At 61.0% G+C, this 55,641-nt stretch carries 54 protein-coding genes (1 of these 54 only partly in view); 31 read left to right on the top strand and 23 right to left on the bottom strand.

The features are described 5' to 3' along the window. Positions 1-196, bottom strand: partial view of an SDR family oxidoreductase gene (locus ODQ19_RS14270; RefSeq protein ID WP_032902433.1) — the 5' end (the start) only. It extends 578 nt beyond the left edge of the window; only the first 196 of its 774 coding nucleotides appear in the window; its start codon is at positions 194-196; the stop codon falls past the left edge of the window. A 184-nt stretch (positions 197-380) separates the two neighbouring features. Here ODQ19_RS14270 and ODQ19_RS14265 point away from each other — a divergent pair, with 184 nt between their 5' ends. Beyond that, complete coding sequence (locus ODQ19_RS14265; protein WP_330210391.1) at positions 381-743, top strand: VOC family protein; 363 nt, start codon at positions 381-383, stop codon at positions 741-743. Between the two features lie 4 nt (positions 744-747). Here the strand turns inward: ODQ19_RS14265 and ODQ19_RS14260 are convergent, their stop codons facing one another. Continuing rightward, on the bottom strand, positions 748-1,413 hold the full coding sequence (locus ODQ19_RS14260; RefSeq protein ID WP_330210390.1) for a TIGR02466 family protein: 666 nt from the start codon (positions 1,411-1,413) through the stop codon (positions 748-750). A 217-nt stretch (positions 1,414-1,630) separates the two neighbouring features. On the opposite strand from ODQ19_RS14260, the gene ODQ19_RS14255 reads away from it, so the two are divergent. Both ODQ19_RS14255 and ODQ19_RS14250 read left to right on the top strand, forming a co-directional pair. Next, the gene (locus ODQ19_RS14255; protein WP_003191615.1) at positions 1,631-1,879 is read left to right on the top strand and encodes a DUF6429 family protein; all 249 of its coding nucleotides are present in this window, start codon (positions 1,631-1,633) and stop codon (positions 1,877-1,879) included. A 61-nt stretch (positions 1,880-1,940) separates the two neighbouring features. Next, positions 1,941-2,561, top strand: coding sequence for a LysE family translocator (locus tag ODQ19_RS14250; protein ID WP_330210389.1), 621 nt, complete (start codon positions 1,941-1,943; stop codon positions 2,559-2,561). Positions 2,562-2,790: 229 nt separating this feature from the next. Here the strand turns inward: ODQ19_RS14250 and ODQ19_RS14245 are convergent, their stop codons facing one another. The 4 genes from ODQ19_RS14245 to ODQ19_RS14230 all read right to left on the bottom strand — a co-directional run bounded on the left by ODQ19_RS14245 (position 2,791) and on the right by ODQ19_RS14230 (position 6,452). Next, positions 2,791-3,306 carry a GNAT family N-acetyltransferase gene (locus ODQ19_RS14245; protein ID WP_330210388.1) on the bottom strand — a complete coding sequence of 172 codons (516 nt, stop codon included), beginning with the start codon at positions 3,304-3,306 and terminating at the stop codon, positions 2,791-2,793. A 116-nt stretch (positions 3,307-3,422) separates the two neighbouring features. Next, positions 3,423-4,637 carry an aldose 1-epimerase family protein gene (locus ODQ19_RS14240; RefSeq protein ID WP_330210387.1) on the bottom strand — a complete coding sequence of 405 codons (1,215 nt, stop codon included), beginning with the start codon at positions 4,635-4,637 and terminating at the stop codon, positions 3,423-3,425. A gap of 269 nt (positions 4,638-4,906) precedes the next feature. Next, on the bottom strand, positions 4,907-5,473 hold the full coding sequence (locus ODQ19_RS14235) for a hypothetical protein (RefSeq protein ID WP_330210386.1): 567 nt from the start codon (positions 5,471-5,473) through the stop codon (positions 4,907-4,909). Between the two features lie 85 nt (positions 5,474-5,558). Next, complete coding sequence (locus ODQ19_RS14230) at positions 5,559-6,452, bottom strand: LysR family transcriptional regulator (RefSeq protein WP_330210516.1); 894 nt, start codon at positions 6,450-6,452, stop codon at positions 5,559-5,561. A gap of 94 nt (positions 6,453-6,546) precedes the next feature. Between ODQ19_RS14230 and ODQ19_RS14225 the strand changes: the two genes are divergently transcribed. The 5 genes from ODQ19_RS14225 to ODQ19_RS14205 all read left to right on the top strand — a co-directional run bounded on the left by ODQ19_RS14225 (position 6,547) and on the right by ODQ19_RS14205 (position 11,851). Beyond that, on the top strand, positions 6,547-7,731 hold the full coding sequence (locus ODQ19_RS14225) for an MFS transporter (RefSeq protein WP_330210385.1): 1,185 nt from the start codon (positions 6,547-6,549) through the stop codon (positions 7,729-7,731). A 64-nt stretch (positions 7,732-7,795) separates the two neighbouring features. Continuing rightward, the gene (locus ODQ19_RS14220) at positions 7,796-8,515 is read left to right on the top strand and encodes an SDR family oxidoreductase (protein ID WP_330210384.1); all 720 of its coding nucleotides are present in this window, start codon (positions 7,796-7,798) and stop codon (positions 8,513-8,515) included. A gap of 65 nt (positions 8,516-8,580) precedes the next feature. Next, entirely contained in the window at positions 8,581-9,063 is a 483-nt protein-coding gene (locus ODQ19_RS14215; RefSeq protein WP_330210383.1) for a VOC family protein, read from the top strand. 248 nt (positions 9,064-9,311) lie between these two features. Then, positions 9,312-10,688, top strand: a complete 1,377-nt coding sequence (locus tag ODQ19_RS14210; RefSeq protein ID WP_116668657.1) for a pyridoxal-phosphate dependent enzyme — start codon at positions 9,312-9,314, stop codon at positions 10,686-10,688. Continuing rightward, positions 10,685-11,851, top strand: coding sequence for a cystathionine gamma-synthase (locus tag ODQ19_RS14205; RefSeq protein ID WP_330210382.1), 1,167 nt, complete (start codon positions 10,685-10,687; stop codon positions 11,849-11,851). The genes ODQ19_RS14210 and ODQ19_RS14205 overlap by 4 nt, the downstream gene beginning before the upstream one ends. Before the next feature lie 174 nt (positions 11,852-12,025). Here ODQ19_RS14205 and ODQ19_RS14200 read toward each other — a convergent pair whose 3' ends face one another. Further along, on the bottom strand, positions 12,026-14,224 hold the full coding sequence (locus ODQ19_RS14200; RefSeq protein ID WP_330210381.1) for an OsmC domain/YcaO domain-containing protein: 2,199 nt from the start codon (positions 14,222-14,224) through the stop codon (positions 12,026-12,028). Between the two features lie 252 nt (positions 14,225-14,476). Between ODQ19_RS14200 and ODQ19_RS14195 the strand changes: the two genes are divergently transcribed. Both ODQ19_RS14195 and ODQ19_RS14190 read left to right on the top strand, forming a co-directional pair. Then, complete coding sequence (locus tag ODQ19_RS14195) at positions 14,477-15,037, top strand: cysteine hydrolase family protein (protein WP_330210380.1); 561 nt, start codon at positions 14,477-14,479, stop codon at positions 15,035-15,037. 14 nt (positions 15,038-15,051) lie between these two features. Continuing rightward, positions 15,052-16,095, top strand: a complete 1,044-nt coding sequence (locus ODQ19_RS14190) for an NAD(P)/FAD-dependent oxidoreductase (RefSeq protein ID WP_330210379.1) — start codon at positions 15,052-15,054, stop codon at positions 16,093-16,095. Between the two features lie 6 nt (positions 16,096-16,101). On the opposite strand, the gene ODQ19_RS14185 is transcribed toward ODQ19_RS14190, so the two are convergent. Genes ODQ19_RS14185 through ODQ19_RS14175 form a run of 3 tightly spaced genes read right to left on the bottom strand, consistent with a single transcriptional unit; the run spans position 16,102 to position 17,817 of the window. After that, complete coding sequence (locus ODQ19_RS14185; RefSeq protein ID WP_330210378.1) at positions 16,102-16,551, bottom strand: NUDIX hydrolase; 450 nt, start codon at positions 16,549-16,551, stop codon at positions 16,102-16,104. Next, complete coding sequence (locus ODQ19_RS14180; RefSeq protein WP_330210377.1) at positions 16,544-17,341, bottom strand: nucleotidyltransferase domain-containing protein; 798 nt, start codon at positions 17,339-17,341, stop codon at positions 16,544-16,546. Before ODQ19_RS14180 ends, ODQ19_RS14185 begins: the two co-directional genes overlap by 8 nt. Beyond that, positions 17,338-17,817 (bottom strand): AAA family ATPase, encoded by a 480-nt coding sequence (locus tag ODQ19_RS14175; protein ID WP_330210376.1) that lies wholly within the window; start codon positions 17,815-17,817, stop codon positions 17,338-17,340. The genes ODQ19_RS14180 and ODQ19_RS14175 overlap by 4 nt, the downstream gene beginning before the upstream one ends. 730 nt (positions 17,818-18,547) lie before the next feature. Here ODQ19_RS14175 and ODQ19_RS14170 point away from each other — a divergent pair. Then, positions 18,548-18,973 carry a DUF2231 domain-containing protein gene (locus tag ODQ19_RS14170; RefSeq protein WP_057711788.1) on the top strand — a complete coding sequence of 142 codons (426 nt, stop codon included), beginning with the start codon at positions 18,548-18,550 and terminating at the stop codon, positions 18,971-18,973. After that, entirely contained in the window at positions 18,970-20,262 is a 1,293-nt protein-coding gene (locus ODQ19_RS14165) for a PQQ-dependent sugar dehydrogenase (RefSeq protein WP_330210375.1), read from the top strand. Before ODQ19_RS14170 ends, ODQ19_RS14165 begins: the two co-directional genes overlap by 4 nt. Before the next feature lie 30 nt (positions 20,263-20,292). Here ODQ19_RS14165 and ODQ19_RS14160 read toward each other — a convergent pair whose 3' ends face one another. Then, the gene (locus tag ODQ19_RS14160) at positions 20,293-21,201 is read right to left on the bottom strand and encodes a LysR substrate-binding domain-containing protein (protein ID WP_330210374.1); all 909 of its coding nucleotides are present in this window, start codon (positions 21,199-21,201) and stop codon (positions 20,293-20,295) included. A 92-nt stretch (positions 21,202-21,293) separates the two neighbouring features. On the opposite strand from ODQ19_RS14160, the gene ODQ19_RS14155 reads away from it, so the two are divergent. Further along, positions 21,294-22,271, top strand: coding sequence for a DMT family transporter (locus ODQ19_RS14155; RefSeq protein ID WP_330210373.1), 978 nt, complete (start codon positions 21,294-21,296; stop codon positions 22,269-22,271). Further along, a complete protein-coding gene (locus tag ODQ19_RS14150; RefSeq protein ID WP_330210372.1) occupies positions 22,268-23,113 on the top strand; it encodes an alpha/beta fold hydrolase in 846 nt (281 codons plus the stop codon). The genes ODQ19_RS14155 and ODQ19_RS14150 overlap by 4 nt, the downstream gene beginning before the upstream one ends. On the opposite strand, the gene ODQ19_RS14145 is transcribed toward ODQ19_RS14150, so the two are convergent. Both ODQ19_RS14145 and ODQ19_RS14140 read right to left on the bottom strand, forming a co-directional pair. Then, positions 23,100-24,503, bottom strand: coding sequence for an MFS transporter (locus ODQ19_RS14145; RefSeq protein WP_330210371.1), 1,404 nt, complete (start codon positions 24,501-24,503; stop codon positions 23,100-23,102). The two genes, ODQ19_RS14150 and ODQ19_RS14145, sit on opposite strands and share 14 nt — an antisense overlap. Positions 24,504-24,646: 143 nt before the next feature. After that, a complete protein-coding gene (locus tag ODQ19_RS14140; RefSeq protein WP_116668643.1) occupies positions 24,647-25,177 on the bottom strand; it encodes a GNAT family N-acetyltransferase in 531 nt (176 codons plus the stop codon). 306 nt (positions 25,178-25,483) lie between these two features. Here ODQ19_RS14140 and proP point away from each other — a divergent pair, with 306 nt between their 5' ends. Both proP and ODQ19_RS14130 read left to right on the top strand, forming a co-directional pair. Further along, on the top strand, positions 25,484-26,986 hold the full coding sequence (gene proP / locus ODQ19_RS14135; RefSeq protein WP_003190871.1) for a glycine betaine/L-proline transporter ProP: 1,503 nt from the start codon (positions 25,484-25,486) through the stop codon (positions 26,984-26,986). Positions 26,987-27,039: 53 nt separating this feature from the next. Then, on the top strand, positions 27,040-27,546 hold the full coding sequence (locus ODQ19_RS14130) for a GAF domain-containing protein (protein ID WP_330210370.1): 507 nt from the start codon (positions 27,040-27,042) through the stop codon (positions 27,544-27,546). Here ODQ19_RS14130 and ODQ19_RS14125 read toward each other — a convergent pair. Then, the gene (locus ODQ19_RS14125; RefSeq protein WP_116668641.1) at positions 27,521-28,444 is read right to left on the bottom strand and encodes an AraC family transcriptional regulator; all 924 of its coding nucleotides are present in this window, start codon (positions 28,442-28,444) and stop codon (positions 27,521-27,523) included. The genes ODQ19_RS14130 and ODQ19_RS14125 overlap by 26 nt on opposite strands. A gap of 163 nt (positions 28,445-28,607) precedes the next feature. Between ODQ19_RS14125 and ODQ19_RS14120 the strand changes: the two genes are divergently transcribed. Both ODQ19_RS14120 and ODQ19_RS14115 read left to right on the top strand, forming a co-directional pair. Further along, positions 28,608-29,630, top strand: a complete 1,023-nt coding sequence (locus ODQ19_RS14120) for an alpha/beta hydrolase (protein WP_330210369.1) — start codon at positions 28,608-28,610, stop codon at positions 29,628-29,630. Further along, positions 29,627-30,817, top strand: coding sequence for an MFS transporter (locus tag ODQ19_RS14115; protein ID WP_330210368.1), 1,191 nt, complete (start codon positions 29,627-29,629; stop codon positions 30,815-30,817). The genes ODQ19_RS14120 and ODQ19_RS14115 overlap by 4 nt, the downstream gene beginning before the upstream one ends. Here ODQ19_RS14115 and ODQ19_RS14110 read toward each other — a convergent pair. Beyond that, positions 30,810-31,631: an AraC family transcriptional regulator gene (locus ODQ19_RS14110; RefSeq protein ID WP_014718649.1), complete on the bottom strand. Its 822-nt coding sequence runs from the start codon at positions 31,629-31,631 to the stop codon at positions 30,810-30,812. The two genes, ODQ19_RS14115 and ODQ19_RS14110, sit on opposite strands and share 8 nt — an antisense overlap. Positions 31,632-31,733: 102 nt before the next feature. On the opposite strand from ODQ19_RS14110, the gene ODQ19_RS14105 reads away from it, so the two are divergent. After that, positions 31,734-32,945, top strand: coding sequence for an MFS transporter (locus tag ODQ19_RS14105; RefSeq protein WP_003190861.1), 1,212 nt, complete (start codon positions 31,734-31,736; stop codon positions 32,943-32,945). Positions 32,946-33,075: 130 nt separating this feature from the next. On the opposite strand, the gene iolG is transcribed toward ODQ19_RS14105, so the two are convergent. After that, positions 33,076-34,080, bottom strand: coding sequence for an inositol 2-dehydrogenase (gene iolG, locus ODQ19_RS14100; RefSeq protein ID WP_330210367.1), 1,005 nt, complete (start codon positions 34,078-34,080; stop codon positions 33,076-33,078). 43 nt (positions 34,081-34,123) lie between these two features. After that, positions 34,124-35,149, bottom strand: a complete 1,026-nt coding sequence (locus ODQ19_RS14095; RefSeq protein WP_330210366.1) for a LacI family DNA-binding transcriptional regulator — start codon at positions 35,147-35,149, stop codon at positions 34,124-34,126. 124 nt (positions 35,150-35,273) lie between these two features. Here ODQ19_RS14095 and ODQ19_RS14090 point away from each other — a divergent pair, with 124 nt between their 5' ends. Genes ODQ19_RS14090 through ODQ19_RS14080 form a run of 3 tightly spaced genes read left to right on the top strand, consistent with a single transcriptional unit; the run spans position 35,274 to position 38,209 of the window. After that, on the top strand, positions 35,274-36,119 hold the full coding sequence (locus tag ODQ19_RS14090) for an SDR family oxidoreductase (RefSeq protein ID WP_330210365.1): 846 nt from the start codon (positions 35,274-35,276) through the stop codon (positions 36,117-36,119). Further along, positions 36,119-37,243, top strand: coding sequence for a phytanoyl-CoA dioxygenase family protein (locus tag ODQ19_RS14085; RefSeq protein ID WP_330210364.1), 1,125 nt, complete (start codon positions 36,119-36,121; stop codon positions 37,241-37,243). The genes ODQ19_RS14090 and ODQ19_RS14085 overlap by 1 nt, the downstream gene beginning before the upstream one ends. A 42-nt stretch (positions 37,244-37,285) precedes the next feature. Beyond that, on the top strand, positions 37,286-38,209 hold the full coding sequence (locus tag ODQ19_RS14080; RefSeq protein WP_330210363.1) for a sugar ABC transporter substrate-binding protein: 924 nt from the start codon (positions 37,286-37,288) through the stop codon (positions 38,207-38,209). A 50-nt stretch (positions 38,210-38,259) separates the two neighbouring features. Here the strand turns inward: ODQ19_RS14080 and ODQ19_RS14075 are convergent, their stop codons facing one another. Further along, the gene (locus ODQ19_RS14075; protein WP_330210362.1) at positions 38,260-38,574 is read right to left on the bottom strand and encodes a DUF2834 domain-containing protein; all 315 of its coding nucleotides are present in this window, start codon (positions 38,572-38,574) and stop codon (positions 38,260-38,262) included. A 191-nt stretch (positions 38,575-38,765) separates the two neighbouring features. On the opposite strand from ODQ19_RS14075, the gene ODQ19_RS14070 reads away from it, so the two are divergent. Further along, the gene (locus ODQ19_RS14070; protein WP_330210361.1) at positions 38,766-40,475 is read left to right on the top strand and encodes an amidase; all 1,710 of its coding nucleotides are present in this window, start codon (positions 38,766-38,768) and stop codon (positions 40,473-40,475) included. A gap of 639 nt (positions 40,476-41,114) precedes the next feature. Here the strand turns inward: ODQ19_RS14070 and ODQ19_RS14065 are convergent. After that, the gene (locus tag ODQ19_RS14065) at positions 41,115-42,440 is read right to left on the bottom strand and encodes an aminotransferase-like domain-containing protein (protein WP_330210360.1); all 1,326 of its coding nucleotides are present in this window, start codon (positions 42,438-42,440) and stop codon (positions 41,115-41,117) included. 89 nt (positions 42,441-42,529) lie between these two features. On the opposite strand from ODQ19_RS14065, the gene ODQ19_RS14060 reads away from it, so the two are divergent. Genes ODQ19_RS14060 through yghX form a run of 3 tightly spaced genes read left to right on the top strand, consistent with a single transcriptional unit; the run spans position 42,530 to position 44,898 of the window. After that, positions 42,530-43,420: a DMT family transporter gene (locus ODQ19_RS14060; protein WP_330210359.1), complete on the top strand. Its 891-nt coding sequence runs from the start codon at positions 42,530-42,532 to the stop codon at positions 43,418-43,420. A 51-nt stretch (positions 43,421-43,471) separates the two neighbouring features. Continuing rightward, complete coding sequence (locus ODQ19_RS14055) at positions 43,472-43,966, top strand: PaaI family thioesterase (protein WP_032892109.1); 495 nt, start codon at positions 43,472-43,474, stop codon at positions 43,964-43,966. A gap of 44 nt (positions 43,967-44,010) precedes the next feature. After that, positions 44,011-44,898, top strand: a complete 888-nt coding sequence (yghX, locus tag ODQ19_RS14050) for a YghX family hydrolase (protein ID WP_330210358.1) — start codon at positions 44,011-44,013, stop codon at positions 44,896-44,898. A 153-nt stretch (positions 44,899-45,051) separates the two neighbouring features. Here yghX and ODQ19_RS14045 read toward each other — a convergent pair whose 3' ends face one another. Next, on the bottom strand, positions 45,052-45,924 hold the full coding sequence (locus tag ODQ19_RS14045) for a LysR family transcriptional regulator (RefSeq protein ID WP_330210357.1): 873 nt from the start codon (positions 45,922-45,924) through the stop codon (positions 45,052-45,054). A gap of 129 nt (positions 45,925-46,053) precedes the next feature. Between ODQ19_RS14045 and ampC the strand changes: the two genes are divergently transcribed. The 3 genes from ampC to ODQ19_RS14030 all read left to right on the top strand — a co-directional run bounded on the left by ampC (position 46,054) and on the right by ODQ19_RS14030 (position 48,400). Continuing rightward, entirely contained in the window at positions 46,054-47,196 is a 1,143-nt protein-coding gene (gene ampC / locus ODQ19_RS14040; protein WP_330210356.1) for a class C beta-lactamase, read from the top strand. A 113-nt stretch (positions 47,197-47,309) separates the two neighbouring features. Then, positions 47,310-47,873: a nicotinamide riboside transporter PnuC gene (gene pnuC / locus ODQ19_RS14035; RefSeq protein ID WP_330210355.1), complete on the top strand. Its 564-nt coding sequence runs from the start codon at positions 47,310-47,312 to the stop codon at positions 47,871-47,873. Beyond that, positions 47,870-48,400: an AAA family ATPase gene (locus ODQ19_RS14030; RefSeq protein ID WP_330210354.1), complete on the top strand. Its 531-nt coding sequence runs from the start codon at positions 47,870-47,872 to the stop codon at positions 48,398-48,400. The genes pnuC and ODQ19_RS14030 overlap by 4 nt, the downstream gene beginning before the upstream one ends. Positions 48,401-48,511: 111 nt before the next feature. Here the strand turns inward: ODQ19_RS14030 and ggt are convergent, their stop codons facing one another. Then, positions 48,512-50,236, bottom strand: coding sequence for a gamma-glutamyltransferase (gene ggt, locus ODQ19_RS14025; protein WP_116668623.1), 1,725 nt, complete (start codon positions 50,234-50,236; stop codon positions 48,512-48,514). Between the two features lie 201 nt (positions 50,237-50,437). Here ggt and ODQ19_RS14020 point away from each other — a divergent pair, with 201 nt between their 5' ends. Further along, on the top strand, positions 50,438-51,583 hold the full coding sequence (locus ODQ19_RS14020) for a MalY/PatB family protein (RefSeq protein WP_330210353.1): 1,146 nt from the start codon (positions 50,438-50,440) through the stop codon (positions 51,581-51,583). An 89-nt stretch (positions 51,584-51,672) separates the two neighbouring features. Then, positions 51,673-54,954, top strand: a complete 3,282-nt coding sequence (locus ODQ19_RS14015) for a dermonecrotic toxin domain-containing protein (RefSeq protein ID WP_330210352.1) — start codon at positions 51,673-51,675, stop codon at positions 54,952-54,954. Positions 54,955-54,993: 39 nt separating this feature from the next. On the opposite strand, the gene ODQ19_RS14010 is transcribed toward ODQ19_RS14015, so the two are convergent. Both ODQ19_RS14010 and ODQ19_RS14005 read right to left on the bottom strand, forming a co-directional pair. Further along, complete coding sequence (locus tag ODQ19_RS14010) at positions 54,994-55,209, bottom strand: TOBE domain-containing protein (protein WP_003173733.1); 216 nt, start codon at positions 55,207-55,209, stop codon at positions 54,994-54,996. Between the two features lie 238 nt (positions 55,210-55,447). Continuing rightward, a partial coding sequence (locus tag ODQ19_RS14005; RefSeq protein ID WP_330210351.1) for a hypothetical protein occupies positions 55,448-55,641 on the bottom strand: 194 nt, incomplete at its 5' end.

Genomic DNA, 55,641 nt, shown 5'->3' with positions numbered 1-55,641 from the left:
AGGCGACAGCCTTCGCGCCTAGCGCCTCGATAGCGGCGACGGTTGCGTTCGCGTCAGCTTGGCTGGAAGCGCTGTTGTAATGCACCACGACAGCCTTGGCGCCATGCTTGGCCAGATCGCGGGCGATCAACCCGCCAAGGTTCTTCGCACCACCCGCGATCAGTGCAACCTTGCCGTTGATTGAATGATTAGGCATGACAACATTCCTTTAGTTGGGAGAAGTACGCCGCCATTCTAGAGTGGCCCTCGACAAAGATAAGCACACCTTGGCTGGATGCACTGTTCAGAGATACTGCCTAATCACAAAGGCCCTATCGGTGAATGAAAAGGATGTGAGGTACGCTACACTCCGGCCTTGCACACCGGCCAAGGAAGCCCCCATGAGTACTCGTGGCAGAGACCGACAGATCGACAATATCGAATTCAACGTAAGCGACATTGCCCGCAGCAAAGCCTTCTACGGCGCTGCATTCGGCTGGACATTCGTCGACTACGGCCCCACCTACAGCGAGTTCAGCGATGGCCGGCTCACGGGTGGTTTCACCACCGGCGAGCCTGTGCGGCCGGGCGGCCCCTTGGTTATCGTGTACGCAGATGACTTGGACAGTGTGCAGCAGCGGCTTCAACAGCTGGGCGCGGTGATTACACGCCAGACGTTTTCGTTTCCCGGTGGCAGCCGGTTCCACTTCACCGATCCGGATGGGTATGAGTTAGCGGTGTGGAGTGTTGCATCGCTGACTTGAGCGTTCAGGCACCAAAATTGAAGGCAATGGAGATTCGCGGTCGCGTGCCTTCAAAGCGGCGTACCGAATGCATCAACCACGACGGAAACATCACGAATGTGCCCGTGGCGGCGGCGCAGGTGCTGCTGAACCCAGCAGTCAGGCAGTCTTCTACTCGCATGCGCAGGGCCGGGTTATAGGTCGAAGCCACCATGCCGCGCGGGTCCAGGAATTCCAGGTCGCCGCCCACCGCAGGGTCATCCTCGCGGCCACCGGCATCGACCCAATAAACACCGGACCAGAATGCCCCAGGGTGGCCGTGAAGTGCATTGCTGTGGCCCGCCTCATTCACGTTGACCCAGGCGTTGACCTTCCACTCGACACCGGGCTCGATGAACCCATACTGCTCGCTGTGCACGGCGGTCATTTGGGTGGCGAACTGCGTGGCAAACCTTACCAAGGCTTTACAGGCTTCCCCGCCCCACTGCGCAAAGTCATCGGCCGACTGCCAACCCCCGGCATTGCTGCGACGCGTGCCGTGAACGTCGGCTGCCATGCGCTGGACAATCTGGGCCTTGAGCTCAGCATTCAGCCTTTTCGCGTCGGGAAACTGAATGCTGGCCAATGGGCTTGGAAACAACCGCCGGATGTTGATGAGCTGCGGGTCCAGTGGGTGATCAAGGAACTGCATCGATGTTCTACCAAGTTGTGCAAGTCACTGAAAAACATACCGAATAGACGCAGTAAACTGTGTAAACCTTTGTTAAAAACTTGAGGGTTATTGATAGGTGTCGACAAGTCGGCTAAAAAAGCTTTTGCAATCGCTCAAGCACGTGACTGCATGCATTCTTGACCCGCAAATCCCAGAGGCTCGACAGGGTCTGTGTAATCCAAACGGAGTACCCATTATGGAATACGACGAAAAACTGATTGAGGAAGCCGTACTTGCCCTGCTGACCACCTTCAGCTTTGATAACGGCAACTCATGGAAAGGCCACGACTTTCAAATAATGAACCGACTCCACGAGCAAGGTTTTATCAGTAATCCGGTGAACAAAAACAAATCCATTTGGTTGACGCAGGAAGGCTTGGAACGGGGCAGGCAGATCGCCGATCGGTTGTTTGGCGCGGCACCTGAAGCGCTCGCGGGGCCATAAGCCCAGCCACGGATTGTTAACCCACGTTTAATGCCTTACGACCCGCCAACCCGGAGCCGCCATGGACCTCGCCACCCTCGCCCTCTTCCTCCCCGCCTGCTTCGCCCTGAACATGGCCCCCGGCCCCAATAACCTGCTATCCGTGAGCAACGCTACCCGCTATGGCTACCGCACCTCCTGCCTCGCCGGTCTCGGCCGTCTGCTGGCCTTCGCCGGCATGATCGCCCTCGCGTCCGCTGGCTTGGCGGTGGTACTGCAAACCTCGGAGTTGTTGTTCTACGGGATCAAGATTCTCGGCGCGGCGTATCTGTTTTACTTGGCATATCAGCTATGGCGCTCAGACCCGCAGCAGCAGGTAGAAACCGCGACGAGCAAGGTAGGCCTGTGGGCCTTGGCGCGGCAGGAATTTCTGGTGGCCGCGGGCAACCCCAAAGCGATCCTGATCTTCACCGCCTTCCTCCCGCAATTCGTGGTGCCCGGCCAACCCATCACCGCGCAGTTTGCCCTGCTGGGTGTGATGTTCCTGGCCTTGGAATGGGTGGCTATCAGCGCCTACGCCTATATGGGCCTGCATATGCGCCGCTGGTTTGCCGAGCCGAAGGGCAAGCGCCTGTTCAATCGCTGCTGCGCGGGTTTGTTGTCAGCGGCCGCGGCGGTGTTGTTGACTGCGCGTAAGGCATGAGTGAGGCGTGAATGCGCCTGTGAAGATGACCGTCATCGGCATAGGTATCCACCTAACTTCAGTACGACGCTGCACCTGTGGCGAGGTAGCTTGCTCCCGTGACGACCTGGCAGCCGACGCCAATATAATTGATGCCCCGTGATCCAAATGTGGGAGCTGGCTTGCCTGCGATGACGGCCTGGCAGCCGACAACGATCCAACTGATGCCCAAGCTGCGTAAATACCTAGGCTATCTCAACGGCAAACCATACCTCACCTCCACCAACGCCACACCGCCCCTCTCAAGATGGCGCTGTGTCCCGGCCTCCTCGACGCACCCCGCCCGGCGATAAAATCGAATCGCCCGTACATTACCGGCCAAGACCCACAGCGTTAAACGCTCATAGCCTTGCGCCAACAGGTCCTGCAAGCCGGCATTCCACAAGGCCCGCCCGACGCCGGTGTGCCAATGTTCGGCGAGTACGTAGATGGCCATGACCTCACCTGCAGTGGCCTGCACGGCGTCTTCGTCACGGCTGGCGCCTACGGCTATCCAGCCAACCACCTGCTGGCCCACCTCGGCAACCCATACCGTTGACTCACCCGAGGCAATCGAGCGAACCCAATGGGCTTCGCGCCGAGCCAGCGTTGCTTGCAATCCGCTCAAGAACTGGGCGGGCATCAGGTCACGGTAGGCGTCTTGCCAACTGCTGATATGCACTTGGGCAATGGCCTTTGCGTCGGCGGGTAATGCTCTGCGAATCACGGATAGGCTCCTGAAATACGGTTATTTCAGTATGCATGCCCATCGATGACACTTGCAGGGCGCGGGTTCCGGCGTCGATGAAGAACGCCGGGCCCGCGTGGAGGTTCCAGCCAACATCACCCCTTGGTCAAATCCACCAAAGGCGTCTGCCGCACCTCAGTCTGCCGCCCACCCTGAATCTCGCTGACCTGCTTCAAGGACCTTTCCACAGCCGCCTTATCCGTCAACAAGCTGTAGCTGATACGGAACTGCTTATGTTCCTTCGCCCCGATCGTAGGCACCAGGTTCAGTGGCCGTTGATAACGACGGTTGTACGAAAAACTCGTCCCCGGCTCCAACCCAGTGACATAGCCCTGCCCTTGGGTATCTGTGTTCTTCCACAGGGAAAACACCGGCAGTGTCTGCGTATTGAAACCAACCGAAACCCCCAGGCTACCGGCCTTGTTATGCAGCACGGTCAAGGTATCGCCCTTGGCATCGGCATACGGCACCACGTTGTAAACCGCTTCGTCATAGTCCTTGGTCGGCGCACGGTAGGTTTGCCAGTCGGCCAGTTCGCCCTTGGCTTTGTCGTTGAACGGCGACACTTGCTTCACCGGCGCAACGAAACGAGCGCCTTGCTCCAGGAACGGGGTGCTGAAGTTACTGTGATACAGCGCCTGATATTCCTTCGGATAATCGCCATTGTTAGTCAGCGTGTCGTTGAGAGCGAACACCACACTGCCAGGCTCGGTGACCAGTTCGGTCGCAACGGAGAAATCGACCTTCTTGAACGCCTGCTCTTTCAGCTCGCCGCGCAGGGTGATGGCGTACGGCGGTTTTTCATCGATATGCAGGGTGACCTTATTCGCAGGAATATTAGCGGCCCGCCCGTGCAGGGTCAGCAGCTCGCCGTTGTCGATCCCAGGGTGCCCGACCCACTCGTAGCCGCAGCGGGTGACCAGCTCATTGAAACCTTCCAGCCAACCCAGACCACCACGGCCATTGAGCTCGATGAAGGACGGATTCACCACTTCCTTGACCGGCGAATCCCAACCCATGCGCACATCGCCGACCGACGCCTGCAACACGTTCATGCCGCGAGTAGGCACTACCGAGAGCTTCATCGTGCCGTTATCGATATCGACGATGCTCACGCCCTCCTGCCGACCACCGTGCAGAGTGCGCAGAGTGACGCTGAAGGGTTTGTCGGTTTGGATGCCGAGCTGCTGGCTGGTGACCTGCCAGTTCTGGGCGGCTTTGTCGGTGTCGAGGAGCACGTAGTCCCAGGCCATGGCGTGGGAGGCGGCAGAGAGTGCGCTGAGGGCAACGAGGAGTTTTAGCGGGGTCATGGCGGTGGCCTTTATTGGAGTTGTTTGCGCTTTATAAACTCGATGAAACGTTTCAGCAAGCTTAAAAAGCGACACCACCGAGACACCCGAAGATAGCAAAGGGAAGCATTGAATCAGACAGAACGGAATTCAACCGTCAGATGGCTGACCTTATGAGCGGGGTTGAGACGCTCATGAACACTGTTTACATTCTCACTGGTCTTACCTGGGGCGCCGATGAAGACGGCATGGGCTTGCGGGCCAATTTCCAGACATTTAGGAGCATTTAGTTAGACAAAAAAATTGTCATCCTCATCAAAAATCTCAAAAAGATCCCAAGCAATCAATTTATCAAACATAAACCGCCCAGCCTGCTTAAACACATCAACAGCCAAATGTTCCACCCCGCCAACTTGAATAATCAAGTTAAACTTCATCAAATTTGAAACAGGGTCAATTAATGTAAATCGTCCTATACATCGCAGGTGCAAGTCCCGCCCTGGAGATGCGTGCTTAGAAGAATTGCATAAGGTTTGACATATCAACAAACTTTGACACTCAGCAGCCATCGCGGCTTTGAAATCTTTAAATGTCCCCGTTGGGCTGACTTGCTTTTTTTGCTCTTGGCTGCACGTCTTCCAAACCCAATCCAAAATATGCCATGCCGAAATTGCGCAGTTAAAAGCAGCGAACTCAGCTTCTTTTTCTTGTTTGAAAGGCCCTGTAGTGGAGCGTTCCTCTCGTTCGAGGTTTTGTATTTCCCATACTAGCTTCCAGACCATATCATCCAGACACCTTGCTCCAAATGCCCCCCAACCCACATCCTGCTCACTCTCTTTTGATCTGCGCTTAGACAAAGCAAACTCCAAAAAAACGGACCCATACAGTCCTAATCAAATAAATTCATCAATTGTTCAAGTCTCTTTCTTTGATTATCCTCCATTACACCCCATGCCGCTCCACCAAAAAATCCACAAACGCCCTAACCCTTGCCGGCATCGCCCCTCCCCCCACAAACACCGCATGAATCGGCTCCACATCCCCCGGATTAAATTCCTCCAGCAACACCACCAACTCCCCCCGCCTCACCTCCTCCACCACACTAAACGCCCCAATTCTCGCCACCCCCGCCCCCAGCTTCGCCAACTGCGCCAATGCTTCCCCACTATTCCCCTCAATCGTCCCCGCCACCTTCAGCGAAAACTCCCGCCCCTCCACCCGAAACGGCCAATCCGGCGCCGCCCTGCGGAAGTTGAAGCGCAGGCAGTTGTGCTGCAGTAAATCCTGCGGCGTCACGGGAGTGCCATGCCGTGCCAGGTATTCCGGTGAGGCGACGATAACCTGCCCGGTAGAGCCGATAAGGCGAGCAGTCAGGGGGCTGTCAGCGAGGGGGCCGAAGCGGATGGCGACGTCGGCCTGGCCGCCGAGAATATCCACCACTTCATCGCCGAGCATCAGGTCGACGACGATGGCGGGATAGCGAGCGCTGAAGGCGGCGATCAGGGGGACTATGGTCATGCGGCCGTGGGCCAGTGCGGCGCTGACGCGCAGGCGTCCGCGTGGGGCGCCCTGGTCGGTGATGGCGTCTTCGACTTCGGCCATGTCGGCGAGGATGCGCCGGGCGCCGCGCAGGTAGGCTTCGCCTTCGACGGTGAAGGTGATGGCGCGGGTGGTGCGCAGCAGCAGGCGAGTGCCTATGCGTTGTTCGGTGCGGGTGATGATGCGGCTGATGGCCGATGGGGTCAGCCCCAACGCCCTGGCCGCACCCGACAGACTGCCGTGCTCGGCGACCATAGTGAAGACTTCCATCTCTCCCGAGCGCCCGCCGATGTCCATTTGTGCCTCCCGCGCAAAGCTGTAGTTCCCAACCAAGGGCTACTGCTGCAAAAGGCAGGATTGTAGCATTTGGCTCACAGATGAGGAGTCACCCATGCGTATCAATCCCCCCCTTGTAGCATTGTCCGTCGGTGCCTTTGGCATCGGAGTCACAGAGTTTGCCCCTATGGGCATGTTGCCCGGTATCGCCGCTGATCTTGGCGTTTCCATCCCCGCTGCGGGGCTGTTGGTAAGCGCCTACGCCATGGGCGTGTTGATTGGCGCGCCGATCATGACCCTGGCGACGGCCAGGGTGCCCCGCCGTTATCTGCTGATCGGGCTGATGGCGATTTTTACCCTGGGTAATTTGCTGTCGGCATTGGCCAGCAACTACCAGACGCTGATGATCGCCAGGCTGGTGACGTCGCTCAATCACGGAGCGTTCTTTGGGATTGGCTCGATCGTGGCCGCAAGCCTGGTGGCGCCCGAGAAGCGCGCGGGCGCTGTGGCGGCGATGTTCATGGGGCTGACCCTCGCAACCATTGGCGGCGTGCCCCTGGCGACCTGGTTTGGCGAGAACTTCGGTTGGCGTACCGCGTTCTGGGGCATCAGTGGGCTTGGCGCGGTGGTCATGGCCGCGCTGTGGTGGGCCTTGCCCAATACTCCCGCGCCCAAGGGTGGCGGGCTGATGGCGGAAATCCGTGTGCTGGGTCGCGGGCCGGTGCTGGCCGCGTTGGCGCTGACCGTGGTGGGCTCGAGTGCGATGTTTACGGTATTCACCTACATCGCGCCGATTCTGCGCGACGTCACCCACGCTTCGACCAACTTCGTCACCGGGATGCTGGTGCTGTTCGGAGTCGGGCTCACCCTGGGCAATGTGTGGGGTGGCAAGTCAGCGGACCGCTCGGTGGACCGCACCTTGATCATCTCTCTGGTGGTGTTGATTGCCGTGCTGTTGGCCTTTTCGGTGCTGATGCAATGGCCGCTGCCCGCCGCGTTGTCGATCCTGCTGTGGGGTGCTGCCAGCTTTGCCCTGGTGCCGCCGCTGCAGATGCGGGTGATGGAGGCTGCCAAAGACGCGCCTAACCTGGCTTCGGCGATGAACATCGGTGCGTTCAATTTTGGTAATGCGATTGGTGCGGCGTTGGGGGGTGCAGTGCTCAACGCTGGGCTGGGCTACCCGGCTATTTCTCTGGCAGGCGCAATCATGGCTGGGCTGGGTTTGTTGATGGTGCTGGGTTTGGGCTGGCGTGCGCGGCGTGCAGGTTTGCAGACTTGCCCGGAAGCGGTGCAAGCCTGAGCACACGCTGGAAAGCCCTACCCAACTGGCTTATAACTACGCCCTTCAGTCAAGGAGACGCGTAATGAAAACCATGGTAGTTGGTGCCAGCAAGGGCCTGGGCAAAGCCCTGATCGAGGGGTTGGGCGAAGCCGGGGATACGCTGATCGGTGTATCCCGCAGCCGTCCTGACCAGCTCAACCACAAGGCTGATGTGCAGGTGCACTGGATCGAAGCCAACCTGGCCGAACCCGCCAAAGCTGCTCAGACCATTGAAGCTTCGGTAGCCGAGAGCGGGCTGGATACTCTGATTTACAACCTGGGTATCTGGGAAGAATTTGCCTTCGATCCGGCGTACAACTTTTTGGCCGACAGTGATGAGCAGCTCGAAGCCATTGTCACGTGCAACATCACCTCTACCTTGTTGCTGATCAAACGCCTGCTGCCGGTGCTGCTCAACAGCGCCAACCCACGGATCATCCTGACCGGCTCCACCTCCGGCCTGCCGCAAAGTGGCCGCCCTGAGGTGGCCTTTGGTGCCTCCAAGTTTGCGCTGCGCGGGATTGCCGATGCCTTGCGTGAAGGTTATCGGCATCGTCGCCTGGGCGTGACCTGCCTGAACCTCGGTTACCTGAACACCGAAGACCCGTTGAGCGCCCCCCTCGCAGTGGCGGCGCAGCGCGGCGAAGGTCAGTTGATCCCCGTACATGACGTGGTGCAGGTGGTGCGCATGACGCTGAGCTTGTCGCCGGCCAGTTTCGTCAAGGACATCACCTTGCCGGCGATTCTGGATGAGCGGTTTTAGACGGAGAAGAACGCCTGCGGCTATCGTCTAGACTTCATACACCTTTCAACCCGAGGAGCCTTGCGATGAACAACAAGAATACGATCTGCCTCTGGTACAACGGCGATGCCCTGGAGGCAGCGACCTTCTACGCGCAGACCTTCCCCAACAGCGAAGTGAAGGCCGTGCACCGTGCACCTGGCGACTTCCCATCTGGCAAGCAGGGCGATGAGTTGACCGTGGAATTCACCGTACTCGGTATCCCATGCGTGGGCCTCAATGGCGGCCCCCTGTTCAAGCACAGTGAGGCGTTTTCCTTTCAGGTGTCTACCGAGGATCAGGAGGAAACTGACCGTTTGTGGCATGCCATCATCGACAACGGTGGGCAGGCGAGTGCTTGCGGTTGGTGCAAGGACAAGTGGGGGCTGTCGTGGCAGATCTCGCCGAAGGTGTTAGTCGATGCAGTTACCAGCAAAGATCCTGCCGTCGCCAAGCGTGCGTTTGAGGCGATGATGACCATGACCAAGATCGACATTGCTACCATCGAAGCCGCCATTGCCGGGAACTGAACTGTGGGAGCGCTCGAGCCTTGGCGAGACCGCGATGGCGGTGGGTCAGGCAACATAGATGCCGACAGTACCGCCGCCATCGCAGGCAAGCCAGCTCCCACATTTGGATTGCGCGCCTCCCCCATGCGGCAAAAAAAGTCATACAACGGACGCCCGGTTGCGACACGGGCGATACCGGCCTATGTTCCAAGCCATGCTGTTTTTTTGCTGTCCCTCGCCCTACGCCCATCCCGTAACCAGGAGACGACATGCCCACGCCTTCACGTCCTGCCGTACTCGAACTGATCGGCAACACCCCGCTGGTCAAGGTCAGCCGCTTCGATACCGGCCCCTGCACGCTGTTTCTCAAGCTTGAATCGCAAAACCCCGGCGGTTCCATCAAGGACCGCATCGGCCTGGCGATGATCGACGCCGCTGAACGCGACGGTCGTTTGCGCCCTGGCGGTACCATCATTGAAGCCACCGCCGGCAATACCGGCCTGGGCCTGGCACTGGTGGGCCGGGCCAAGGGTTACCGGGTGGTGTTGGTGGTGCCCGACAAGATGTCCACGGAAAAGGTGCTGCACCTCAAGGCCATGGGCGCCGAGGTGCATATCACCCGCTCCGATGTGGGCAAGGGCCATCCCGAGTATTACCAGGATGTGGCGGCACGTTTGGCCAAAGATATTCCAGGCTCGTTCTTCGCCGACCAGTTCAATAACCCGGCCAACCCCTTGGCCCACGAGACCAGCACCGCGCCGGAGATCTGGGCGCAGACCCAGCACGACGTGGACGCCATCGTGGTGGGCGTCGGCTCGGCCGGCACCCTCACCGGTTTGACGCGTTTCTTCAAGCGCGTGCAACCCGAGCTGGCCATGGTGCTGGCCGACCCGGTCGGTTCGGTGATGGCCGAATACAGCCGCAGCGGCAAGTTGGAAACCCCTGGTTCCTGGGCCGTTGAAGGAATAGGCGAGGACTTCATCCCCTCGATCGCCGACCTGTCCAGCGTGCGTCACGCCTACTCCATCAGCGATGCCGACAGCTTCGACCACGCCCGCCAATTGCTCAAGGCCGAAGGTATCCTCGGCGGCTCATCCACCGGCACCCTGCTCGCGGCTGCCTTGCGCTACTGCCGCGAGCAAACCGAACCCAAGCGCGTGGTGACCTTTGTCTGCGACACCGGCACGCGCTACCTGTCGAAGGTTTACAACGACCAGTGGATGAACGACGCCGGCCTGCTGCAGTACAAACACTACGGCGACCTGCGCGACCTGATCGCGCGCCGCTTCGAAGACGGCCGCGTGATCAGCGTGAGCCCAGGCGACACCCTGCTCACCGCCTTCCAGCGCATGCGCCTGGCGGACGTGTCGCAACTGCCGGTGCTGGTCGATGGCCAGACCCTGGTGGGCGTCATCGACGAGTCCGACATCCTGCTGGGCCTGCACCACGACGCCGCAGACTTTTCCATGACCGTCGCCAGCGCCATGACCAACACCCTGCATACCCTGGCCCCCAGCGCCAGCCTGGCCGAACTGCAGGCCGAGCTGGATCGCGGCCTGGTCGCCATCATTGCCGATGCCTCAGGCTTTTATGGCCTGATCACCCGCGTCGACCTGCTTAACCACCTACGGAGATCCCTTGCATGAGCCAGCCCGATAAAAGCGCGTTTGCCACCCGCGTGATCCACGCCGGGCAGTCACCCGACCCGACCACGGGCGCGCTGATGCCACCGATCTACGCCAACTCCACCTACCTGCAGGACAGCCCCGGCGTGCACAAGGGCTTTGACTATGGCCGCTCCCATAACCCCACGCGCTTTGCCCTGGAACGCTGCGTGGCCGACCTTGAAGGCGGCAGCCAGGCATTTGCGTTTGCCTCGGGGCTGGCGGCGATCTCCACCGTGCTGGAACTGCTGGATGCCGGTGCGCACATCGTCTCGGGCAACGACCTGTATGGCGGCACCTTCCGTCTGTTCGACAAAGTGCGCCAGCGCAGTGCCGGGCACCGCTTCAGCTATGTCGACCTGAGCGACTTGTCGGCGTTTGAAGCGTCATTGCAGGACGACACGCGCATGGTCTGGGTCGAAACCCCAAGCAACCCGCTGCTGAGCCTGACCGACCTGCGCGCCGTCGCCCGCATCTGCCGTGCCCGCGGGATTATCTGCGTGGCCGACAACACCTTTGCCAGCCCCTGGATCCAGCGCCCGCTGGAGTTGGGCTTCGATATCGTGGTGCACTCCACCACCAAATACCTCAATGGGCATTCTGATGTGATCGGTGGTATCGCTGTTGTCGGTGACAACCCGGATTTGGCCGAGCGCCTGGGCTTCCTGCAAAACTCCATCGGCGCCATCGCCGGGCCGTTCGATGCCTTCCTGACCCTGCGCGGGGTAAAAACCCTGGCGCTGCGCATGGAGCGCCATTGCAGCAATGCCCTGGACCTGGCCACCTGGCTGGAGCAACAGCCACAAGTGTCACGGGTTCACTACCCGGGCTTGGAATCCCACCCACAGCACGACCTGGCGAAACAGCAGATGCGCGGGTTTGGCGGGATGATTTCAGTGGACTTGAACAGCGACCTGGCCGGCGCGACGCGCTTTCTGGAAAACGTGAAGATCTTCGCCCTGGCCGAGAGCCTGGGGGGCGTGGAAAGCCTGATCGAGCACCCGGCGATCATGACCCATGCCAGCATCCCGGCGGCGACGCGGGCGCAATTGGGGATTGGCGATGGGCTGGTGCGCTTGTCGGTAGGCGTTGAGGATGTGGAGGATTTGCGCGCCGATCTGGCGCAAGCCTTGGCCCACATCTAACTCAATTTCCAGGGTGGCTGTATGTGGGAGCTGGCTTGCCCACTGTAGGAGCGAGCTTGCTCGCGAAAAATCAATAGGCGCCGCGTTTATTCAGGAAACACGCGTTATCGTTGACGTTTTTCGCGAGCAAGCTCGCTCCTACAGGGGGGCTCCAGGGCAGCCCCCGCCCACATTTCAGCGCGCGGTGATATTGGCCCGCGCCGCATGCAGCTTCTTGTAGCTGTCAATCAGGCGCAAATGCCGGTCCAGGCCTTCCAGCTTCATGCTGGTCGGCGTCAGCCCATAAAAGCGCACACTGCCGTCGACCGAGCCGATCACCGCGTCCATGCGCTCATTACCGAACATGCGCCGGAAGTTGGCCTCGTAGTCAGCCAGTTCCAAGTCATCATCCAGTTCCATCTCCAGCACCGCGTTCATCGCCTGGTAAAACAGGCCGCGCTCAACGGTGTTGTCGTTGTACTGCAGGAACATCTCTACGCATTCCTTGGCCTCTTCATACTGCTTCAGCGCCAGGAATATCAGCAGTTTCAGCTCCAGGATGGTCAACTGGCCCCACGCGGTGTTGTCATCGAACTCGATGCCAATCAGCGTAGTGATGTCGGTATAGTCGTCCAGCTCGCTTTCTATCAAGCGCTCGACCAACGCCTGCAACTCCTCCTCGTTGAGGCGGTGCAGGTTGAGGATGTCTTCGCGGAAAAACAGCGCCTTGTTGGTGTTGTCCCAGATCAGGTCGTCCACCGGGTAGATTTCCGAGTAGTCCGGCACCAGGATGCGGCAGGCGGTAGCGCCCAGGTGCTCATACACCGCCATGTAGGACTCTTTGCCCATGCCTTCGAGGATGCCGAACAGCGTAGCGGCTTCCTGGGCGTTGGAGTCTTCGCCCTGGCCGGAGAAGTCCCACTCGACGAATTCATAATCGGACTGGGCACTGAAGAAGCGCCACGACACCACGCCGCTGGAGTCAATAAAGTGCTCCACGAAGTTGTTCGGCTCGGTGACCGCCTGGCCTTCGAAGGTCGGCTGCGGCAGGTCGTTCAAGCCTTCGAAACTGCGGCCTTGCAACAGCTCGGTGAGGCTGCGTTCCAGCGCCACTTCCAGGCTCGGGTGCGCGCCGAACGAAGCGAAAACGCCGCCGGTGCGCGGGTTCATCAAGGTCACGCACATTACCGGGAACTCACCGCCCAGGGACGCGTCCTTGACCAGCACCGGAAAGCCCTGGGCTTCCAGGCCTGCGATGCCCGCCAGGATCCCGGGGTACTTGGCCAGCACTTCGGCGGGGACGTCCGGCAGCGCAAATTCGCCTTCGATGATTTCGCGCTTCACCGCCCGTTCGAAAATCTCCGACAGACACTGCACCTGGGCTTCGGCCAAGGTGTTGCCTGCGCTCATGCCGTTGCTTAGGTAGAGGTTTTCGATCAGGTTGGACGGAAAATACACTACCTCGCCATCGGACTGACGCACGAACGGCAGCGAGACAATGCCACGGGCTTCGTTGCCGGAGTTGGTGTCGAACAGATGCGAACCGCGCAGCTCGCCCTCTCGGTTGTAGACTTTCAGGCAGTAAGCATCGAGGATTTCACTCGGCAGCTCATCGTTGGGGCCCGGCTGGAACCAACGCTCGTCCGGGTAATGCACGAACGGCGCGTTGGCCAGGTCCTCGCCCCAGAACTGGTCGTTGTAGAAGAAGTTGCAGTTCAGGCGCTCGATGAACTCACCCAGCGCCGACGCCAACGCGCCCTCTTTTGTCGCGCCTTTGCCGTTGGTAAAGCACATCGGCGAATGGGCGTCGCGGATATGCAGCGACCACACGTTGGGCACGATATTGCGCCACGAGGCGATCTCGATCTTCATGCCCAGGCCCGCGAGAATCGCCGACATGTTGGCGATGGTCTGCTCCAGCGGCAGGTCCTTGCCGGCAATGTAGGTGCCCGCTGCGGACGTGGAGTTGGGCATCAACAACGCCTGGGCATCGGCGTCGAGGTTCTCGACTTCCTCAATCACGAATTGCGGCCCGGCCTGCACCACTTTTTTCACGGTGCAACGGTCGATGGAACGCAGGATGCCCTGGCGGTCCTTGTCGGAGATGTCTGCGGGCAATTCGACCTGGATCTTGAAAATCTGGTTGTAGCGGTTTTCCGGGTCGACGATGTTGTTCTGCGACAAGCGAATATTCTCGGTGGGAATATTGCGCGTCTGGCAGTACAACTTCACAAAGTACGCCGCACACAACGCCGACGAAGCCAGGAAGTAGTCGAATGGCCCCGGTGCCGACCCATCGCCCTTGTAGCGGATGGGCTGGTCGGCAATGACCGTGAAGTCATCGAACTTGGCTTCAAGCCGAAGGTTGTCGAGAAAGTTGACCTTAATTTCCATGCGGGCACACCAGAATAACGAGCTAAACAAATTGGCCGCCATTATGAAGCGTTTCGCCGGGAAGTCTCAGGGTTTTGCGTATGGGCTGCTGATCGGTGCTAATGTCCAACCTGTGGGAGCGGGCTTGCTCGCGAATGCATGCTGTCAGTTGTTAAACACGTCACTGATAGACCGCATTCGCGAGCAAGCCCGCTCCCACATTTGGACTGCGTTATACCCGTTAGATAATGTTCACCACTGCCAGGACAGGCCATGGAACCGATAGCGCCGAACGCCGCACTGTTGATCATCGATATGCAAAAAGGCATGGCCGATCCCACCCTTGGCCGCCGCAACAACCCAGACGCTGAGCTGCACATACAGCAATTGCTCAATGCCTGGCGCCAGGCGCAACGCCCGATCATTCATGTGCGGCATATCTCCCGCTCTGCCGCTTCGGTGTTCCGGCCAGGCCAACCTGGCTGTGAGTTCCAGGATGCGCTGCACCCCCTGGCCCACGAGCATGTGGTGGAAAAAAACGTACCGGATGCATTCAGCGCCACGGGCCTGGAGCGCTGGCTGCGCCTGCGCTCGATCCAGCAGTTGGTGATCGTCGGGGTCATCACCAACAATTCAGTGGAATCCACCGCACGCTCGGGCGGCAACCTGGGGTTCGACGTGATCGTGGCGGCGGATGCGTGTTTTACCTTCGATCAAACCGACTTGTCGGGGCGGCTGTGGGCCGCAGAAGATGTGCATGCGATGTCGCTGAGTAACTTGGCGATGGACTATGCAAGGGTGTTCAATACCGGGGAAATCCTGGCACGCCAATAACAAGGACGGCAGATATGGTTCAAGGCAAACGTATTGTGGTCATTGGCGCCGGTATCGTGGGGGCTTCACTGGCCTACCACCTGGCCGGCAAGGGCGCGAACGTGACGGTGGTCGATGCCGGCGATGTTGCGTCCGGGGTCACGGCTACTTCATTCGCCTGGATCAACACCACCCACAACGCGCCTGACCCCATTGCCTCTTTGCGCAGTGTAGCTATCCGCGAGTATCACCGCTTGGAACAGGAGCTGCCCAGCGTAAAAATTCGTTGGACGGGCGCCCTGTGTTATGGCACGAACACCCAACCGGCGATGGCTTTACGGGTCACCCGCGAGCGTATTCGCGAGCTTGAACCGCAGTTGAAAAAACCGCCCGAGCACGCGCAGTTCAAAGCCGAAGAAGGCGCGTTGGACGCGGTACACACCACCCAGGCGTTAATAACGGGGGCCCAGGCCCACGGCGCCAAGCTGCTGACGCATACGCGGGTGTTGGGCTTCAAGACTCAGGGCTTACAGGTCACCGGCGTTGAAACCCGCCTAGGCGTCATCAATGCTGACGTAGTGGCGCTCGCCGCCGGAACGGGCACCCCAGCGCTAACGAAGCTGCTGGGTTTTCCCTTGCCGATTGACGCCTCCCCCGCGATCTTTATCCGCTACAGCGCCCCGTCCGGCATCGTGCGCACGCTTATTTCCAATGCGGCAATGGAGGTGCGCGAAAGTGCCGAAGGTATCTGGCTGGCAGCGGAAGACTTCCTGGGCGATGCCGCGCACAACCAACCGGCCGCCATTGCCCTGCGCACCGCCCGCGCCATTGCGGATGAGCTCGAAGGCATCACGTCTATCGAGCCACAATTGGCCTGCGTCGGGCTCAGGCCCATACCGGAAGATGGCATTCCCATCATTGGCGAGTTGCCAGGCCTCAGCGGTACGTATGTCTGCGCGATGCATCCCGGGGTAACGTTAGCGGCCATCGTCGGGCGGCTGGCCAGTGAAGAGATCATGGATGACAGGGCCTGCCCCGCCCTGGCCGCTTGCAGGCCGCACCGATTCTTTCCCCGCTAGAAACGGCTAAAACACCCCGGCATCTTTCAGCATTTGCGGCAACGCCTGCGGCCATACCGTATCGCTCGTCGCGCGTAGGGCCTCTGCCGACCACCAGCGATGATCCGCCATCACTTGGGCCTCCTGTACCGTCCACTCGGCCCTGGATAACGCCTCGCTGGGCGCATGCACAACGAAGTACCGCTCAACCGCCAGCACCGTTTCGCCGCAGGGTAGCATCAAGGTCACGTTGCGCTCTGCTACACATTCCCCGACGCTGCTGACGGTGATCCCGGTCTCTTCGCGCAACTCACGAATCGCGGCGCAGTGAAAGCTCTCCCCCGCCTCCACGCCACCGCCCGGCGTGGCCCAGTAATCCTGGCCGGCCAGGGCGCCGTCTTTATGCACGAAGCGAAACAGCAACACTTGCTGTGCAGGGTTTATGACCAGTAATCGTGCTGCTTTGCGTTCACGCATCTGATTGATTCCTTTCTATAAGAGCCGAAACCATCCAACTCAAAAATGCCCGTAGGCGTGTCGTAAATGCCTCGCCCTCGGCGCTCGGGTTGCGTGCCTCAAACAGGAAGTAGGCGATTTGCACGCGCATGTTCGGGTAATGCTGAACGAACAGCCCGACGTAGTCTTCCAGGGTTTGCGGCCAGGTTTGCGCATCCTCGGCTCGCAGGGTGTGGGTAGCGCGGATCAAGGCCCGCGATGCTTCCCGCTGCAGGTCAAGCCGTGTGCGTTCAGTGCTGGCCTGTTCGATGCGCAACAGGTACGCCGTAAGCGCCTGTTCAAAATCGCCGTTGACCGCCAGGGCGATGGCGCGGGACGGGCGAAACGGTTCGACGTGCAGTGACAGGTCTTCGCCCCAGAGACAGCGGCAATGATGTTTGAGCCAGAAGCCCCAACTGTTTAGGTTTTCAGGCGCCAACACTTGGGCGCGGTGGCCGATGTCAAAGTCGATCTTGGTGACGCTCGGCTGCCGTTGCTCCAGGGCGAGTCGGGCCGACTCCAATTGTTCAAGCACAGGCGCATCCGGTGGCTCGACCAGTATCAGGGAAAGGTCAAGATCAGAAATGCCGATCTCACCTTCGCCCCGTGCGATGCTGCCATACAGGTAGATCCCGTGCAGCCCCAGCTCAGGCCGGGACAAGGTAGCGCAGATATCCGTCAGCAGGGGCTGGAACTCGAGTTGTATAGGCCCATCAGCGACGTTGAGGATATAGCCGTCGGCATCGATGCCTGCAGGTTTTTGGATGTTCACGGGCGGTGCACCTCAATCACCAGACCTTCCTCTTCCCTCGGCACACTGAAATGGCGAGTGATCAGGTCGAACTCGGCATCAGTGGCGGCAAAATCGTGCTCCCCCTGGGCGTTGCGCGCATGCAGGCGCGCACGACAGGTGGCATCGTCCAGCTCCAGGTAATGCAGGCAGTGCGGCACCTTGGCTGCATGGGCCAGGCCGAGTAACCATTGACGATTGGCGACGGTATTGGCCGGAAAATCCAGCACCACATTGACGCCGTACGCCAGCAGATCGATCACCAGCGGCTCAAGTACTCCACGAACCTGCTGGGCACCGCGAAGATAGTCGGCAATGCTCTGGATCTCACCAGGGTAGAGACTGGCCAGCCACTGGTCTTCGCTGAGCACAATGGCTGCGTGCTCGGTGGCAAGGGTCTTGGCGAGTGTGGACTTGCCGGAGGCGATCTTGCCGCAGAGCAGATGCAGGGTGGGCATAACGCGATTCCTCATGTCGGGCTAGGAAGGATGAGTCATATAGCCGCTGTGGTAAACATAAGCAGGCATAGGTATCTACGTAACTTTGTGGGCTGTAGCAGCAGACGGTAACCACGATGCGAAGCGAGCCGCTCTTGATCTTGATCTGCTTTTGATCTTGATCTTAGGCGCCCCGTCAAACCACGCTGGCCGGAATTCGACAGGGATTTGGGGGGTAAACCGGCAGGGATGCCGGTTTAGCCGCCCCGCGCCATGGATGGCGCGTGGCGGCGGCCCCCCAAATCACTGGCGGATTACGGGCACACCGAGCCTGAGCGAGGTGCCGAGTGGTGGGGCAAGAGCGTTTTGCTTACTTTGCCGCTCTTGCAAAGTGAGCCGCCGTCAGGGCGGAACCCTAAGTGGCCGTTACCGAAGGAATGGATATGTACCCAATCCAACTGTGTTGACTGTCAGGCCGCATTCGCGAGCAAGCCCCCCACAGTTTGATCGCGGAGGGTTAGGTAGATAAGCGCTGGCTGTCAGGCCGTCACGGGAGCAAGCTCCCTCGCCACAGGTTCAGCGTCGCACCAAAATTGTGTAGATACCTATGCATATGCAGGGGAACGCCGGATCGAAACACATCTCGACACGCCCTCTCAGTGAACTTTCTTACAAATGCCATGCTCCTTTCCTATGCGAAGTCAGCGCGCCCTGAGTCCAGGGTGCAGAACGATAAGGAGCCGCCACCGACATGACTACCCTCCCCACTTACCCCGTCGTCAGGCCTGGGCCGTTGCATGGCACTTTGCTTGCCGGCACCGTGCCGTTGTTTCTCGGGGCCTTGCTCAGTGATATCGCCTACGGCCAGACCTACCAGATTCAATGGGCCAATTTTGCCTCCTGGCTGATCGCCGGAGCGCTGGTGTTCTGTGGTTTTGCCCTGCTGTTTGCGTTGGTCAACCTAGTGCGTGCCGAACACAAGGGCGGGCGCCCGGTGGCGTACTTCCTGTTGTTGCTGGGCACTTGGGTGCTTGGGCTGGTGAACGCCTTTCAGCATGCCAAGGATGCCTACGCCATGATGCCTGCTGGCTTGGTGCTGTCGGCGATTGTCACCGTGCTGGCGATTGTCGCCACCTGGATCGGCTTGACCAACCTGCGCTCAGGAGCTGCCCGATGAAACCACTCAACACACTGACCCTGCTCAGCGCCGCCCTGTTGCTGAGTGCCTGTGGCGGCGAAGGTGACAAGACCCAGGCGCGCGGCCCTGACCCCAAACTGCCCGAGCAACAAAGCAGCCTGTTGCCGAGCATGAAGATTGCCGAGCCCACCCCGTGGGGCGATCAAAAACCCAAGGTGCCCGAAGGCTACAGCGTCACCGCCATCGCCACCGACCTTGCGATCCCGCGCCAGACCCTGGTGTTGCCCAACGGCGATATCCTGGTGGCCGAAGGCCGAGGCGGCAGTGCGGCCAAGCTCAAGCCCAAGGACGTGATCGCCAGTGTGATCAAGGCCCAGGGCAACACCAAGGTCAAGGGCGGCAACCGCATTACGCTGCTGCGTGACGCCGACGGTGACGGCACCTATGAACTCAAGACGGTATTCGCCGACAACCTCAACGCCCCCTACGGCCTGGCATTCGCCGACGGCAAACTGTATGTGGCCAACCAGGACGCACTATTGCGTTTTGACTACGCCGACGGCCAGACCAAGGCCAGCGCCCCGCCTGTCAAAGTTACCGACCTGCCGGCGCAGATCAACCATCACTGGACCAAGTCATTGGCCGTGAGTGACGACGGGCGTCAGCTGTATGTGGGCATCGGCTCCAACAGCAACATCACCGAACGCGGCATGGAAGTGGAGATCGACCGCGCAATGGTCTGGCAGATCGATGCCGCCACCGGTGCGCATAAGCCCTACGCTACGGGCCTGCGCAATCCGACGGCGCTGACCATCCAACCGGGCTCCGGGCAACTGTGGACGGTGGTCAACGAGCGCGATGAACTCGGCCCCGACCTCGTTCCGGACTACCTGACGTCGGTGCGTGAAGGTGCCTTCTACGGCTGGCCGTACAGCTACTGGGGCCAGAACGTCGACCCTCGCGCACAACCGCAGAACCCGGCCAAGGTGGCTGCGGCGATCAAGCCCGATTACAGCCTGGGCTCCCATGTGGCCGCGTTGGGCGTGGATTTTTCCATCCCTGCCATGGGTGAAAAATTCGCTGACGGCGCGTTTGTCGGCGAGCACGGCAGTTGGAACCGTGACAACCCAGTGGGCTACAAGGTGATCTTCGTACCGTTCAGCAACGGCAAGCCGGCGGGCGAGCCCATCGACTTTGCCACCGGCTTTCGCGGCGACGATGGCAAGACCCGTGGGCGTCCAGTGGGGGTGACGGTAGACCCCAAAGGCGCGCTGATCATTGCCGACGACTTGGCCAATACGATTTGGCGCGTCACGCGTAACCAATAACCGCAGATGACAGGGGCTGCGACGCCCCTGTCAGCCGTCACTCTGCAATTGTGCGTCAAGCCAGGCCAACAACGCCGTAACCTCCTCCCGACTGCCCGCCCCTTGCTGCCTGTAGACCGAAATAGCCTCGGGCAAAAACACGCTTTCAGCACAAGGCCGCACCAGCGCCCCACTCTCTATCAGCCTGCTTGCGGTACGACGCCAACCCATGGCGATACCGTGCCCTTCCACGGCGGCTTGCAACATCAGCGGGTAGCTGTCGAAGGTGGCACTGCGCACATCCCTGGCCAACGTGTGGCCGAACATCTGCAGCCACTCATCCCATTCCATCAAGTGCGGAGGCTCGGAGCTGTGGTGCAGAAATGTGCAGGGCTGTAATTCAGTCAGCGGTAACGGTTGTTCCGGGCAGAGGTAGCCGGGGCTGCACACCGGGAACACCTCGTCGGAGGCGGTGAACATCAGCGTATGGCTGCCACTGGCGCGCCGGGTACTTTGCAGGGCCACATCGAAATGCCCGTCGAACTGGGTGATCGGCCGCGTACAGGTCACCACCTGGATCTCGATCTGCGGGTATTGCTGGTGGAAGGTCGCCAGACGCGGCATCAACCAATAGAACGCCTCGCATAGCTGGCATAGCAGTACCACGCGATTGCGCTGCGGTGATGTTCTCAGGCTGACCGCGCCCTCACTGATGCTCTGCAAGGCCTGGCTGACCACCCGCCCCAGCTCACGCCCTTCTTGCGTCAGGAACACCCCACGGTTGCGCCGAGAAAACAGCTTGACCCCCAGGTTGTCTTCCAACCCGCGGATCTGCCGACTGACAGCCGCCTGGGTGATGTGCAACTCATCGGCCGCCTTGGAGAAACTCTCCAGGCGCGCCGCCGCTTCAAACGGCAACAAGCTGGCCAGAGGCGGTAAGGTTTTGCCAAGTGCATTCATAATCTGTGGTTATGCATCCAAGGCTGAAAACTCGTTTGTAGCACAGCCGCAGCGCTGGGCACCATGAATCTCTCACTTCATGGATCAGCCTGATGACCACCGCCCGCGCCTCACTCTTTACCGGTGTGACATTTGCCGTTGTCGCCACCCTGGGGTGGGCGCTGAACTTCATTGCGCCCTACGTCACGGGCGTCTACAGCCTCTACGACCTGATGGCCGTACGGTTCCTGATGGCCGGTGGGCTGGGCATCGTCTGGATGATGGTGTGCAGGGCGCAATTGAGTGCACTCAGCACCAGCCAGTGCCTGCTAGCCGCAGCACTGGGCGCGCTGGGTTGCCTCGGTTATGGCGTGTGCATTGCTGGCGGTGTGATGTTCGGCGGCCCGGTGCTGACGCCAGCGTTTGTCGGCATGGTCCCGGTGCTACTGGCGTTGATAGGCAACGCCAGTCACAAGACCCTGCACTGGCGCCAGTTGGTGATGCCATTGTCCTGCCTCACAGTGGGGCTGTTGCTGGCCACAGTCAGCAGCCTCCACCTGCCCGGCACCGGTTCCTGGCTGGCGGGGTTGTGTTTCTCTCTGGGCGCAGTGGCCTTGTGGCTGGGGTTCAGCGTCATCAATCAACAGCAACTGGCACGCCTGCCAGCCAGCGCAACTGGCCTGTGGACCGCCTTGATGCTAGTAGGCGCAGGAGGCGCGGCGCTGTGCCTGCTGCCGTGGATATACGCGCTGGGCTTGTTCCGGTTGCCGACCCTTGGTGCGGCGTGGAACCAGGCATGGCCGCTGTATGCCTGGAGCCTGGGCATCGCGGTGATGTCAACGGTGGTCGGCGCCTGGGCCTGGAACGCGGCAACGCAGCGCCTGCCCATGGTACTGAGTGGCCAATTGATTGCCCTGGAATCACTCTTCGCCAGCCTGCTCGGTCTAGGCTTTCACCGGCGCTGGCCGACGCCAATGGAAGCCGTGGGCCTGGCTGCCGTGCTCGTCGGCGTGGTCATGGCGGTTCGTATCCTCCTGGCGCAGGCAACACCCGCCACAACCCATCAGACCTTAGGGGAGATTCAACCATGACCCATTCAAACGACGCACTGGCACTGCCCCACACCTTTGACTTCCACACTCAAGCCGTGCGCTGGGGCCAGCTGGGTACCCAGGGGCCGGCGCTGGTGATGGTGCATGGCACGCCGTTCTCTTCCCATGTGTGGCGCCGTATCGCGCCCTTGTTTGCCCAGCAGTGCCGCGTGTTCTATTACGACCTGCTTGGCTACGGCCAGTCTGAACAGGCGCCGGGCCAGGACGTGTCTCTGGGCGTGCAAAACCTGTTGCTCGCCGCACTGCTACACCATTGGGGCCTGGAACGCCCCCACGTGCTGGCCCATGACTTTGGCGGCGCCACGGCGCTGCGTGCGCATCTGCTCGATGGCTGCGACTATGCCAGCCTGACCTTGATCGACCCCGTCGCCATGGCGCCCTGGGGTTCGCCGCTGGTGCAGCATGTGCGCCGCCATGAGCAGGCCTTCAGCGAAGCGCCGGCCTATATTCATCAGGCGATTGTGCGGGCCTATCTACAGGGCGCCGCCTTCACGCCGTTGCCTGCCGAGGTGCTGCACGCCTACGTCACGCCCTGGACAGACGAGATTGGCCAGCCCGCCTTCTATCGCCAGATTGCACAGATGGACCAGCGCTATACCGACACGATTGAAGACCGGCTCGCCGAACTGCGTTGCCCGGTGCAACTGCTCTGGGGCGAAGAAGACCAATGGATCAACGTGGCACAGGGCGACGCGCTCGCAGGTAGATTAGGTGCACGCTACCTGCGCGTCCCGCGTGCGGGGCATCTGGTGCAAGAGGACGCGCCCGAGGTCATCGTCGCTGCCTTGATGACCTTTCTAGCTAGCGTCACAGATCAGTGATTTCCTTGTGGCGCGGCACCAGCGTCTTCATCACGCTCCAGGCCACCAGGTAAGCCAGAGCGCAGATGGCAAACATGATCATGTAGCCGGTATGGATGTCGTTGATGGACTTGTAATAGTCGAACACCCAACCGCCGATCTTGGTCATGAGCACGCCGCCCAGGCCACCGGCCATGCCGCCAATGCCGACCACCGAAGCCACGGTTTTCTGCGGGAACATATCGGACACGGTGGTGAAAATGTTGCATGACCACGCCTGGTGTGCCGAAGCGCCCACACCGATCAGCAGCACCGGCACCCAGAAGCTGAGGTAACCCAGTGGCTGCGCCAGCAACACCACCAGCGGGAACAGTGCAATCACCAGCATGGCTTTCATGCGCCCGTCATAGGGGGCATCGCCGCGCGCCATGAAGTAGCTGGGGAACCAGCCGCCGCCAATACTGCCGACCATGGTCATGCTGTACAGCACCGCCAGCGGCATCACGATATCGGCGCCTTTCATGCCGTATTGGGCGGACAGGTAAGTCGGCAACCAGAACAGGAAAAACCACCAAACGCCGTCGGTCATGAACTTGCCGAAGGCAAACGCCCAGGTCTGGCGGTAGGTCAACAGTTTGAACCAGGAGACTTTCTTCCCTGCGGTGCCCGTCGGGGCCGGGGTAAACGGTTGTGCGGTCTGGTCGCTGCGGATGTAGGCCAGTTCCTCAGGTGACAGGCGTTTTTGCTGTTCCGGTTTTTCGTACACGGCGGCCCACACGGCTACCCAGACAAAACCCAGCATACCGATGACCATAAACGCCGCCTCCCAACCCCACAGGCCGGCAATCAGAGGCACACAGATCGGCGCCAGGATCGCACCGACGTTGGCGCCGGAATTGAAGATACCGGTGGCCAGGGAGCGTTCTTTCTTGGGGAAATATTCAGCAGTGGCCTTGATCGCGATGGGGAAGTTACCCGCTTCGCCAATCGCCAACACTGCCCGCGACAGCATGAAGCCGGCGATCGACACCGGGATCACCGCCAGGCCAATGGCACCACTGACGGCTGCGATACCCTCGCCCATCGGCACCGCAAACGCATGCATGATCGCGCCGGTGGACCAGATACCAATCGCCACCACGTAGGCGGCCTTGGTGCCGATCCTGTCGACGAAGCGCCCGGCAAACAGCATGGAAATGGCGTAGACGAACTGGAACACCGCCGCGATGTTGGCGTAATCGGTGTTGCTCCAGCCAAACTGCGTCGAGAGTTGCGGCGCCAACAGGCTCAGCACCTGGCGGTCGAGGTAATTGACCGTGGTCGCGAAAAACAGCATCGCGCAGATCGTCCAGCGATAGCTGCCGACCGCCTGGCCGACACGAAGGGCACTGATGGGCTCGTTCAGATTCATGGCATCACTTTTTATTTTTGTTAGATAGGACATATGTAACGTCATATGTCGTCGTACAACTATGAGTTTTATAGCGAGACGTACCCGGGGTGTCAATCGCAAAGATTGCCGCTTATCCAGGATTTACGTGAAATAGGAAAATGTCAGCTCTGCGCAGTTGTAGGATGACAAACCCTGAGCACCAGGCTGGGCGCTTGACCGGGGACATCATCGAGCAGGCCAAAGCGTTGCATGCCGAGTTTCTCAAGTACGCGGATCGACGCCGCATGATCGGGCCGTACCAGGCCGAAGACTTCCGGTAAAGACAGGGTGTCGAACGCCAGCGCCAGGGCATCCCGCCCCAGCTCAGTGGCATAGCCCTGCCCCCACGCCTCGACGGCCAGGCGATAGCCAAGGTTGATGCGCCGCTGCGTCAGATAGTTTAGTGGCGCAATGCCGCCAAACCCGATGATGTGTTCGGGGGCCTCTTTTCGGGCAATTGCCCACCAGCCGTAGCCGTGGGTGGTCCACTGTTGAATCCAGTGATCCAGTAGCCGTTGTGCCGCCTCGAGGTTGGGCAGCGGGCCGGCAGGATTGAACAGGTTGGTTTGGGGATCGCCGAAGATCGCGAACAATCGCTGAACGTCTGCGGCCCGTGGTTGGCGATAGGTGAGGCGCGAATGGCTGCTTGGCATATGAATGACTTCCCTGTTTTGCCTGACTGACAATGACAACCCCCTGTGGGAGCGGGCTTGCCCGCGAAAGCGGAGTGTCAGTCACTGAATCTTTGACTGAACCACCGCTTTCGCAGGCAAGCCAGCTCCCACATTTGATCTATTTTGCCGGTAGCCATGCATCGGCCTCCAGGACCAGGCATTTTTACCCCCGTGAGAAAAAATACACAAAGCGGTGAATTATTTCGTGTCCACTTGTATCTGAACTGACAGAGCGGTGCCATCGTAGCGATGGCACCTCCCCTGTTCAGCTTTTGAGTGGCCCGCATGAAACTACGTAAAAAACGCGTCAAACCCATCGGATTGAAAGACATCACCATTGTCGACGACAACAAGATGCGCAAGGCGATCACCGCTGCCGCACTTGGCAATGCCATGGAATGGTTCGACTTTGGCGTCTATGGCTTTGTCGCCTATGTGCTGGGCAAGGTGTTCTTCCCCGATGCCTCCCCCAGCGTGCAGATGATCGCTGCACTGGGCACCTTCTCCGTCCCCTTCCTGATTCGCCCGCTGGGCGGCCTGTTCTTCGGCGCACTGGGCGATAAGTACGGGCGGCAAAAAGTCCTGGCCGCCACCATCGTGATCATGTCCCTGAGCACGTTCGCCATCGGCTTGATCCCCGGCTATGCCTCCATTGGCATCTGGGCGCCGATACTGTTGCTGCTGTGCAAAATGGCCCAGGGTTTCTCGGTGGGCGGCGAGTACACCGGCGCGTCGATTTTCGTGGCTGAGTACGCCCCGGACCGCAAGCGCGGCTTCCTTGGCAGTTGGCTGGACTTCGGCTCCATCGCCGGTTTCGTCCTCGGCGCGGGTGTGGTGGTGTTGATCTCCACCGTGCTCGGTGAAGCAGAATTCGAGGCCTGGGGCTGGCGCCTGCCGTTCTTCCTCGCCCTCCCCCTGGGCATCATCGGCCTGTACCTGCGCCACGCGCTGGAAGAGACCCCGGCGTTTCAACAGCATGTCGACAAACTCGAACAGGGTGACCGCGAAGGCTTGAGCCACGGCCCTAAAGTCTCGTTCAAGGAAATCGCCACCAAGCACTGGCGTAGCCTGCTGACCTGCATCGGTATCGTCGCGGCCACCAACGTGACCTACTACATGCTGCTCACCTACATGCCGAGCTACCTGTCCCACAACCTGCACTATGCCGAAAACAGCGGCGTGCTGATCATCATCGCGATCATGGTCGGCATGTTGTTTGTGCAACCGTTCATTGGTTTTGTCAGCGACAAGATCGGCCGCAAGCCCTTCATCATCGCCGGCAGCATTGGCCTGCTGTTTCTGTCGATCCCGGCCTTCATGCTGATCACCAGCGGCAAGACCGGCCTGATTTTCGGCGGCCTGTTGATTCTGGCGGTGGTGCTGAACTTCTTCATCGGAGTGATGGCTTCGACCTTGCCGGCAATGTTCCCCACCCACCTGCGCTACAGCGCCCTGGCCAGCGCCTTCAACGTGTCGGTACTGATCGCCGGTGTTACGCCGACCGCCGTGGCCTGGCTGGTGGAGAGCACCAACAACCTGTATATGCCCGCCTATTACTTGATGGTGTTCGCAGTGGTTGGCCTGATCACGGGCCTGACCATGAAGGAAACCGCCAACAAGCCCCTGCGTGGCGCGGCCCCGGCAGCTTCCGACATGGAAGAAGCCAAGGAGCTGCTGCAGGAGCATCACGACAATATCGAGCAGAAAATCGAAGACATCGATGCCGAGATTGCCGCGCTGCAAACCAAGCGCGAAAACCTGGTACAGCAACACCCGCGCATCAACTAATAACCTGACTGTGCGTGGTCGCGGCCTGCGACCACGCCATTGGAGCGTTCAGCATGGTTTCAAGCGTCACCGCCGCACACAGGTTACTCAGCGCAGACGAGCGCGCCGCCATTGCCGAAATTGAAGCAACCACCAACATCCTCAAGCTGGTCACTCGTCTGACCGGGATGAGATTCGCCGGCATCGCCAAGTTCACCGACCAGGAATGGATAGTGTGTTCGGCCTACGACCCGCTGCAAATGGGCATCAACGTCGACGACGTACTCGACCTTGAAACCACCCTGTGCAGTGAGTTCTGCATCAACCCGCACACCCTGTTCATTCCCCAGATCAGCCAGAACGGCCGTTTCGCGTCACGCCCGGTGGTCAAGCAATACGCCATCGAAAGCTACGCCGGCGCACCGATCTTCCTGCCCGATGGCCGCCTGTTCGGGGCGCTGTGTGCGCTGGACTCACGGGCCATGCTGTTCGACGACCCGAACCTGCCGGAAACCCTGAGCCTGTTCGCACGGCTTATTGGCTGCATCTTCTACGCTAATCTGACCCCGGCGGATCACTGACACCCGCCCTGCCCCGCAGTGTTGCCATATCACGCTTGGGCGGCACCCCGAACAGCCGGCTGTACTCACGGCTGAATTGAGACGGGCTCTCATACCCGACTTTGAACGCGGCACTGGAGACATCCTGGTGCTCGTTCAACATCAATCGTCGTGCTTCATTCAGACGCAGCCATTTCTGGTATTGCAGCGGGCTCATCGCGGTCAGTTGCCGGAAGTGATGGTGAAAGGTCGCCGCGCTCATTTGCACCCGCGCTGCCAGTTCTTCCACACGCAAGGCCGCGTCGAAATTCAACTTCAACCAGTCGATGGCCTTGGCAATCCGATAGCCCTGCCCGTCCACCGAGCAGATCTGGCGCAGTCGGCCGGCCTGGTCGCTTTTCAATAGCCGGTAATGAATCTCGCGCTGGATCAATGGCGCGAGTACCGGAATCGCTTCGGGTTCATCCAGCAACGCCACCAGGCGCGCGAATGCGGCCAGCATGCCGTCGGTGACCGTGCCGATCCCCACGCCCTTCATGACCGCACGCTCACGCACCGGCGGCAAGCCACCCTGGGCGATCAGCTCGGCGAGCATGCGCAGGTCCAGCTTGAACGTCAGCCCCAGGCACGGCTGCTCGGGGCTGGCCGCCAGCACCTCGGAATTGGCCGGGATATCCAGCGATGTCACCAGGAACCGGGAAGTGTCGTAGGGGTAGCCCTCGCCGCCGACCCACAACTGCTTCTCGCCCTGGGCCACCAGCACGATGCACGGCTCGACCATGCACACCACCGGCGCAGCGGGTTGCTCACGCCGATAAAAGCCCAGGCCGGAGATCGGCATGGTGTAGTCGCCGGGCGACGGCGTGCGCGAACCAATCGAGTGGATCAGCGCGTTCAATGGGGTGGGAGTGGACGTCATGACAGACCCTTTCAATGCTTCATTGCACTTTACTCGCGCAAGCCACGGGCGTCGTCACCTGGCACTGAAACTCAGAGGATCAGGCAAGTAATCCACTCAAATGCACTACAGAAGCCCTGCCGTCACCCGGAAAATGTGCGGACACTTCACGAGGAACATCCCTATGAAACGCCTCTTGCTCGCTCTGGGCTTACTGGTGAGTTCTCTTTCTTCATTTGGAGCCGATATGTCTAACGGTGCGGATAACTTCTACAGCAGCGACACAGTGACGGCCGAGCCTGTCACCTTCAACAATCAATACGGCATGCAGGTCGCAGGCACGCTGTTCGTGCCCAAGCACCTTGCCCCAGGCTCAAAGCACGCAGCCCTTGTCGTCGGCCACCCGATGGGCGCCGTAAAAGAGCAAAGCGCCAACCTTTACGCCACCAAAATGGCTGAACAGGGTTTCGTGACCCTGTCCCTGGACCTGTCGTTCTGGGGCCAAAGCGCCGGCACACCACGCAACGCGGTGTTGCCCGACCTCTACGTGGAAGACTTCAGTGCCGCCGTGGACTTTCTCGGCACTCGCCCACAGGTCGACCGGGAACGCATCGGTGCCATCGGCATATGTGGCAGCGGCAGTTTTGTGATCAGTGCTGCGAAGATCGATCCGCGTCTGAGGGCAATCGCCACCGTCAGCATGTACGACATGGGCGCGGCCAACCGCAATGGCCTCAAGCACGGCATGACCTTGCAACAGCGCCAGCAGATTCTGCGCCAGGCCGCCAACCAGCGCTATGTTGAGTTCCAGGGCGGCGAGACCCTCTACACCGGTGGCACGCCGCAGAGCCTCACCGGCGACCCGGTCGGCGACGAGTTCTACGACTTCTACCGCACCCCGCGCGGCGAAGTCACCCCGGCGGGCGCCTCATCGCAAACCACCACCCGGCCGACGCTGACCAGCAACGTCAAGTTCATGAACTTCTACCCCTTCAACGATATCGAGACGATCTCGCCGCGCCCACTGCTGCTGATTACCGGAGCCAACGCGCACTCCCGTGAATTCAGTGAAGACGCCTATCAACGCGCCGCCGAGCCCAAGCAATTGCTGGTCATCCCCAACGCCGGCCATGTAGACCTGTACGACCGCGTCGAACTGATCCCGTTTGACACGCTCACCGCCTTCTTCCAGAGCCACTTGCAGTGAGGTCCGTTACCCCTCAATCGCAACGCTGGGGCGCGGTGCTGGCGATGTCGCTCGCGGCGTTTGCGTTGGTCGCCTCCGAGTTCATGCCGGTCAGCCTGCTGACCCCGCTGGCCGCTGACTTGCACATCACTGAAGGCCAGGCTGGCCAGGGTATTTCCGTGTCCGGGGTGTTTGCCCTGCTCACCAGCCTGGTCATCGCGGCGGTTGCCGCGCGGATGGATCGCAAGCGCCTGCTGATGGCCTTGACCCTGCTGATGATCGTCTCTGGCAGCGTGGTGGCGTTCGCACCGAATTACGGGGTGTTCATGTTCGGGCGCGCGTTGATTGGGGTGGCGATTGGCGGCTTCTGGTCACTGTCGGCGGCCACGGCAATGCGCCTGGTCGAGCCCGCCCAAGTGCCAAGGGCCTTGGCCATCGTCAACGGTGGCAACGCCCTGGCGACAGTGATCGCGGCGCCGCTGGGCAGCTTTCTCGGCGGCCTGATTGGCTGGCGCGGCGCATTTTTTTGCGTGGTGCCGGTGGCCGTGAGTGCGCTGGCCTGGCTGTGTCTGAGCTTGCCGGCGCTCAAGCACAGCGGCACGGCGGCCACCGGCAATGCGCTGCGCCTGCTGAAAAACCCCAAGGTGGCCTTGGGCATGTGCGCTGTCAGCCTGTTCTTCATGGGCCAGTTCATGCTGTTCACTTACCTGCGGCCGTTCCTGGAAGGCGTGACCCGGGTCGAGGTGTCCACCCTGTCGCTGATGCTGCTGGTGCTCGGCCTGGCCGGTCTGGCGGGTACGGTGTTGATTGAGCATTTGCTCAAGCGTCACCTGTACCCGACGCTGATTGCCATCCCGCTGATCATGGCAGGCATCGCCTTTGCGCTGGTGGAGTTCGGCGATTCAGCGATTGTCACCACCGTGCTGTTGGGCTGTTGGGGCCTGGTAGCGACAGCCGCACCGGTTGGCTGGTGGACATGGCTGGCACGCACCTTGCCCGACGACGCTGAGGCCGGCGGGGGGTTGATGGTCGCCATCATCCAGTTGGCGATTGCCGCCGGCGCCACCGTCGGTGGTGTGGCATTCGACTTGAGCGGTTATCAGGCCACCTTCGAGCTGAGCGCCGCCTTGCTGGTAGTCGCCACGCTGCTGGCTTACCTGGCATCCCGGCGCCCTGCTCACGCGCCCATGGCAAGCGGCACTACTTGAAAAAATGACTCGGCGTTTTGCCAAACTGTTTCTTGAACATGCTGGTAAAAGCGCTGGGGCTTTCGTAGCCCAATTCAAACGCCACATCGATGATCTTCTCCCCCACCGCAATGCGCTCCAGCGCCAGCAGCAACCGCGCCTGCTGGCGCCATTGGCCGAAGGTCATGCCGGTTTCCTTGCGGAACAGGCGCTGGATGGTGGTTTGGTCCAATCCCAACCGCGCACTCCAGTCGGCGACGGTGGAGGCGTCACTGGGTTCATCCTGCAACGCCAGGCAGATCGGGCTCAGACGCGGGTCGGCAGGCTGGGGCAGCGACAGCGGCAAGGCCGGGAGAATAGCCAGTTCGTCAAGAATCAGGTGCATGATCCGCGCGTCGCGTGAATCCTCGGCATACGGCGGCTTCAAGCTCACCGAGGCCTTGATCAGTTCACTCAGCAACGGCGAGACCGTCACGGTCTTGGGCTCGGCCGGCAGGTTGGGGAAGCTGTCCGGGCGCACGAACACGCTGCGCATCTTCAGCGTACCCACGCAGCGCAGTGAGTGAACTTGACCGCAAGGCATCCAAAAGCCACGATTGGGCGGCACCGTCCATTGCCTCAGGGCCGAGTACACCACCATCACACCGCCAATGGCGTACAGCAGTTGGTGCTTGTTGTGGCTGTGTTCGGGGATCACCCAGTTTTCGGGGTAATCGGTGGCCGAGCTGATGACGGCCCAGTCGCCCTCATCGATTTCTCGCAGAAATTTATCCAGTGATTTGATCATTTCGCCCTTTTTGCGATGGTTTCTGCCCGAATTGCGCGAGACAGGCATTGACGCCGAATCTAGCATAAACGCCGAGTCCAGATGGAGTGGCGGTTCACATCACCGTCGCCCGCCTCCACGCCTGTCAGCTGCCTTGTACGGAATGCCCGCATGTCCACAGTCACAGCGTCACCCGCCGCACCTTCGACCAGCCCGCAAGTAAGCCCCTTAGTCATGCGCGTCCTGGGCGCCTGTGCCCTGGCGCACCTGATCAATGACTTGATCCAGGCTGTGCTGCCATCGATCTACCCGATGCTCAAGGCCAACTACGGCCTGAGCTTCACCCAGGTCGGCCTGATCACCCTGACCTTCCAGTTGACCGCCTCCCTGCTGCAACCGTGGATCGGCTACCACACCGACCGCCATCCCAAACCCTGGTTATTGCCGGCGGGCATGGTGTGTACCTTGATCGGCATCTTGATGCTGGCCTTTGTCGGCAACTTCCCGGCGATATTGCTCGCGGCGGCGCTGGTGGGTGTGGGCTCATCGACCTTCCACCCAGAAACCTCCCGCGTCGCACGCCTGGCTTCCGGCGGGCGCTACGGCCTGGCGCAATCGACCTTCCAGGTCGGCGGCAACACCGGCAGCGCTTTCGGCCCGCTGCTGGCGGCGGCGATCATCATTCCCTACGGCCAAAGCCACATTGCCTGGTTCGGCCTGTTTGCGGTGTTCGCCATCCTGGTGCTGTACGGCTTGAGCCGCTGGTACCGCCACCACCTCAACCTGTTCAAGCTCAAGCAAGGCAGCCAGGCGACCCACGGTTTGTCCAAAGGCCGCGTGACCTTCGCCCTGGTGGTATTAGCCGTGCTGGTGTTTTCCAAATACTGGTACATGACCAGCCTGACCAGTTACTTCACGTTCTACCTGATCGAAAAATTCCAGCTGTCGGTAGCCAGCTCCCAGATGTACCTGTTCCTGTTCCTCGGCGCAGTGGCCGTGGGCACCTTTGCCGGTGGCCCGATCGGCGACAAGATCGGCCGCAAAAAAGTCATCTGGTTCTCTATCCTCGGCGCCGCGCCATTCACCCTGGCCCTGCCCTACGTCGACCTGTTCTGGACCGCCGTACTCAGCGTGGTCATTGGCTTTATCATCGCCTCGGCGTTCTCCGCCATCGTGGTGTTTGCCCAGGAACTGGTGCCAGGCAATGTGGGCATGATCGCCGGGATATTCTTCGGCCTGATGTTCGGCTTCAGCGGGATTGGCGCGGCGCTGCTCGGGATGCTCGCTGACCATCACGGCATCGAGTACGTGTACAAGCTGTGCTCGTTCCTGCCGCTGGTGGGTATCCTCACGGTACTGTTGCCGTCGACCAAAGGCGTTTGATCGTAAGCCGTCATCACCTTCTGTAGGAGCGAGCTTGCTCGCGAAAAACTCACAAGCGCCGCGTTTATCCAGGAAGCACGCGTTATCGTTGACGTTTTTCGCAAGCAAGAACTAGGCGTCCCCCTCGCTCCTACAGGTTATGACTGACCCTCACACTGCGCCCGGTCTTCACCGACTCCAGCGCACAATCAGCCAGATGCAACGCATACAAACCATCGCGCATACTGGTGGGCAACTCGCGCCCCTCATTCAGCGCATCGATGAACTGCGTCAGCTCATTGCGATACGCATCCGCGTAACGCTCAAGGAAAAAATGCTGCAACGGCTCTAACGCTTCGGTGTGCTCAGCGCTCCAATGGCGTACGGTGCTGGGCCGGTGATTGTCGGTCAGCAGCACGCCGCTGGCGCCGGAAACTTCTACGCGCTGGTCGTAGCCATACACCGCCTGGCGGCAGCAGTTGATATGGCATTGTTTGCCCGAAGCGGTACGTAGCAGGACCATGACGCTGTCGTAGTCGTCGATCTGCTCCAGGGTCGGGTCCACCAGGCGGCTGGCGAAGGCGCTGACATCTACGGGTTCCTCGCCGAGCAAGTGGCGAGCAGTGTCAAAGTCATGGATGGTCATGTCGCGCAGGATCCCGCCAGAGTGTTCCAGGTAGTCACGCGGTGCCAGGCCAGGGTCGCGACTGGTGATGATCACCTGGCGCACGGCGCCGATCTGGCCGGCGTCCAGCGCCTGGCGCAGGCGCAGCATGTCGGGGTCGAAGCGCCGGTTAAAGCCAAGCATTACCTTGCCGCCCTGACGCTCCACGGTTTGCGCAGCGCTGCGCGCCTTGGCGATGTCCAGGTCGATGGGTTTTTCGCAGAGCACCGCCTTGCCCTGGGCCACCGCAGCCAGCAACAGGTCGATGTGGGTGTCGGTGGGCGTGCCGATCACCACCGCATCGATGTCCTCGCGGCTCAGCACGGTGGCGCAGTCATACGCGGCGTCACACCCTAACTGAGTGCTCAAGGCATCGACACCTGCGCGCCAGGGGTCGGCCACCAGCACCAGCGTGGCATTAGGATGGGCGGCAACGTTGGCGGCGTGGATCTTGGCGATGCGCCCGGCACCTAGAACGGCGATACGTAGCATGGTCGAACTCCTGGATTATTATTGGATAGGGTGTTTCAGCGCTTCAGTCCGGCAGGTTGAACGGCGTGACGATCTGCACCTGTGACGGCGCAATCGGCCCGGCCTTCCATAGCCGGTGGTATTGCAGGATGTGCAGGAATACGTGGCGGGCATCGATCTGCAGGTTGTGATCAATGATCGCCGCGACTTTTTCTTCGCGCAGCAGTTGGCGGTTTTCTTCGTCAAGGTCGTGGCCGATGAATACCTCCAACGAACGGTCCTGCGCGGCAAACGCGTCGACAATTGCGCGGTTGCCACCGCCGACGCTGTACACCGCCTTCAGCCCGGGGTGCTGGTGCAAGGCTTGGGTCACTCGTTCAAAGGTGCGCTCATACACGCCGTAGCCGCCGCTGATATCCAGTACCCGCAGGTGCTCGGCGCGGCCACGCAGCCAGGCACGAAAACCCATCTCGCGCTCTTCTTCACCGCGGAACAATTCGCTGCCAATCACCACCGCCACGTCCTGAGGATCGGTCGGCAGCCAGCGCGACATCAGGTAGGCAGCGGTCTGGCCGGCCGTGCGATTGTCCATGCCCACATAGCCGATGCGCTCGCTTTGGGGCAGGTCGGTGACCAAGGTCACCACCGGGATGCCGGCCGCAATCAGCTGCTTGACGGCCAGGTTCACCGCCGGTTCATCCGCAGCCTTGAGCACCACACCCTGGCTGCCCGTGTCGAGGCAGCGCAGCAGTTGGTCGTGCATGGCCTGGGGCTCGATCTCCTCGAACAGGTGAAAACGTGGCGCGATGCGAAACGGTGCCAGGCTGGCCAATTGGCAAACGATCGCCGCCTGCACCGCAGCGCTGAAACGCTGGGGCGTGTGCATGATGACGTCCACATGGAAGGTGCGCCCCACGGCCAAGCCATTTTTTTCCTGGGATTCCAACTCCTCCAATGCCTGCTCGATACGCCGCCGGGTCTGGGCATGCACGCTGCCGCGCTGGTGCAGCACGCGGTCCACCGTGGCCTTGCTGACGCCAGCCTGGGTGGCGAGTTGCTTGATGGAAAAATGTTTTGCGCGTTCGAGCATGGGTTTCGCCTGAGGTGTATTTGAGGTCTTTTTTGGGCGTTACTGAGGTTTTGCAATGCTAATCTCAGTTTTGCCTGGCGTCGAGCCGGGCCAGCAAAACAATAAAAACTCCAGGAGAACCCTCATGCTCCACACCGATCTTGCGACCTCGTTCAGCGGCCAATACTTTGTCGTGACCGGCAGCACCCAGGGCCTCGGCGCGGCGGTGGCCCATACCCTGGCTCGCCGTGGTGCGGCCGGGCTGATCATTTGCGGGCGTCGCCGTACCGAGGGCGACGAGCAGGTTCGCCAACTGGCACAGTTGGATTGCCAGGCGTTTTTTGTCGAGGCCGACCTGGAAAAGGTCGAGGACTGCCGCGCAATCATCGAAGCGGCGCGCGTCCATTTCGGCACCTTGCACGGCTTGGTGAACTGCGCCGGCATGTCTGACCGTGGCACCATTCTCGACACCTCGCCGGAACTGTTCGAGCGCTTGTTTGCGGTGAATGTGCGGGCGCCGTTTTTCTTAATGCAAGAAGCGCTGAAGCTGATGATCAGCAGCGGTGTTGAGGGCGCGGTGGTCAATATCCAGAGCGTTACCGGCCATGGTGGGCAGTCGTTCTTGAGTGCTTATGCGGCGTCCAAGGGCGCGCTGGCGATCCTGACCAAGAACGTCGCATTCAGTGCCTTGCGCAACCGCATCCGCGTGAATGGCCTGAACATCGGCTGGATGGACACGCCCCACGAGGATCAGATCCAGCGCCAGTACCACGGCGCCCAGGACGGCTGGCTGGCCGATGCCGAACGCACCCAACCGTTTGGGCGCCTGCTCAAGCCCGAAGAGGTAGCGCGCAGCGTGGCATTTCTGCTGTCCACTGAGTCGGGAATGATGACTGGCGCAGTGATCGACCTTGAACAAGGTGTGGTCGGCTGCACCGACAGCAGCACCCCACAACCTCACCAGGCCCTGAGCCTTCCAGGAGGTATGTGATGTCGGCTTTCGTAACCGGCGACGCGGTGCGCCTGGCCGACTTCAGCCGGATCTGTGCGCAGCGCACCAACGCCAGCGACTACCCGCTGTGCCTTGAGGTACAAGGCAATGTGCCGATCTATCAGGCCCACACCTTGCGCAACAGCGACCGCCTGGTCGTCATGAACGAACTGCATCACCTGTTCCGTGACGGGCCCGGCGTAATGGTGGTGCGCCAAGCCTATGAAGACCTGGAAGTGGTGGACCGCCACAGCCAGGTCTTCGACGCGATCTTTGCCCATGAAGCCGCCCAGGGCGTGGCCGCCGATCACTTTGCCAAGGCCGGCAGCAATGGCAGGATCTGGAACGCGCTGCAGAAGGCGGCCTTACAGTCCCCCGAATCCTTTGCCGAGTACTACGCCAACCCTCTGCTGGGGCTGATCGCCGAAGCCTGGTTGGGGCCGGGTTTTCAAGTCACGGCGCAAGTCAACGTGGTGCATCCAGGTGGCCAGGCGCAGCAGCCGCACCGTGACTATCACCTGGGTTTCCAGACCAACGATGTGATCGAACGTTTTCCGCTGCCGCTGCATGCGCTGTCCCAACATCTGACGTTGCAAGGTGCTATCGCACACTCGGACATGCCGCTGGAAACCGGCCCCACCCAGCTGCTGCCCTTTTCCCAACAGTACGCCTTGGGGTACCTGGCGTGGCGACGCACGGACTTTATCGACTACTTCCAGCAACACGCGGTGCAATTGCCGCTGAACAAGGGCGACTTGCTGTTCTTCAACCCAGCGCTGTTCCATGCCGCCGGCACCAATCGCACGGCCGATCGCCAGCGCATGGCCAACCTGCTGCAAATCTCCTCGGCGTTCGGCAAGCCAATGGAAGCCATCGACCGCGACCGCATGATGCTGGCGGTGTATCCGGTGCTGCTCGCCAACCCCAACCTGGATGCCCACGCCGTGGTCGCCTGTACCGCAGACGGGTACTCCTTCCCCACTAACCTCGACACCGACCCACCCTTGAGGGGCCTGGCCCCGCAAACCGGGCAACAACTGATGCTGCAAGCCCTCGACGAACGCTGGCCGTGCTCGGACTTCGCCGCCGCCGTGGCGCAGCTGCGGGCCAAACGCCAAGCGTGAACCGCCCTGCTTTGACAACAACAAAAACAACGGAGCACAACCATGAAGAAGCAACTCCTTGCGGCACTGTTAGTCCTTGCGTTCAGCCCTTGGGCGCTGGCGGACATTCGCATCGGCGTGAGCATCGCCCAGGTAGACGACGTATTCCTCGCACAAATGCGCGACTACATGGCCGCCCACGCCAGGGAACTGCCCGATGTCACCCTGCAATTCGAAGACGCCCAGGGCGACGTGGTGCGTCAACTCAATCAGGTGCAAAACTTCACCGCCCAAGGCATGGACGCGATTATCGTCAACGCAGTGGACACGGCCGCCACCCAGAAGATGACGCTCAATGCCCAGCAGGCCAAGATTCCGCTGGTGTACGTCAACCGCCGTCCGGAGTTCAAGGAGGTGCCAGCGGGCGTGGGCTATGTCGGTTCGGACGAGATCAAGGCCGGCGAAATCCAGATGCGCTACCTGGCCGAGAAAATGGGCGGCAAGGGCAACCTGGCGATCATGCTCGGGCTGCCGTCCAACAACGCCACCCATAACCGCACGCTGGGGGTGAAGACCGTGCTAAAGGACTACCCCGACATCAAAATCATCGAGGAACAAAGCGCCGAATGGCAGCGCGGCAAGGCGATTGACCTGATGAACAACTGGATCGTATCCGGGCGCAAAATCGATGCCGTGGCCGCGAATGCCGATGAAATGGCGATTGGCGCGGCCATGGCTATCAGCCAGGCAGGCATGCAGCCGGGCAAGGACATCCTGGTGGCCGGCAGCGACGGCGGCGCAGCTGGATTGGACGCGGTGAAAAAAGGCCAGCTGTTGGTCACGGTGTACCAAGACAACAAGGGCCAGGCAGTGGGTTCCATCGACCTGGCAGTGAAGATGGTCAAGCAGCAGCCGTACACGGCGGAGCTGACGATTCCTTATCAGCAGATCACCAAGGACAACTACCAAGCGTTCCTTAATCCCTGAAGACCGCGCACTACTCATGGCAAGGGAGCTTGCGCCCTTGCCATACAGGCTTAGTTGAGCGTTCGCCGAGAAAACCCATTAACCACGATATAGAGCAACGGCCCCACCGACACAAACACCGCCGTCAGCACAAAGTACGGCAACACCGAGCCTATCGACCGCCCTCGCCCACGCGCATCCCGGTACATCCACACACACGCCAGCACCGCCATCAGGTACAGGTCAATCACCACCTGCGCCGTATCGGGCCTGGACATCAGTTCCCATCCAAATGCCAGCAGTGACTGCTCGGCCGTGAGCATCGTCGCCACCGTATAGAGGGTAAACCCGAGCAAGGCCGCCAGGGCGATATAAGGTTTTTGCATGGTCTCTTCCTTGAAGTGCAACGTTAATCAGCGCGGCCACCTTAGCGATAAGAGGCTGCCGCTCGCAATCCTGCTGACGTCTTTCTCGAGATGTCCTGCGCGCCGCCTACACGAAGTATGCCGCGCTGGTTTTGTGAAATATCTGTACGTAGACTGCCGCCATACCCCCACTTGAAGGCGGCGAAAAAAACGTGATGCAAGTTACTGAAGTCTCCATTGCCCAATTGCGCGCTGCGCTTGAAGCCGGCCAGACCACGGCAGTTGAACTGGTGCAGGCGTACCTGGCGCGGATCGATGCCTACGATGGCCCGCAGACGGCCACTGCACTGAACGCCGTGGTGGTACGAAATCCCGAGGCGATCAACGAAGCCCAGGCGTCCGATGCGCGCCGCGCCAAGGGGCAAACCCTGGGGCCGCTGGATGGTATCCCCTACACGGCCAAGGACAGTTACCTGGTCAAGGGGCTGACGGCTGCATCCGGCAGCCCGGCGTTTGCCAAGCTGGTGGCCCAGCGCGATGCCTTCACCATTGAGCGTCTGCGTGCCGGTGGCGCTATCTGCCTGGGCAAGACCAACATGCCGCCGATGGCCAATGGCGGTATGCAGCGTGGCGTGTATGGTCGGGCCGAGAGCCCTTACAACGCCGACTACCTCACCGCGCCGTTTGCTTCGGGTTCCTCCAACGGTGCCGGCACCGCCACCGCCGCGAGCTTTGCCGCGTTCGGGCTGGCAGAAGAAACCTGGTCCAGCGGTCGCGGCCCGGCCTCCAACAATGGCCTGTGTGCCTACACGCCTTCGCGTGGGGTGATTTCGGTGCGCGGCAACTGGCCGTTGACCCCGACCATGGACGTGGTGGTGCCCTATGCGCGCACCATGGCCGACCTGCTGGAAGTGCTCGACGTCGTGGTGGCCGAAGACCCGGACACACGTGGCGACCTGTGGCGCCTGCAACCCTGGGTGCCGATCCCCAGCGTCACCTCGGTGCGCCCGGCGTCATACGCGGCCCTGGCAGTCAGCAGCGAAAGCCTGGCCGGCAAGCGCTTTGGCGTGCCGCGCATGTACATCAACGCCGACCCGGATGCTGGCACCAGCGAAAAACCCGGTATCGGCGGCCCGACCGGGCAAAAGATCCACACCCGCGCCACGGTGATCGAACTGTGGCAAGCCGCGCGTCAGGCATTGGAAGCGGCGGGTGCCGAAGTGATCGAAGTGGATTTCCCGCTGGTGTCCAACTGCGAAGGCGACCGCCCCGGCGCACCGACGGTGTTTACCCGTGGCCTGGTCTCCAAAGAGTTCCTCCACGATGAGCTGTGGGAACTGTCTGCATGGGCCTTCGATGACTTCCTGCGCGCCAACGGTGACCCTAGCCTGAACCGCCTGGCCGATGTGGACGGGCCAAAAATCTTCCCTCACGACCCGGGCACCCTGCCCAACCGTGAAGACGACCTGGCCGCCGGCATGGACGAATACGTGCGCATGGCCCAGCGCGGCATCACGCCGTGGGACCAGATCAGCACCGTGCCCGATGGCCTGCGCGGCCTGGAGCAAACCCGGCGCCTGGACCTGGAAGACTGGATGGACACTCTAGGGCTCGACGCCGTGCTGTTCCCCACCGTGGCCGACGTAGGCCCGGCGGATGCCGATGTGAACGAAACGTCTGCCGACATTGCCTGGAGCAACGGCGTGTGGGTGGCTAACGGCAACCTCGCCATCCGCCACCTGGGCGTGCCCACTGTCACCGTGCCGATGGGCGTGATGGCGGACATTGGCATGCCGGTGGGGCTGACCTTCGCCGGGCGTGCCTATGACGATTCGGCGCTGTTGCGCTTTGCCTCGGCGTTCGAAGCCACCGGTAGCAAACGGATGATCCCGCCGCGTACGCCACCATTGGCAGCCAGCTAAACGCGGTCACCTGTGGGAGCTGGCTTGCCTGCGATGGCGGCCGTTCAATCGACAGAGATGTCGAATGTGCCGCCCACAGGTAACTACGATGCGAAGCGAGCCGCTCTTGATCTTGATCTGCTTTTGATCTTGATCTCAGGCGCCCCGTTAAACCACGCTGGCCGCACGCAGGCTTGAATTCGTGGGTAACCCGGCAGGACGCCGGGTTAGCCGCCCCGCGCCATGGATGGCGCGTGGCGGCGGCCCACGGATTCAAGCCTGCGTTCGGGCACACCGAGCCTAGGCGAGGTGCCGAGTGGTGGGGCAAGAGCGTTTTGCTTACTTTTGCGCTGTTCAAAAGTGAGCCGCTGTAAAAGCGGAACCCTAAGTAGCCGTTACCGTAGGAATGGATATGTACTCGGTATTACGGTGTCGACTGTGAGGCCGTTTTCGCAGGCAAGCCAGCTCCCACAGTTGGATCATGGGGTGTCAGGTAGATAGGCGTCTCCTGGCAGGCCGCCATCGCAGGCAAGCCAGCTCCCACAGTTGGATCATGGGGTGTCAGGTAGATAGGCGTCTCCTGGCAGGCCGCCATCGCAGGCAAGCCAGCTCCCACATTTTGCCCGTATTTCAAATCAAGCCCTGTGGCTAGGTCTTGACTCACCACACCACCACCTTGCGCACCTTCACCAGCGCCTCACGCAGCGCCGCCATGGGCACCGAACCCAGGGCCAGGCGCAGTGCATGGGGCACCTGGGCCGAGACCGCGAACGGTTCGGCGGTTGAAACAGAGATGCCTGCGCGCTGCAAGGTCATGGCGACCTGATCGGCGCGGGCGTCTTGCGCCAACGGCAGCCACAGAAAGTAGGATGACGGGTGGCTGATGGTCTTCACACCGCTCAGCACCTGTGCCGCCAACGCCTGGCGAGCCTGGGCATCCGCGCGCTTTTGCGCCTCCAGTTGCGCCACCGTGCCGTCTTCGAGCCAGCCCACCGCAATCGCGCTCATCACCCCCGGCACGTTCCAGGTGGTGGCCATGATCGTGCGTTCCAAGCCGCTTACCCAAGCCATAGGCGCAGCGATAAAGCCCACGCGTAAACCGGTGGCGACACTCTTGGACAGCCCGCCGATGTACACCGTGCGCTCCGGTGCGAGGGTCGCCAAGGGTGGCGGCGCTTCTTCGGCGAGAAACGCATAGGCGCCATCCTCGATGATCATCAGGTTGTGCTGCCGGGCGATTGCCACCAAGCGCTCGCGCTGCGCCAGGCTCATCACCCAGCCCAATGGGTTATGCAGGGTCGGCATGCTGTACACCGCTCGCACCGGGCGCTGGCGACACAGGCTGTGCAGGTGGCCCAGGTCCGGGCCGCTGGCGGTGACGGGGATGGCGACGATTTCCAAGTGCAGGGTTTCGGCCAGTACCTTGAAACCCGAATAGGTCAATGCATCCACCGCGACCACATCCCCAGGTTTGAGCAAGGTCATCATGCTCACCGCCAGGCCATGCTGGGCGCCGCTGACCACCAGCACCTGCTCGGCTGGCACCGTCAGCCCTCGGTTCAACAAGTGCCGGGCCACGGCGGCGCGCTCGTGCACACGCCCGGCATGGGGCTGGTAACGCAGCAGCGCCTCCAGGTCGCCAGACAGGGCGAGTTGGCGCAACGCCGTGCGCAGCAGCTCGGCCTGCCCCGGCAAAGACGGGTAGTTGAAATTCAGGTCAAGCAAACCCGCCGCAACCGTCATCTGCCCACTGCCCTGCCCCGGTGGCAAGGCAATCTCACGCACGAAGGTGCCGCGCCCGGTTTCGCCACTGACCAGGCCCATGGCTTCCAGCTCGCTGTACACCCGGCTGGCGGTGACCAGCGCCAGGCCATGCTCGGCGGCCAATTGCCGATGGGTAGGCAACCGCGTGCCGGGCTGCAATTGGCCGCTGCGGATGGCCTCGGCGAAGGTATCGACCAGCGTCTTGTAGCGCGCACGGGGCATAAGGATGTATCCATGACAATTTTTTGATTGTCTTAATCTTCAATCCTAGGATGCCCAGCACGCAACTGCCATTTTCCGACAGGTCCCCCATGGAACGCACTTCTCCCCTCGCCACTCTGGACAGCAGCACCCAGGGTTGGATCAACGGCTTTATCGGCGTAGTGATTTTCAGCGGCTCGCTGCCAGCCACGCGCCTGGCGGTCATGGAATTCGACCCGGTGTTCCTGACCATGATCCGCGCCACCCTCGCTGCACTACTGGGGCTGTGCCTGCTGGGGTTATTCAAGGAAAAACGCCCCACGCGCCAGCAATGGGCACCGCTGGTAATCGTCGCGCTTGGCGTGGTGATCGGCTTTCCACTGCTGACGGCCCTGGCCCTGCAGTACGTGACCTCGGCCCACTCCATCGTCTTTATCGGCCTGCTGCCACTGGCTACGGCGGTGTTCGGCGTGCTGCGCGGCGGTGAGCGGCCGAGGCCGGTGTTCTGGTTGTTTTCGATCCTGGGCAGCCTGCTGGTGATGGGTTATGCCGTTGCACAAGGTTTGAGCGCCGCACCCGCGGGCGATGTGCTGATGCTGTTGGCGGTGCTGGTGTGCGGCCTGGGGTATGCCGAAGGCGCCAAGCTGTCGCGCAGCCTGGGCGGCTGGCAGGTGATCTGCTGGGCGCTGGTGGTGTCGCTGCCGGTGGTGGCGCCCTTGAGCCTGCTGCTGGCGCCGTCCACCCTCAGCGGTATCAGTTTGCCGGCGTGGTTGAGCCTGGGCTATGTGGCGTTGTTCAGCATGTTGATCGGCTTTGTGTTCTGGTACCGCGGCCTGGCCCAGGGCGGCATTGCCGCGGTCGGCCAGTTGCAGTTGCTGCAACCGTTCTTCGGCCTGGCGCTGGCAGCGGGTCTGCTGCATGAACAGGTCAGCCTGGGCATGGTGCTGGTGACGGTGGCGGTGATCGGCTGCGTGGCCGGGGCGAAGAAGTTTGCTCGCTGACCCCTGGCCTGCTAAATAGAGGCGTCGCCCAAAAAATAACAAGGACTCTGCATGCACAGCGCTTCTCTCCAGGACACCACGGCGCCGGAAGGCATCTGCTACGGCTGCGGCAGCAGCAACCCCCATGGCCTGCACATCAAGAGCCGCTGGGATGACGATGGCGTGCACGTCATTGCCGAGCATCAACCCGAGGCTAAATACAGCGGCTGGCCAGACTTGGTCTACGGTGGCCTGATCGCCATGCTGGTGGACTGTCATTCCAACTGGACCGCCATGGCCTACCACTACCGCGCCGAACAGCGTGAACCTGGCAGCCTGCCGCGCATCGATTGCGTCACCGGCAATCTGGGGATCAAATTCATCAAGCCCACGCCCATGGGTGTGCCCCTGGTCCTGCGGGCTCGGGTCGAAGGCGAAGTCGGCCGCAAAAGCCGTGTGGTCTGCGAAGTGTATGCAGGCAGCGTGCTCACCGCCGTCGGCGACTCGGTGTTCGTGCGCGTCGACACCGGGCAACTGGCCGCTGCCGCCCATGGCCGCGAGGTTTGATCCTGGTCTACAGTGACGGCAACCGCTAATCGAGGACTGCACCGATGACTCGTCTGACCGCGAAAGACTTTGCTCCCGAACTGCTGGAACTCTACGACGGCTACGCCCACGGCAAGATCAACCGCCGCGAATTTCTCGACCGCGCCGCGCTGTTCACCCTCGGTGGCCTCACCGCTTCGGCATTGCTCGCGGCCCTGAGCCCCAATTACGCCCTGGCCGAACAGGTGAAGTTCACCGACCCGGATATCGTCGCCGACTACATCACCTACCCCTCGCCCAAAGGCAACGGCACCGTGCGCGGCTACCTGGTACGCCCAGCCAAGGCCGCAGGCAAGCTGCCCGCCGTGGTGGTGGTGCATGAAAATCGGGGCCTGAACCCCTATATCGAAGACGTCGCCCGACGCCTGGCCAAGGCCGGCTTTATCGCCCTGGCCCCGGACGGCCTGACCTCGGTGGGCGGCTACCCTGGCAATGATGAAAAAGGCGTGGCACTGCAACAGACCGTCGACCCGACCAAACTGATGAACGACTTCTTCGCCGCCATCGAATGGCTGATGCACCACGACAGCAGCACGGGCAAAGTCGGCATCACCGGGTTCTGTTATGGCGGTGGCGTGACCAATGCAGCGGCGGTGGCCTACCCGGAACTGGGCGCGGCAGTGTCGTTCTACGGGCGCCAACCCGACGCCAGGGATGTGCCGCGCATCAAGGCGCCGATCATGTTGCATTTCGGTGAGCTGGATACGCGCATCAATGAAGGCTGGCCAGCGTATGAGCAGGCATTGAAGGCCGCAGGTACGACGTATGAGGCGTTTATCTACAAGGGCGCCAATCATGGTTTTCATAATGATTCGACGCCGCGCTATGACGAAGCAGCGGCGAACCTTGCCTGGGAACGCACCCTGGGATGGTTCCGCCAATACCTCGCCTAGCCAAGCGCTGACTGTGGGAGCGGGCTTGCTCGCGAAGGCAGTGTGTCAGTCGCTGCACCTGTTGCTGCACGACCGCTTTCGCAGGCAAGCCAGCTCCCACATTTGATCTTCATTGCTTTGGGCATTGCGTTCGCTAGACTGATCGGCGTCAGCTCAGGCAACACTCGCCTGCAACCACCCCTTGAACGCCACCATCGCTGACGTCTCAGCCCGCGACTGCAAGCGCGTCAACCAATAGCTGCCGGTGGTGATGCCCACCTCGAACGGCTGGCGGATCACATCGTTCGCCAATTGCCGCGAGAACATACGGGCTGGCGCCAGTGCCACGCCGGCACCTTGCAACGCGGCCTCCATCATTGCCAGCGAGGAGTCGAACACCACGCTGCGCGGCACCCGGGTATCGCTGGGCAAACCGGCGGCCTGGAACCACAGGTTCCACTCATCGGCACGGTAGGAACGCAGCAAGGTATGCTTCAACACATCAGCCGGGTTGCGCAGTTGTTCGGCAATCTGCGGCACGCACAACACCGTCAACGGTGCCTCAACCAACGGGCACGCATCGGTGCCGTGCCACGCGCCGGCGCCAAAGCGGATGGCATAATCCAGGCCCTCGGCGGCGACATCCACGCGGTTGTTGTGGGTGGACAAGCGCAAGTCGATCAACGGGTAGCGGCTGTGAAAATCCGCCAGGCGTGGCAACAACCAGCCCACCGCAAAGGTACCGACCGCCCCCACCGTCAGGACTTCACGGTAATGCCCGCCTTCAAACTGATCCAAGGTCAGGGCGATACGGTCGAAGGCGTCACGCAGCACGGGCAGCAAGGATTCGCCTTCGCTGGTGAGCATCAAGCCCCGAGGCAGGCGCTTGAACAGCGTGACATTGAGTTGCGCTTCGAGACTTTTGACCTGATGACTGACCGCCGCTTGGGTCACGCATAACTCGATGGCCGCACGGGTAAAGCTCAAGTGGCGCGCCGACGCTTCGAAGGCGCGCAAGGCATTGAGCGGCAGGTGGGAACGCAGCATGGCATGACCCAAATTTTTCTAATGGCTGGTGCGAGATATCATCGTTTGCCCACGCCCGGAAATCCACCTACATTTGCCACGCCTGCGCAGGCCACCATCGCCACTGCCTTATTTACATGGAAGCGAAGCATGAAACACACCCTGAAAAAATATGCGATTTCAGCCTTGTTGCTTGGGGCCGGCAGCTGCATGGCCGCCACCGATATGCGCCAGGTCGTGGACAGCCACGTCACCCCCTTGATGAAACAGCAAGGCATCCCCGGCCTGACGGTCGCGGTGGTCCGGCACGGCAAGGTGCAATACTTTAATTACGGCGTCGCCGCCAAGGATACCCAGGCACCCGTCACCGAAAACACCCTGTTCGAAATCGGCTCGGTGAGCAAAACCTTCACAGCCACACTCGGCGCTTATGCCCAAGCCATCGGCAAGCTAAAGCTCTCGGACATGGCCAGCCAACATCTGCCCGCCCTGGCCGGCAGTGCGTTCGAGCGCATCAGCCTGCTACAACTGGCGACCTATACCCCCGGCGGCCTGCCGCTGCAGTTTCCGGATGAGGCCGATAACGCCAGCACCATGCTCGGCTATTTCCAGCACTGGAAGCCTGCTTACGCCCCAGGTGAGCAGCGCTTGTATTCCAACCCCAGTATCGGCCTGTTCGGCTACCTGGCAGCGCAAAGCCTGGGCCAGCCGTTCAACGTCGCCATGGAGAAAAACCTGCTGCCCAAGCTTGGCCTGACCAACACTTATGTCAGCGTGCGCACCGACAAAGCCAGCCAATATGCCCAAGGCTATGACAACCAGCAAAAACCCGTGCGCGTCAGCCCCGGCGCCCTGGACAGCGAAGCCTACGGCCTCAAGACCAGCAGCCAAGACCTGGCCCGCTACGTGATTGCGAACCTGCACCCGCAAACCCTGGAGCAACCGCTGCAACAAGCCATTGCTACAACTCACACCGGCTACTACACCGTCAACGGCATGACCCAGGGCCTGGGCTGGGAACGCTACCCCTACCCCATCGCCCTGCAAGCGTTACTTGACGGCAACTCCACACCGATGGCGATGCAGCCGCACAAAGTCACCTGGCTCAAACCCGCCCAGGCGCAGCCTGCCAACGTGCTCTACAACAAAACCGGCTCCACCGGCGGTTTTGGCGCCTATGTGGCGTATGTACCCAGCAAGGACATGGGGGTGGTGATCCTCGCCAACAAAAACTACCCGAATGCCGAGCGGGTGAAAGTGGCCTATGCGATCTTGAGTGCGATGGATAACTGAAGCAGCAAACACCCCAAGGGCGGGGGTTTGCCTTAGAGTTCGCGGTGCACGTTTGAAGATCGCCGACCTCTAGGTACAATCACCGCCCTCTCCCACTCCCCCAAGGATCCGCCATGTCCGGGCTTGAACTGTTCGCCGCCGCCCTGGGGGTGATCGCCGTTTGGCTGACGGTCAAACAAAACCCCTGGTGCTGGCCCATCGGCCTGGTGATGGTGCTGCTCTACACCTGGGTTTTCTTTGAGGTCAAGCTCTACTCCGACATGCTCCTGCAAGTGGTCTACGCGGCCTTGCAGGTCTACGGCTGGTGGCAGTGGACCCGCGCCGGCGAGGTCAAGCAGGGCCGCCAGGTCACTAGCCTGGGCGTGCCGGCGATCATGGCCAGCCTGGCTGTTGGCGCCGTCGCCAGCCTGTTGCTGGGTGCCGCCATGGCCCATTGGACCGACGCTGCCCAGCCCTGGCTGGACGCCGCGCTCACCGGGTTCAGCCTGGTGGCGCAGATGTGGATGGCACAAAAACGCGTGCAGTGCTGGGCATTATGGATCGTGGTGGATGTGATCTTCGTCGGCCTGTTCCTTTACAAAGGCCTCTACCTCACCGCCGCGCTCTACGCGCTGTTTACCGTGATTGCCGTGCAAGGTTGGCGCGAGTGGCGCGCCGACCCGGCGTTGCACGCATGAAAGTGGTGGTATTGGCAGGCCCCGAATCCAGTGGCAAGAGCTGGCTGGCGGCGCAGTTGCACGCGCACTTCGGCGGGTTGATGGTGGGGGAATATGTGCGGTACTTCATCGATCAGCATCAGCGCGACACCACCCTGGCGGATATCCCGGCCATCGCCGAAGGCCAGTTGGCCTGGGAGGATGCCGCCCGCGCCAAATGCCCCGCATTGCTGATCCTCGACACCCACCTGCTGACCAACAGGCTCTGGAGCCAGACCCTGTTCGGCGATTACCCCGGCTGGCTTGATGACGAACTCCTGGCGCGGCATTACGACCTGCACCTGCTGCTCTCCCCCGAAGACGTGGAATGGAGTGCCGACGGCCAGCGCTGCCAGCCGGAACTGGCGGATCGCCGGGCGTTTTTTCAGGCCAGTCTGGAGTGGATGCAGGAGCATCAGCAGCAGGTGGTAGTGATTCGCGGGGATTGGGAGCAGCGCCGCCAGGCCGCATTTACCGCCGTCAAGCAGTTGCTCGCCCTCCCCCTGTAGGAGCGAGCTTGCTCGCGAAAAACCGGAGTGCGCCGCTGTGAATCAGGCACCCCGCGTTATCGTTAACGATCTTCGCGAGCAAGCTCGCTCCTACACCAACGGTGTGAAGCCTTAGTAACCCAACGACAAGCCCGTATTGCGCCGCGGATCGTTCGCCCCATAGAAACGGTTGTTACCCACCGGCTTGCCACCCAGGGACGGCGCGCCTACCAGAATCGCGGCCAGGTGGTTAGCATCTTGCGGGCCGGCGAACGTGTGGCCCCAGCTTTCGAGGATCTTCTGGGTGTCAGGGCTGACCGCAAAGGTCTCAAGGTTAGTGGTCTGCGGCATCCATTGCTGGTGGAAGCGCGGCGCGTCCACGGCTTCCTGGATGTTCATCTTGTAGTCGATGACATTCAGGATGGTCAGCAAGGTAGCGGTAATAATGCGACTGCCCCCCGGTGTACCAACCACCATCACCGCCTTGCCGTCCTTGGTGACGATGGTCGGGCTCATCGACGACAGCGGCGCCTTGCCCGGTGCGATAGCGTTGGCTTCGCCCTGCACCAGCCCGTACATATTCGGTACGCCGACCTTGACGGTGAAGTCATCCATTTCATCGTTGAGGATCACCCCGGTCTTGCTCGCCATCACCCCGGCGCCAAACCAGTCGTTGAGGGTGTAGGTCACCGAGACCGCGTTACCCCATTTGTCGACGATGGAATAGTGGGTGGTGTTATTGCCTTCGTGGGGCGACACGCCCGGCTTGATCGCTTGGGAATCACCGGCCTTCTGCGGTTCGATCGCCGCGCGCAGCTTGGCCGCGTAGTTCTTGTCCAGCAGGTGCTCGATGGGGTTCTTCACGAAGTCCGGGTCACCGAGGTAGCTGTTGCGGTCCACGTAGGCGTGGCGCATCGCTTCGATCTGGTAGTGCAGGCCCTGGGCCGAGTGATAGCCCAGGTCGGCCATCGGGTAGCCTTCGAGGATGTTCATGATCTGGCAGATCACCACACCGCCCGAGCTGGGTGGCGGCGCCGAGACCACATGGTAGCCACGGTAGTCGCACTCGATGGGGGCCAATTCGCGGGTTTTGTAGGCGTCGAGGTCAGCCTGGGTGATGATGCCTTTGCCGGCCTGGCTGGAATCCACCACCGCCTTGGCGACCCAGCCTTTATAGAAACCGTCGGTGCCCTTGGCCGAGATTTCCTTGAGGGTCTTGGCCAGGTCCTTCTGTACCAGCTTCTGGCCTACCTGCATCGGCTCGCCGTTATGCAGGAAGATGCCACGCATATCCTGATCTTTTTCGAACTCACCGGTGGCGGTGTGCAACAGGTCGATATCGCCCTGCTCCAACGCAAAGCCGTTTTCCGCCAGCTGGATCGCCGGGGCAATCACCTGGGCGCGCTTGAGGGTGCCGTATTTGCTCAGGGCCAGCTCCATGCCGGACACCGTACCCGGTACGCCAACCGCCAAATGGCCTTTGGCGCTGAGGCCTTCGACCACATTGCCGGCCTTGTCGAGGTACATGTCGGCCGTCGCCGCCAACGGGGCTTTTTCGCGGAAGTCGAGGAAGGTCTTGCGCCCGTCCGCCAGTTGCACGGTCATGAAGCCGCCGCCGCCCAGGTTACCTGCGGCCGGGTACACCACCGCCAGTGCGTAACCTACCGCCACCGCCGCATCGACCGCGTTACCACCAGCCTTGAGCACATCGACACCCACGTGGGTTGCCAGGTGCTGGGCCGTTACCACCATGCCATTTTCACCCGCAACCGGGGCTTGGGAAGCTGCGTGCACACCGCTGACCGTCAATACCAGCGCGGTGGCAATCAAGGTGTGGCTGAAGGGTTGGTATTTCATCCATGGCTACTCTGATTATTGAGATGCACCAAAATAGCCCTTCGCTGATTCAATCCCCAGCGCAGTGGCGTTTTTATTACAGAACTTGTCGGTCACGGAACGCACGCCGCTGTGCTAGGCGGCAATCAGCTCTGGCCTATAAAATTAATGGCGCTAGAATCGGCGCCATTCTTTTACCGCCGCCCTGATACGAGCCTGTCCATGAGCTTTGATTTCGACACCCTCCACCCACGCTTCGACACCGGCAGTACTAAGTGGAGCCGTTACCCGCAAGACGTCCTGCCGATGTGGATCGCCGACATGGACATCGCCGCGCCGCCCGCCATCTTGCAAGCCCTGCACGCACGCCTCGACCAGCAGATTCTCGGCTACAGCGTGGCCGGCCCGGACGTGCGCGACGCTATCGTTGCTGACCTGTGGGCCAAGTACGCCTGGCGCGTACAGCCCGAAGAACTGCTGTTCCTGCCCGGCGTGGAGCCTGGCTTCAATATGGCCCTGCACGCCTTCGTCCAGCCTGGCCAGGCGGTGGTGCTGCAAACCCCCAACTATCGGCCGATTCGCCTGGCGCCCGGCAACTGGAACCTGCCACGCATTGAGGTGCCTTTCGAGCAGGTCAACGGCGAGTTCCTCACGCCCCTGTCGGCGATGCGCCAAGCCCTAAACGGGGCCGGAGCCCTGTTGCTGAGTAACCCGCACAACCCCATCGGCAAAGTGTTTCCCCGTGAAGAGCTAATGGCAGTGGCCAATGCCTGCCTGGAAACCGACGCATTGATCATCAGCGACGAAATCCACGCCGAGCTGTGCTTTGACGGCCGTCGCCACATCCCCACCGCCAGCCTCAGCCCAGAGATTGCCCAGCGCACCATTACACTGATGTCGGCGAGCAAGGCGTATAACGTGGCCGGCCTGAAGACCTGCTTCGCCGTGGTCCAGAACGCCGAGGTGCGCGAGCGTTTCAATCAGGCGCGCTGCGGCATGGTCGACAGCGTCAGCCCCCTGGGCCTGGAAGCCACCCGCGCCGCCTACAGCGAATGCACCGACTGGCTCAGCGCGCTGGTGCAGTACCTGCAAGCCAACCGCGACTACCTGCTTGACGCGGTAAAAACCCGTCTGCCCGGCGTGGTGATGCATGCACCACAGGGCACCTTCCTGGCGTGGCTCGATTGCAGCGCATTGGGCCTGGAAGACCCGCAACGGTTCTTTCTGGAACAGGCCAAGGTGGGCCTGAGCGCGGGCCTCGAATTTGGCGATGACAGCCAGCAATTCGTGCGCCTGAACTTCGGTTGCCCACGGGCGATGCTGGAGGAAGGCGTGCAGCGCATGCAGATCAGCTTACAAAACCGCTGACGCTGGCCGGAACCGCATAGGAGGCTTTCAACACACACCAGGCTTAGCCGCCCGTTGTGCCATTGAAATCCTCCCGGAGCCGACCGCCGATGATCCTGCCGCCACGCCCCTTCTCGCCGACTGCCTGGAATTTCAAGCCCGCCGCCGACGATCCTCCTGCGCAATTGCCTGTTCACTCGGTGCAGCCTCTGCAATCCCCGCGCGAACCAACATTGACGCAATCGATAGCCCGCCAGAAAGTCCGCTACCGGCAACTGCTGCAAGCCACTCATGCTGCGTTGCCCAGGGTACGCGACGAAGCCAAACAATGGGCGCAAGCGATGGTCTTGAAGTTGACCGGCCTCAAGGTCGATGCCGACACCCTCTTCCTGAATCGCTTCCAGCAGGCACAAAGCGCCAATACCGTCACCGACTGGGAACATCTGGGGGAAGAGCCCACCGTTTCCCAAGCACTGCCGGATGCACTGTTGAGCAACTTCAACGAACACGACGCGCTCCCCGGCGTGCTTGACCAGCAAGCCGGCTTGTACACCGTTGGCCGCGGGCAAAGTACCCTAGGCGGCTATGGCGCCCATAACCAGTTTGCACTCGCGCCTTCCCAACTGATGCATGAAAGCTGGAAAAGCGATTTTCAGGCCCACATGACCGAAAAGCTCGAACGCTTCTGGCGCGACCATGGCGATGACTACCGAACCAGCCTGAAAGGCGAGTTCGTCTATCAGGCCCGCGAACAGCTCAAGGCCTACGAGCGTGCCTCACCCGCCGAGCGCCTGAAAATACCGGCCGAGCAACGCTTTACCCGTGATGACTACCGCCTGGTGATGGGCGCGGCCAGCAACCTGCCGCTGGATGAGAACCAGCCCCTCACCGTGGATCAACTGCGTGCGATGGCGCCAGTAGAAGGCCGGACACTCATCCACGTGTTCGATATCAACGGGCTTGCCGCTCACGACATCCTGCGTTTCACCGCCACTGATTACGGCAGCCACGGGCAATTACGTGATCGTCGAGACGGTGTGCAAGTCCTGTATATGCCAGGGCATAAGCCGGCTTTCCTGCGCTTTGATTCACTGGACGCGATGGACCAATGGGTGGCAGAGCAAGGCCGGCATGCCGATACGCGCAAGGCGCTAGAGTCGCACTTCTCCCTCAGGGACCGACAGGACAGCGACCTGGGGTTCTGGAGCGATTTCAAATCCTTCATCACCGGCGACACGCGCTCGAACAAAGGCGCGGACAGCGCCATTCGCTACTTGGCCAGCGGCTACTGGGACACTGTGGAAGGGACCGTTATCGACAGCGCCAATGTGCGCATTCACGGCGACGTGTTCAGCGTGATCAAAGACGCCACCCGCGAACGCATGTCCCGCGATGCAGACGTCATGATCAAGTCCGACAGCGAAGTCACCCGCGATACCTGGCTTAATGATTTGACGGTAGCCGCGGGCCTGGCGGCCAAGTTCGCAGTGATTGGCGAACCGGTCGCGGTCGGTTTCGCAGCCGCCACCGGCCTTGTAGAAGCCGAATTGGGTGTCGAGCAATCGATCACGGGCGACACGCAGGAAGAGCGAAAACATGGCAGCACTGCCGCACTGGATGGCGCGCTCAATGAGCTGTTTGCCATCGTGGGCGGTACCGTGAAGGAGCCTGCCTTTGAGCAACCGGCCACGATCCCCCTGACTCGCGAGCTTTTCAGCGACGGCCGGCAGGCGATGGTCATCGAACACCCGTTGAGTCCCAGTGCCTACACCCTGCCGCGGGCCAATGGCTATGACCTTGTGGACCGTGGTCGGGTATATCGCTACCTCAATACGAGACCTGGCGAGCTGACCGATCTGCAAGCAGCAGAACACGCCAAGCCCTTGGAGGACTTTGAGGCGCTTTGCCCTGTGCCCGCTCCGGGTGGGCGGGTGCGACGCGGCATCCAAGACGAGTGTTTCGTTAAACTCGTCGCCGACCTGCCCAAACCCGAACAACGCCTGCAGGCCCTGGAGCACGTGCGGTTGTTTCCGTCCAAGGCAGGGCTGTTCACGCGCGAGCGCACGGTGGTCTATGAAAAACGCCTGCACAAAATGGTCAAAGGCGATACCGGCGCCCAACTGGTGCCCGTCGCCAACGGCGAACGCATCACTTACAAGGCGCAAGTGCACGGCCAACTCATTGACGACCCCGATTTCGGCTTTTACGCAGGCGATAGCGCCGACACGCTTGCTAAAGATACTCGGGTGGTCAAGCTCGGCAGCATCAGCAATGCCAGCAATGATCAGCGCCAGCTCAGAGGCGTGGTCGTCACCAGCGGCAGCCAGCGTTACCTGGTGGTAGAGGCAGACACCGCCGAGTTCTATTACGCACCACTGGATAACACGCAGACACGGGATATCCGGTTCAAGAAATGCGGGCCTCTAGAACTGAGCCTTGCGCAAGGGTACCGCCAGTTTCTGAGTGCCAACCATGGTGTGCAGGCCCTGAATGCCGACTTTGTCGCGCTGGCTCCGCTCAAAAAAGCCTTCAAGCAACTGCAGCGCGCAGGTTTTAGCAAAGCCGACATCGACGATTTGAAGCACCGCTGCAAGGGCATGAACCCTGAGCAGAAACGCGAAGTGGTGTACCGGCTGCAGCAGGCCAACGCCATCGTGAAACCGGATGTGGCCTTGCGCCCCCATCGTGTTTCACCGTTGCATGGCAACCCGGTGCATCCGGCCGCAGACCTGGCCAGGGCCGATGCGGCCAGGCTCACCCAGGGCTGGTTGCGACGCACAGCCAACCTGAAAGCCACCAATGCAGGCGAAGACAGGCTCATCAACCCACCCAAACGGCCCTATAAAGCTGAACCGCAGGCCGATAAGCCAACGCCAACCCTGCCCAGGTTGCCGCTCAAGCCCGCCAATACCATGCAGGTGGCCATGGGTGAAGCCACGACACTCACGAGCGGCAACGAAGCACTCAGCACCCGCAGCCTGACCCACTGCTCGGCCATTGCGGTGCTCACCGACTGGGACGGTGCGCGTTACCAGACCCGCACGCTGATGCACCTGACCGGCAGTAACCTGCAGCTGGGCCTGCGGGGCGGCAATACCCAAGCGCTGCTGGACCGATTGAACGCATCACTGAACAAAGGTGGGCAGGTCATCCTGGTAGGCGGGGTCAATTCAGGTTCAGTGCAAGGCATGGCCACCACCATCGGGCAATCGTTCCAGGGCGAACAACCGCTCAGGACACTGCTTCAAGCGCGGCCCGGCGTCAGCGTGACGCTGGCCAGCTCGCTGGGCATCACGGTTCATGCCGATGGTACGTTCGAGCTGATAGAAGGAACCGGCAAAGGTGTAGTGCCCGAGGATCAGGTCAGGGAGATCTTCAATCGAATTGACTGAGGTAGCTGCCCACCCCCTTTCCCTGACCCTATTGGGCGTTTACAACTTGGCGATGGACACTTCAGTCGATTTCACGAAGGCAATCACTTCACTGCCCACCTTCAATTCCAGGTCACGTACCGAGCGCGTGGTAATCACCGACGTCACAATGCCCGAGGCGGTCTGCACGTCAATTTCCGACACCACTTCCCCCAGCAGAATCTCCTTGATCACACCTTTGAACTGGTTGCGCACGTTGATCGCTTTGATGGTCATGTCGGCTTTCCTTTTGGCTGTTGGGTCAATCCGCACGAATGCGCAGGCCCTCAAAATGCGCTGCCGGATAAAATATTAAAAGGAATAAATACCTATTTATTTATTCCATAACGATATATTAACAATTATGGGTCATGCCCAGGCCACCGCTGAATCTATATATGGCAGCGACCTATGACCGCACATCTTGTGCGTTGACCAACTTTGTTACACCCCATATAGTGTGCCCACAAACAGATCAGACCACTACATAGTGTGCAGCGCCGGTATTTACCGACCACACTACGCGCAGTATTTCAATGCCTTGTAGCCTGCAAAAACATTTATTTTTCGAGTACCAGGAAGGAGTATTTCCATGCTGAGTTGGGATGAAGTCGACAACGAAGACACCGGTGCAGCGGTGATCAAAGGCGCCAACGCCGGCCACGCCAG

It is taken from the genome of Pseudomonas sp. AM4(2022) (genome assembly GCF_036346515.1).
GTDB classification, from domain to species: domain Bacteria; phylum Pseudomonadota; class Gammaproteobacteria; order Pseudomonadales; family Pseudomonadaceae; genus Aquipseudomonas; species Aquipseudomonas paracarnis.
The sequence above is the reverse complement of the archived record's forward strand: the minus strand, read 5'-3'. Positions and strand labels throughout refer to the sequence as shown.

What these genes read in the sequence shown, in the direction of transcription:
- ODQ19_RS14205 (WP_330210382.1), top strand. Translation starts at nt 10,685, where the DNA reads ATGAGCCAGCCCGATAAAAGCGCGTTTGCCACCCGCGTGATCCACGCC.
- ODQ19_RS14010 (WP_003173733.1), bottom strand. Translation starts at nt 55,209, where the DNA reads ATGACCATCAAAGCGATCAACGTGCGCAACCAGTTCAAAGGTGTGATC.
- ODQ19_RS14200 (WP_330210381.1), bottom strand. Translation starts at nt 14,224, where the DNA reads ATGGAAATTAAGGTCAACTTTCTCGACAACCTTCGGCTTGAAGCCAAG.
- ODQ19_RS14195 (WP_330210380.1), top strand. Translation starts at nt 14,477, where the DNA reads ATGGAACCGATAGCGCCGAACGCCGCACTGTTGATCATCGATATGCAA.
- ODQ19_RS14170 (WP_057711788.1), top strand. Translation starts at nt 18,548, where the DNA reads ATGACTACCCTCCCCACTTACCCCGTCGTCAGGCCTGGGCCGTTGCAT.
- ODQ19_RS14065 (WP_330210360.1), bottom strand. Translation starts at nt 42,440, where the DNA reads ATGCCCCGTGCGCGCTACAAGACGCTGGTCGATACCTTCGCCGAGGCC.
- ODQ19_RS14175 (WP_330210376.1), bottom strand. Translation starts at nt 17,817, where the DNA reads ATGCCCACCCTGCATCTGCTCTGCGGCAAGATCGCCTCCGGCAAGTCC.
- ODQ19_RS14110 (WP_014718649.1), bottom strand. Translation starts at nt 31,631, where the DNA reads ATGCCTGTCTCGCGCAATTCGGGCAGAAACCATCGCAAAAAGGGCGAA.
- ODQ19_RS14160 (WP_330210374.1), bottom strand. Translation starts at nt 21,201, where the DNA reads ATGAATGCACTTGGCAAAACCTTACCGCCTCTGGCCAGCTTGTTGCCG.
- ODQ19_RS14130 (WP_330210370.1), top strand. Translation starts at nt 27,040, where the DNA reads ATGGTTTCAAGCGTCACCGCCGCACACAGGTTACTCAGCGCAGACGAG.
- ODQ19_RS14225 (WP_330210385.1), top strand. Translation starts at nt 6,547, where the DNA reads ATGCGTATCAATCCCCCCCTTGTAGCATTGTCCGTCGGTGCCTTTGGC.
- ODQ19_RS14210 (WP_116668657.1), top strand. Translation starts at nt 9,312, where the DNA reads ATGCCCACGCCTTCACGTCCTGCCGTACTCGAACTGATCGGCAACACC.
- ODQ19_RS14145 (WP_330210371.1), bottom strand. Translation starts at nt 24,503, where the DNA reads ATGAATCTGAACGAGCCCATCAGTGCCCTTCGTGTCGGCCAGGCGGTC.
- ODQ19_RS14105 (WP_003190861.1), top strand. Translation starts at nt 31,734, where the DNA reads ATGTCCACAGTCACAGCGTCACCCGCCGCACCTTCGACCAGCCCGCAA.
- ggt (WP_116668623.1), bottom strand. Translation starts at nt 50,236, where the DNA reads ATGAAATACCAACCCTTCAGCCACACCTTGATTGCCACCGCGCTGGTA.
- ODQ19_RS14125 (WP_116668641.1), bottom strand. Translation starts at nt 28,444, where the DNA reads ATGACGTCCACTCCCACCCCATTGAACGCGCTGATCCACTCGATTGGT.
- ODQ19_RS14120 (WP_330210369.1), top strand. Translation starts at nt 28,608, where the DNA reads ATGAAACGCCTCTTGCTCGCTCTGGGCTTACTGGTGAGTTCTCTTTCT.
- ODQ19_RS14020 (WP_330210353.1), top strand. Translation starts at nt 50,438, where the DNA reads ATGAGCTTTGATTTCGACACCCTCCACCCACGCTTCGACACCGGCAGT.
- pnuC (WP_330210355.1), top strand. Translation starts at nt 47,310, where the DNA reads ATGTCCGGGCTTGAACTGTTCGCCGCCGCCCTGGGGGTGATCGCCGTT.
- ODQ19_RS14140 (WP_116668643.1), bottom strand. Translation starts at nt 25,177, where the DNA reads ATGCCAAGCAGCCATTCGCGCCTCACCTATCGCCAACCACGGGCCGCA.
- ampC (WP_330210356.1), top strand. Translation starts at nt 46,054, where the DNA reads ATGAAACACACCCTGAAAAAATATGCGATTTCAGCCTTGTTGCTTGGG.
- ODQ19_RS14085 (WP_330210364.1), top strand. Translation starts at nt 36,119, where the DNA reads ATGTCGGCTTTCGTAACCGGCGACGCGGTGCGCCTGGCCGACTTCAGC.
- ODQ19_RS14215 (WP_330210383.1), top strand. Translation starts at nt 8,581, where the DNA reads ATGAACAACAAGAATACGATCTGCCTCTGGTACAACGGCGATGCCCTG.
- ODQ19_RS14150 (WP_330210372.1), top strand. Translation starts at nt 22,268, where the DNA reads ATGACCCATTCAAACGACGCACTGGCACTGCCCCACACCTTTGACTTC.
- ODQ19_RS14220 (WP_330210384.1), top strand. Translation starts at nt 7,796, where the DNA reads ATGAAAACCATGGTAGTTGGTGCCAGCAAGGGCCTGGGCAAAGCCCTG.
- ODQ19_RS14055 (WP_032892109.1), top strand. Translation starts at nt 43,472, where the DNA reads ATGCACAGCGCTTCTCTCCAGGACACCACGGCGCCGGAAGGCATCTGC.
- ODQ19_RS14015 (WP_330210352.1), top strand. Translation starts at nt 51,673, where the DNA reads ATGATCCTGCCGCCACGCCCCTTCTCGCCGACTGCCTGGAATTTCAAG.
- ODQ19_RS14185 (WP_330210378.1), bottom strand. Translation starts at nt 16,551, where the DNA reads ATGCGTGAACGCAAAGCAGCACGATTACTGGTCATAAACCCTGCACAG.
- ODQ19_RS14165 (WP_330210375.1), top strand. Translation starts at nt 18,970, where the DNA reads ATGAAACCACTCAACACACTGACCCTGCTCAGCGCCGCCCTGTTGCTG.
- ODQ19_RS14255 (WP_003191615.1), top strand. Translation starts at nt 1,631, where the DNA reads ATGGAATACGACGAAAAACTGATTGAGGAAGCCGTACTTGCCCTGCTG.
- ODQ19_RS14090 (WP_330210365.1), top strand. Translation starts at nt 35,274, where the DNA reads ATGCTCCACACCGATCTTGCGACCTCGTTCAGCGGCCAATACTTTGTC.
- ODQ19_RS14095 (WP_330210366.1), bottom strand. Translation starts at nt 35,149, where the DNA reads ATGCTCGAACGCGCAAAACATTTTTCCATCAAGCAACTCGCCACCCAG.
- ODQ19_RS14190 (WP_330210379.1), top strand. Translation starts at nt 15,052, where the DNA reads ATGGTTCAAGGCAAACGTATTGTGGTCATTGGCGCCGGTATCGTGGGG.
- ODQ19_RS14060 (WP_330210359.1), top strand. Translation starts at nt 42,530, where the DNA reads ATGGAACGCACTTCTCCCCTCGCCACTCTGGACAGCAGCACCCAGGGT.
- ODQ19_RS14260 (WP_330210390.1), bottom strand. Translation starts at nt 1,413, where the DNA reads ATGCAGTTCCTTGATCACCCACTGGACCCGCAGCTCATCAACATCCGG.
- ODQ19_RS14265 (WP_330210391.1), top strand. Translation starts at nt 381, where the DNA reads ATGAGTACTCGTGGCAGAGACCGACAGATCGACAATATCGAATTCAAC.
- ODQ19_RS14030 (WP_330210354.1), top strand. Translation starts at nt 47,870, where the DNA reads ATGAAAGTGGTGGTATTGGCAGGCCCCGAATCCAGTGGCAAGAGCTGG.
- ODQ19_RS14075 (WP_330210362.1), bottom strand. Translation starts at nt 38,574, where the DNA reads ATGCAAAAACCTTATATCGCCCTGGCGGCCTTGCTCGGGTTTACCCTC.
- ODQ19_RS14080 (WP_330210363.1), top strand. Translation starts at nt 37,286, where the DNA reads ATGAAGAAGCAACTCCTTGCGGCACTGTTAGTCCTTGCGTTCAGCCCT.
- ODQ19_RS14250 (WP_330210389.1), top strand. Translation starts at nt 1,941, where the DNA reads ATGGACCTCGCCACCCTCGCCCTCTTCCTCCCCGCCTGCTTCGCCCTG.
- proP (WP_003190871.1), top strand. Translation starts at nt 25,484, where the DNA reads ATGAAACTACGTAAAAAACGCGTCAAACCCATCGGATTGAAAGACATC.
- ODQ19_RS14045 (WP_330210357.1), bottom strand. Translation starts at nt 45,924, where the DNA reads ATGCTGCGTTCCCACCTGCCGCTCAATGCCTTGCGCGCCTTCGAAGCG.
- ODQ19_RS14240 (WP_330210387.1), bottom strand. Translation starts at nt 4,637, where the DNA reads ATGACCCCGCTAAAACTCCTCGTTGCCCTCAGCGCACTCTCTGCCGCC.
- ODQ19_RS14155 (WP_330210373.1), top strand. Translation starts at nt 21,294, where the DNA reads ATGACCACCGCCCGCGCCTCACTCTTTACCGGTGTGACATTTGCCGTT.
- iolG (WP_330210367.1), bottom strand. Translation starts at nt 34,080, where the DNA reads ATGCTACGTATCGCCGTTCTAGGTGCCGGGCGCATCGCCAAGATCCAC.
- ODQ19_RS14230 (WP_330210516.1), bottom strand. Translation starts at nt 6,452, where the DNA reads ATGGACATCGGCGGGCGCTCGGGAGAGATGGAAGTCTTCACTATGGTC.
- yghX (WP_330210358.1), top strand. Translation starts at nt 44,011, where the DNA reads ATGACTCGTCTGACCGCGAAAGACTTTGCTCCCGAACTGCTGGAACTC.